The sequence below is a fragment of the Nocardia abscessus NBRC 100374 genome, from assembly GCF_000308455.1.
Classification (GTDB): Bacteria; Actinomycetota; Actinomycetes; order Mycobacteriales; family Mycobacteriaceae; genus Nocardia; species Nocardia abscessus.
The window spans coordinates 1-57,671 of the sequence record NZ_BAFP01000272.1; the positions used below are offsets into that span (position 1 = coordinate 1).

Consider the following 57,671-nt stretch of genomic DNA (forward strand, 5'->3'; position numbering starts at 1 on the left):
GGTCTGGGGCAGCAAATATCCTGCGATCGTGAAGCTCTGGTCGGATGCTTGGTCGGAATTTGTGCCGTTCCTGGCCTTCGACGTCGAGATCCGCAAGGTGATCTGCTCGACGAACGCGATCGAGTCGGTCAACGCCCGCATCCGCAAAGCCGTCCGGGCCCGCGGGCACTTCCCCAACGAGACCGCGGCCCTGAAATGCGTCTACATGGCGTTGATGAGCCTCGACCCCACCGGCAAAGGCCGCAAACGGTGGACCATGCGCTGGAAAGCCCCGCTCAACGCCTTCCAGATCGCCTTCGAAGGCCGATTGATCCCCACCAACCACTGAGAATCACCAACCAAGATCAACCGTTAATTAGACAGTCCCTCATCACCAGTGCCGACCTGCCACTGCGCGGATTCGCCGGACGTTTCAAGCTCTGAACGGCCCCGGGTTCGGTCCGGCGTGGCGGTCACTCTGTCACAAGGGTGTTCAGTTCGTCGGAGAACAGTAGGGCGGGGTCGAACTCCATTCCGGTGAAGTGCCCGGCGAGTTCGAGAGAGAGAACGCCGTGGAGCCGGGTCCAGAAGGACACGGCGCGGTGCAGCGTCGTGGTCGGTGCCGAGGGGTTCTCGGCCCATCGGCGATGGTGGTCGAGGTGGGCGTCGAACGGTGTCGCCGGTGATTGCGACGGCAGCGCGGAGAATGCCTCGATCAGCATCGTCATGATCTCGTTCGAGATCTCGGTGGTGTCATCGGGCGCGTGGTGGCCGGGGACGGGTGTGCCGTAGATGAGGAAGTATCGGTGTGGGTCGGCCAAGGCCCATGTCCGTAGGGCGTCGGCGAGCCCGGTGAGGTCGGCGCCTGAGTCCCGGGCCGCGCGCAGCGTGTCGGCGAGGCTTCGGTAGGCGTCGCGGATGAGCTCGGTGAGCAACTCGTCGCGGCCGGCGAAGTACCGATACAGCGCGGGGCCGCTCGCCAATCAGTGCATCCGCTGGAGCGGGCCGGCGATCGGTGACGGGTTGAGCATCGACGGTCGAATCCATGTCTGGACCTTCACCCCGGTGGACGGCGGCGTCCTGGTGCGCACCGAAGAGAACTGGCGGCGCCCAAGTCGAAGCGGACGTGCCGACCTCCACCCACTTCCTCGGCGCCGGTCTCGAAGCTTGGCTGGCCGACCTGCGGACCGCAGCCGAAGGCTGAGACAACGCCGCGTCCAGCACAGGTGCCCGTGCGTGACATCGCGTGCAAAAACTCGATTTCCTGGCGCTTCGGCTCTCCGTTCGGCGTGTCGCTCGAGGTTTGCTCACGATGTCGGATTTGAATGCAAGCTGGCTGGTCGACGAATGCCGCGAACTACCCGTGGAGGTCAAGGTCGTGATCCGGCAGTTTCTTCTTTCCCGCGGCAGCAGGCGCCGCGGTTCGGGTCGGGCCCGTAGCGCGATCGGCGGTGTGGCACTCGGGCTGCTCCTGGCGACGACGGCAACCGCGGAACCGCTGTATCCGCGGCCTGATCCGGACCAGTTCTATGCCGCCCCGGCGGATCTGGCGGCCCATCAACCGGGGGATGTGCTCGGCGTGCGGGCAATGCCGCCGCTGGCGATCTTTCCCGGCTCCACCGTCACGTTGGTCAAATTCCGGTCTACCAATTCGCGTGGGGCGCCGATCGCGGCGACAACCACGGTTCTCACCCCCTTCGGCCAGCGTCCTGGTGGGCCGCTGCTGTCGTATCAGCACTTCATCAATGCGCTCGGTACCAGCTGCGCGGTATCGCACGAGCTGTACGGCGACGATCTGAATCTGAGGGCGACCACGCCGATCTTGAACGTGGCGCTGACGCAGGGCTGGCAAGTCGCGCTGCCGGATCACCTCGGACCGCAGGTCGCGCTCGGGGCCGCGCGTTTGGGTGGCCAGATCGTATTGGACGGCATCCGGGCGTTGAAACGGCTGCCCGCACTCGCCCTGGAGCACAGCCCAACGGTGATGACCGGGTACTCCGGCGGCGGTCTGGCCACGGCATGGGCTGCCGCGTTGCAGCCGACGTACGCACCGGAGCTGAAGCTGGCGGGCGCGGCCATCGGCGGCGCCCCGATGAACCTGGTGTCGATGGCGGAGGCGCTGGGTCTGGAGCCGCACCCCTCGTTCGGGTTGGCCATGGCGGCGGCGATCGGTCTGGAGCGGGAGTACCCGGACCGGCTGCCGATCAGCTCGTATCTCAACCCGCGCGGCCTCGAGGTCGGTGAGGCCATGGCGAACAGCTGCAGCAACGACATCCTCACCGCGGGTATCGGCGGCAGCGCCGGCGAGTACCTCACCAGCACCTCGATCTTCGACAGCCGCGAAGCCCGATCGGTGGTCGAGGAGAACAGCCTGGAACTCTACGCCGGGGTGCCGGATACACCGATCCTCGAATGGCATTCGCCGGACGATCAGCAGATTCCCGTCGCTGCCATCGAAAACACCGTCCGCCGTTGGTGCGCGGCAGGGGTGCGGGTGCAGACGCTTCGGGTGCCCACGGTTGGACAGGGGCCCGCCATCGAGCATCTGGCCCCGGCCGTCCTGGGCGCACCCGCGGTAATGCAGTGGCTCGACGCCCGGGTTCGCGCGGAGCCCGCCCCCACCAACTGCTGACGAGCGGGCGTTTGCCGACACGCCGTGCCGGGGCGCAGCGTGTGCGGAGAAATAGCTGAACTGGACCGGATGTGGAGGCCGCTGTGCCGAATCAGGACAAGAAGCACGCAGCGCACCGAGCTCTGGTGGACCGCGTCCTGAACGGTAGGGGCACGGCCTCTCGGGACCAGCGCGCCCGCGCCTTCCACAATGCCGATGTTCCCCCGCCCTTGCACGCGCTGATCGACAGGGTCGCCACGAGGCCGGTGCAGGTCACCGACGCGGACTTCGCCGCAGCAAAGGCAGCGGGCTTCAGCGAGGATCAGCTCTTCGAGCTGGTGATATCCGCTGCGGTCGGCCAGTCCACCCGGCTGTACGACGCGGGACTGGCAGCCTTGGCCGAAGCAACCGGCAGTGAGGAGGCCGGATAGTGCGACTCGACATCCTCGATCGCGGTTACGGTACCGGGACCAAGTTGCTGTTCACGCTCATCCGGGTGTTCTCCGGGCAGCCGGTTCCCGACGCCGCCAAGCTGGTCTTCTACCGGCCCGACTTCTACGGCGCCCGGGCGAAGAAGTTCACCCACGAGGCGATGCGGGGACCTTCGACCTGGTCGGTGGCCGACCGCGAGCTGATGGCGGCCTTCGTGTCGAAGGTCAACGGCTGCGCGTTCTGCGTCGATGCACACACCGCGACAGCAGGGCAGGCGTACCAGGATGGTGCGAAGTTTCGGGCGGTGCTGGCCGACGTGGAATCGGCCCCCATCGAGGACGGGTTGCGGGCGACGTTGCGGATGCTCGGCAAGCTGGCCCGGGAAGGGACGGTGGGCGCCGAGGACATGCGGGAAGTGCTGTCCGCAGGTGTCACCCGCCGGCAGGTCGTGGACGCGCTGGCGGTCTGCGCCGCGTTCAACACGACCGACCGGCTCGCCGACGCCTTCGGCTTCGAACTGCTCAGCCCCGGAGGCTTCGAGGCAGGAGCCAAGTACCTGCTCACACGGGGCTACCGATAGGGCTGCGGCGCGACCTCACGCACCCGGTTCCGCCCGCCTCGCGCACGCACCGAGGTGGCCTATCCGACATCCATGTCGTCGCCCCGCCGCGACCGCGCAGTATGCCGCGCTGACCGCCAGTGCGACGCTGGGCACGAGGGTGACCTGTGGGCAGTAGGGCGTGACTTTTTCGCGACCTTTTCGTAATGTATCGGTGACCTATCCTCGACTGCTATCGGTAACCCACATCATGCCTGGTCAACACCGCAAACGGACCGCGGCCCGGAAGTTCACTTCTTTGGCTGCGGGTGTCATCGCGGCGACTGTCGCGGTCGTGCTGTGGGCGGCGATGCGACCGAGCACGGCTACTCAGAATGCCGCGGCGGTCGATTCGCCTCCGTCGTCCGTCGTCGAAACCTTTCCGGCCCCGACTACCGTGCCGCCGACGGCTCAGGCCGCACCGGCGGCCGCCGCCGAACAACCACCACCATCGGCCAAGGAAGCCGTACAGCACCCACCCCCTCCGCCCCCCTCCGTGCCGTGTTCGACTGAACTCGTCGGCACACGGCCGCACGTGGCACAGGTGGGAAACCTGCTCAAGAAGACGTTCGGCGTCACCGACATCGGCGGCGCCATCGGCCGTGCCGACGGCGACCACGGTGCCGGCTTGGCGCTCGATCTCATGACATCCGATTCCGCACGCGGCGACGCGATCGCCGATTTCGTGCTGGCCAATAAGCAGCGCTTCGGTGTGACCTACGTGATCTGGCGGCAGCGGTACAACGACGGCAACGGTTGGTCGTACCTGGAAGACCGCGGAAGCCCGACCGCCAATCATTACGACCACGTACACGTGTCGTTCGAGAAGTCTGCCGTCGTGGACGTCACCTGCTGATCGCGCGCCGCTACCGCGGACTCGGCCGTACTGGTCGGAATCAGATCGGCGCCGGGCGGGCACCGCGGCGCCGTGGGCGCAGCTGGTACAGGCGATACCAGGCCAGCCCGAGGAAGATGGCCCCTAGGCCGGCGACGACGCCCATGTCGATGAGCCACGCGCCGAGGGTGTGTTTCCACAGCGGGTCGGGTCCGCCCTCGTGCGGTGCGAGAGTGTCGAGGTCGAGAGTGGCGGCTCCCGCGCCGAACCCCCAACGGGCCGGTGCTATGTAGGACAGTTGCCCGAGGACAGGTGTGCCAGGGAGCCGCACCATCCCGCCCGTGAGCACCAGTTGCGCCATCGAGAGCACGATCAGCAGCGGCAGTGTCTTCTCCGAGGTGTTCACCGACACCGATACCAGCAGGCCCAGCGCCAGTGATGCGATGCCGAGCAGCGCCATCGACAGCATCAACTCCAGCTCGACCGACATGAATATCCCCTTCGGCGGCATACGCACACCGATGGTGCCGATCAAGACCAGAACCACCGCCTGCAGGGTGGTGATCACGCCCAGGACCAGAAGTTTCGACATCAGATAGACCCCCGCCGAGAGTCCGGCCGCGCGTTCTCTGCGGTAGATCGTCTGCTCCTTGACGATCTCGCGAATCGAGTTGCCGGTACCGACGAAGCATGCGGCGAATGCCAGAACCATGAGCTTGGTCTCGGCATCGACATTGGTTCCCGGCGCCCCGACGAACCCGTCGCCGGACGGCACCAGGGCGATGAGGGCGCCCAGTAGCAGCGGCATCACGCCGAGGAGCGCCAAATAGCTCCGGTCCGATGCGATCACCGCCAGGTATCGCCGGCACAACGTGCTGAGCTGGCTGAACTTCGACTGCGGCGCGGGTGGAGGAGCCGGTGGTCGAACTTTCGCCGGGCCGACATCGTCGGTCAGTCCGACCGCCACGTAGTTCTCGAATCGCGGTGATCCCCGGAACTCGCCGGCCCAGTCGCGATCTGGGTCGCGGTCGAATGCCTGGAACACCTCGGCCCAGCTGCGCTGCCCGAACTGCTGCAACCCCTCTGCCGGGGGCCCGTAGTAGGCCAGCCGACCGCCGGGCACCAGAACCAGCAGGCGGTCGCAGGCATCGAGATTCGCCACGCTGTGGGTGACCACGATGACCGTCCGCCCGTCGTGGGCCAGTTCGGACAGCATTTCCATGACCGTTTTGTCCAGGCCGGGGTCCAGGCCGGAGGTAGGTTCGTCGAGGAACAGCATGGACGGCTTGGTCAGCAGCTCCAGCGCGACGCTCACGCGTTTGCGTTGCCCGCCCGAGAGCTTGTCGATGCGGGTGTCGGCGTGCCGCGTCAAGCCGAGTTCCTCGAGGACCTCATCGACCCGCTGCTCGCGCTCCTCGCTGCGTGTATCACCGGGGAAGCGGAGTTCGGCCGCATAGAGCAAGGCGCGCCGCGTCGGGAGCTGGTTGTGCAGGATGTCCTCCTGCGGTACCAGTCCGATCCGGTGCCTGAGTTCGTCGTACTCGGTGTAGAGGTCGCGTCCGTCGTAGCGGACCGTCCCCTCCGTCGCCGGCTGCAACCCGGTGACCGCGCCGAGCAGCGTCGATTTGCCCGCGCCACTGGGCCCGATGACGCCGACGAGCGAACGTTCCGGGATCGGGAAGCTCATTTCGTCGAGGATCACCTTGCCTTCCGGTGTCCGCACGGTGAGGTTCTGCACCGAGACCGACACGTCGCCGGTGTCGACGGACTCCCGCAGTTCGTCGCCGATCAACCGGAAAGTGGCGTGCCCCATACCGATCAAGTCGGATTCGGCGAGGTCCGCGGTGTCGACCCGGGAGCCGTTGACGTAGGTGCCGTTGTGGCTGTCGAGGTCCACTACGCGATAGATGCCTTCGGCGATCACCTGCACTTCGGCGTGATGGCGGGAGACCATGAGGTCGGGCACCACGATGTCGTTGTCGGCGGCGCGACCGATCCGGAGCTTGGGCGATACGATCCGGACGGCCGCGAGAGGATGGGTCACCGGAGACGACGATCGCGATACTCGCCGGGGCAGACCCGGTTGGAACTTCGTGACCGTTGCTTCATCATCGAGGATGTATCCGGGATCGGGGACAACCATCGTGTCTCCACCGGCATCGGCGACCGCGTCGACATCGGATTCGTGATCTGTCGCTTCCACCGAGCAGGCCAGCTGTTCGCCGTCTACGGCGTGACCGAGCTGGAACGTCTCGTCATGGTCGATCACCATCCGCTCGACGCGGTGACCGTCGAAAAAGGTGCCGTTCAGGCTGCCCGCGTCCTCGATTTCCCAACCGTCCGATCCGCCTTCCAGAACGGCGTGCAGCGAAGATACCCGGGGATCGTTCACAACAATATCGGCTTCCGGATCGCGACCGACATTGTATGCGCCCCCGGCGCGGAGCCGATAGACGCGTTCCCTGGTCTGCACCACAAGAACCGGCGCCTCGGGGAATTCCGTGGAGGACGAATGATCCGCCATACTCGGAGTATACGACCGTGCCGCAGTGTGCCCGCAATAGTCGGTCACCCGTTGTCCCGTCGCGGTGTCCGCTCTACTCCGGTCACACGCTCGCGGCTGCACCCCGGCTGACCAGCATCGATACTCGTATAGAGCGGCAGACAAATCACATCCGGCCGTTCGGAAATCCCGGCCGCTCAGCCGCTGAAGGGCCACCCGACACGCCGGACAAGGAAAATCGCGGTGGAATGGTCATCCGAAGCCCGGTCCCGCAGGACGCAAGATCGAGGCTGAATATTTTCCATTTCGTATCCGTCGCGCGCTGATTTTTGTTACTTCCCGCATCGCGCCGTCAATGTGGACTCCGACCTCGACCGGCTTTTACTTCCCATAACGATGCGGTAGAAATGGCGCGCTCGACGGCAACCCACATACGTTCGTGACCGCTTGCACGCGGACAATTCCGGCATCGAGGCCGACCGAGCGCGCAGCGCCGTCCGGCACGGCCCGTCGACCGCGCCGGAGTAACCTACCGACGTGTCGTCCTCACAGGTCGCCGTCGTTCTCGCCCTCGGCGCGGCTGTGTGTATCGCGCTCGGGGCGGCGATCCGTCAGCGTGCCGCCGCCCGAACGGCCGGCACGCCTGATTCGCTCATGGCTGGTCTTCTCCGTACCCCCGATTGGTGGCTGGGGACGCTCGTCGGCCTCGGTGGATTCGCCTTCCAGGCGGCCGCCTTGGGTAAGGGCGCGCTGATGCTCGTGCAGCCCCTACTGGTGCTGTCGCTGCTGTTCGTGCTGCCGCTGGGCGCGTGGCTCAACGGGCGCTCGGTATCCACCGGCGAATGGGCATGGGCGGTTGCCCTCACCGCCGGGGTCGCGATTCTGGTGATGGTCGGCGACCCCCGGCCCGGCCGGCCACACGCCGAGACGTCGCACTGGGTGATCGCGGGGCTCGTCGCTGTTCCCCTGTTCGCCGCCGCGCTGCTCGGTGCCCGTACCTGGCCGGGGCCGCGGCGCGCGGTACTGCTCGGTCTGTCCTCCGGCGTGCTGTTCGGGCTCGCCGCCGTGCTCCTGAAGGGCGTTGTCGCAACTACCGACCGGGGCTCGAAGGCGGTGCTCGTATCGGCCGAGACGTATGCGCTGATCGTCGTCGGCCTCACCGCCACTGTGGTGCAGCAGTACTCGTATCGGGCCGGAAGCCTGCAGGCATCGTTCCCTGCGGCGACGGTCGTCGAACCGGTGGTGGTCGGGGCCCTCGGATTCCTGGCGCTCGGCGAGTACCTGGATGTGGACGTCGCGCTGGTCGCGCTGCTGGTGGCCGCACTCGCGACGGTGATCGTCGCGACGGTCGCGCTCGCGCGCAGCAAAGGCGCGGCCACCGAGACCGCCTGGACGACGGTGACACGAGCCGACTGATTCGCCGTGCTCGTACCATGCTCGGAGCCTCCGCGCAGGAGGCGGCGGATGAACTCGGCAACGGGTCTCTGGTCACGGCAAAGAAGACGGTGCCGTTCACGATATGGGTAGCGGCGCAGCATCTGGACGACTATCCGGCCGCGATCACCACATGTATTGCGGCAGATGGAGATATCGACACAACGAGCGCCATCGTCGGCGGGATCGTCGCCGCCTACACCGGCGCCGGATTTCGCCCCGGTCCGATTGTCGGAGTGCCGCAGACGTGGCTTGCCGCGCGAGAACCGTTGCCCGGCTGGTTCGAACCGGTCCGTCGAACGCGACAGCGCGAGAATTCTGGACTCGGCCGCGTCCGAAGATGGTTATCCGGCGCGCCTCGAGCTTAACCACCCGGACGATCTCGCTGCTCACCGGCAGTTGCGCAGGTATGCGGGCCATCCGGCCATGCGGGCCGTCCGGCCGGCCGAGAGAACGTTCGCTGCCACAGTATTGGCACGGCGGGTGAGAGTCGGAGGCGTTGTTTGGTGGCCCCTGACCAGGGAAAGCAATGGGGGATAACCCGATCGGATATCCTGAGGCAAGTCAGGGAGGCTACTCATGCCCCTCAAATACCGTCAGCGCAGATCCTTCGGGCCGCTGAAGCTCAATTTCACCCAATCGGGTCTGTCCTCGTGGAGTATCAAAATCGGCCCGTGGTCGTGGAACTCGCGCAGCAAGAAGAACAGTGTCGACCTGCCGGGTCCGCTGAGCTGGCGCCAGCGCTGAGCGCACCGGCGCTTTCGCGAGCACAGCCACGCGAGTTCGCTTGCTGCGGGTGCGACCGGCCTCAGCTGGCTCGCCGGTGACGAATCGACCTGTCCGCCTCGATGTTTCGGACGTGCTACCGCGCCCGAGTAGACGATGCCCCTGCTTCGCCAGGAAGCAGGGGCCGATCGCCGAGCATCTCAGCACCGAGGTCGCCCAGTGTGGGCTCATCCACAATCCAGCGCGCCCACACCGAGCAACCGACCAGGGGAGTGCCGCAAGGCCGTTCCATGGTCGGCCGCATCGTCTGACGTATCGCCTTCCGCGGCACCGACAATCGCCGTGCCCGGCCGACTTTGCCCGAAGGTCGAACGCGCCACCGTCTGACTCACCGGATAGGGCGTCTGACCCTTAGCTGCGAACGCCATGACCGGGCGTTCGCAGCCTTCCTCCACCTTGCTGCCGCCCTCGCCTGTTACAAAAACCGAGGGCGGCCGAATTCGATCACGAAGTCCGGGTGGGTTGGTCGGTCAGGTGTGCTTCGATGGCCTCGATGATGCGGGGGCGGAGTTCGGAAGCGCGAATGATGGCGTCGACCGAACCGACCTCGACAGCGCGCTGAATATTGTGCACGCGGTCGAATTCCGCGGCTACCTCGCCGAGCTTTTCCGTGCGGACCGACGACCGGATCTCGTCGAGTTCCGCGGTCAGGGCCGCGCGGTCGGTGCCGCTCGCGCTTGCGGCGCGTGTCTCCAGTTCCCGCACTCGCGGGTCGACCGCGGTGCGTTTGTTGACCTCGTGGGAGAACACCACCGCAGCGGCTGGGGCGCCGCCGAGTACCGAGGCGAACGAGCCTTCCAACGCGAGCACGGTCATATTCGGGTTCAGCGCCTTCGAGAACACCACGAACGCGCCGCCGTGGTATCGGGAGATGACGCAGAACACGATGGGACCGTCGAAGTTCACGATGGCGCGGCCGATCTCGGCGCCGTACTCCAACTGCAGTTTCCGCATCGACTCCGGCGAACCGTCGAATCCGGACAGGTTCGCCAGCACGACCAGCGGCCGGTTGCCGCTGGCGGCGTTGATCGCCCGTGCGGCCTTCTTGGACGACAGCGGGAACAGCGTGCCCGCGGTGTAGGTGTCGGGGCCGTCGGTGGACGGGAAGCCGCGACGCGGCACACTCCGTGACTCGATGCCGAGCAGGCATACCGGGATACCGCCGAGCCGTGCGTCCTGCACCACGGCGGTATCGGCGTCGGCCATACCCGCCCACCGTTCCAGGACCGGGTGGTCCTGATCGGACACCGCCCGCATCACCGTCCGGATGTCGAAGGGCTTCTTCCGATCCGGGTTGGCGGTGGCGGAGAAGATTTCCCCGACGGTGGTGAAGTCGCTGTCCGCGGAGACATGCGGGAAATCGGAGACGTCGCGATCGACCGGGTCGCTGGTTTGCGACCGCCGCGGTGCCTGCTCCCCGGGAGCGATGTAGGTGTGGTCGTAGTGCGACATCAGCACGTCCCGCGCCGCGGCCAGATTCGGCGCCCAGTACTGTGCCTGCCCGTTCGGGCCCATCACCCGGTCGTAGCCGCCGATGCCGAAGTTGTCCTCGGCCGAGACGCCGCCGGAGAAGTCCAGAGCCTGCTTGCCGGTGAGCACCATCGCCGAGTCCGGGGTCATCACCAGGATGCCCTTGGTGTGCATGAGCATTGTCGCCTCGGCGTTCCAGTACGGCTGCGCGCCGACGTTGATGCCCGCCACGACGATATTGATCTCGCCGCCGTCCTGGGTGAACTCGACGATTCGCTTGAGCGCGGCGGCTACCCAGTCCATGTTCTCGGTGCCCGATTGCATGGAGATCCGAGCACCGGAGGACAGCGCGTACCACTCCAGCGGTACCCGCATCGTTTCGGCCAGGTCCAGGGCGGCGATCACGCGACGGCACTCGGCTTCGGACAGCGCGCCGAGCGATTTGGTCGGATCGCCGAGCAGTACCACCCGGGTGACGCCCTGCGGGTGCTGCTGGGTCGGCGTGGTGACCACACCGGCGACGATCGCCGCTTTGTTGCGTCCCTTGGGCCGGTCGACCGCTACCAGGGCGTGGTCGGCATCCAGATCGTATTCGGTGAACTCGCCCAGCAGACCGGTCAGTTCGTAGGGGTAGACGGTGTTGCGGCTCGCCGCCCCGAGCACTTTCTGCCGGTACTCGTCGAGAGGTTCGACCGGGTTGTCGGTGCGCTCACCGATCGTGACCTGAGTGCCGGTGGCGTCGAAGGAGATACGCACGGCGACCTTGACCAGCTCGCCGGTCTCCGGGGTGCGATGCCGGGCGATGAGCAGGATCTCCTCCAGCCCTGCGCCCAGAGTGGTCGGCTGGATGCGCTCGACGAGGTTGTCCAGCTCCGCGCGGGTGATGTCGAGCGGCGGCCAGATGTACATCACGATGCGGTTGGTGTGGAAACGGGCGGCCGACGACCGCAGCGACCGCGCCCGGCGGATCGAGTCCAGGCACGCGGCGATGGTGTTCTCCGCCGTCGGCAGCGCGAGCAACCGGCCCTCGTGGTCGCGCAGCGCGGCCAGGTCACGTACCTGCGTGAACGCGATGAGGCGCTCGTCGGCGGGGTTCTCCTTCGCCACGCAGCGGAAGAGGTAGACCTCCTCGTCGGAGGACGGCTGGCGGGTGAGGTCGAACTTGTGCAGCCGCGTCATCTGCATCCGCTGCGCGATGTACGGGTGCAGGCCGCGGATCAACCGCTCCTCGGCCATGCCGGTCACCGACGGGCGGAACGTGAAGTGATGGTGCATCACCGCGCCGTTGCTGCCGGCCACGGTGGCGGTGACCCGGTGCACCTGGTTCGGCAGGGGCCGCGCGGCGAGCGCCTCGTGCAGCACAGCGGCCATCGCGTCGAAGCCCTCGGGCTGGTTCTCCCAGCTCAGGTAGATGTCGGCCTCGATGGACGCGGTGCCGCCTGCCAGCTCGGCGAGACCGACCAGCACTGTGTCGAGGGCGTCGAACCGCACCGCGGCCGAAACCAGGCTGGTGCCCTTGCGTTCGGCGATCACGAAGGTGCAGCCGCCCGCCTGCTCGGTACGGACGCTGGTGAGCCCTTTGTTGCCGTAGTAGCGGCGGGTGAGTACCTCCAGCATGACGGTGTTGTCCACGCCGCCGTGTACCAGGCGCTGGCCGAGCAGCCGCACCAGCGGCTCGGTGCTGCGCACCATCTCGGCGATGCGGTCGTCGCGGTCGGGAGTGTCCGGGTGCGCGTCCAGATGACGCAGGTGCTTGCGGACGGTGTTGTACACCTCGGCGCGATTGCGCCGCAGCAGCGGCTGGCCGTACCAGGCGTACACCAGGCCGCGGGCGAGGTCGGCGATCACCGGGAAGCGCACCTGTGTCGCGCCGACCAGCCGCTCCAGCGCCAAACCGACGGGCTCGCCCAACGCCCGCTCCGGCACCGGCTCGCGCAGCCACTCGCGCAGCAGCGTGGTGATGACCTCCACGGTGTCGGACGGCCGTTGCTGGGCGAGGAAGATCCGGAAGACCGCGGCCTCGAGGTCGGGAGTGCGTTCCAGATCGGTGACGCCGTAGTGGCCGAGCGCCTTGGCGAGCTTGGCGCGGTAGGACTCCGGCAGCCCGGCCCGCTCCACGTCGAGACTTCGCATGTAGGTGTGGAAGTACTCGCGGGCGCTGTGCACGTGGCTCTGGCCGCCGCCATCCTCGTCCCACGAGCGGTTGTGGCTCAGTTCGGCGAGGTCGGCGAACACCTGAACGAGTTCGACCTCCTCGGCCAGCGGCCTGCGGTTGTCCGCCACGGCCGCCCGGCGCAGGGTGAGGTAGTCGCCGAGGACGCGGCGATCGTCATGCGGGTCGACATCGAAGCCGAGCAGCAGGCTGCGCAGGTCTTGCAGAGTGCGCGCCACCCGCTCGTGCGGCTGAGCGGGCGCCGGCTCCACCGGCAGATCCAGTTCGACCGCCTCCACGGCCGCGCCTTCGGCCTCCTCGCCGTCCTCGGCGAGGGGCTCCAGCCGCAGCAGCGGCGCGCCCGTCTCCACCTGGCTGCCGACGGAAACCGCGCACTCCTTCAAGCGGGCTCGGAACGGCGCGCGCAGCACCGTCTCCATCTTCATGCTCTCCAGGACCAGCACGGGCGCGCCCGCCTCGACCTCGGCGCCGACTTGGAGCGGAGTGGCGACGACCAGCGCGGGCGCAGGGGAGCGGACGACGCCACCCTCGTCCCGGCTGATCCGGTGCGTCACCCCGTCGACGTCGACGAGGTGGATCGGTCCGTGCGTGCCCGTGGTGAGGCGGTACCGGGTGCCGTTGACCACGATCTGCCCGGTGTGGTGGTCGAAGCGCTCCAGATCAACGTCGGCGATGCGGAGATCCCCGCCCGCCTCCACACCGACCCGGAAGCGATGAGCACCGACGCGCGCGACGCGCACCCGGTAGCCGACACCGCGCAGCTTCAGGTCGTGCGGCCGCCCGCTCTGGTGCTGCACCTGCGGGCGTCCGCCGGCGGCGGTGGACAGCAGCCGGTCCCGCTCGACCCGCTCTTCCTCCTCGTAGGCGTCGATGGCGGCCGCGGCCACCGCGACGGTGGAGTGGCGGTGCGACACGAGACGGCCCTCGCCGCGCACCCGGTCGATCCAGCCGGTGTCGGCGACCGCGTCGATCACCTCGGGCTGAGCGAGCAGGTCGAGTACGAAACTCTTGTTGGTGGCGCCGCCCTCGATGACCACTCGGGTCTGCGAGACCGCCCGGCGCAGCCGGCCCAGCGCCTCGTCGCGGTTGCGGCCGTAAGCGATGATCTTGGCGATCATGGAGTCGAAGTCGGCGGGGATCGTGTCCCCCTCGCTGACGCCGGTGTCCACGCGGATGCCGGGGCCCGCGGGCAGGTCCAGGCGGGCGATACGGCCCGGGGCGGGCGCGAAGTCGCGATCCGGATCCTCGGCGTTGAGCCGCGCTTCGATGGCGTGGCCGCGCTCGGCCGGTGGCTCACCCTCGAGCCTGCCGCCGGAGGCTACGTGCAGCTGCGCCCGGACCAGGTCGAAGCCGGTGGTGGATTCGGTGATCGGGTGTTCGACCTGCAGCCGGGTGTTGACCTCGAGGAAGGCGAACAGCTGGTCACCGGGGTGGTACAGGAACTCGACGGTCGCCGCGCCGCGGTATCCGACCGCGATCGCCAGCCGCTCCGCCGACGCCTTGAGTTCGGCGGTCTGCTCGGGGCTCAGCACCGGCGACGCCGACTCCTCGATGATCTTCTGGTTGCGTCGCTGCACCGAGCAGTCGCGCACGCCGAGGGCCCACGCGGTGCCCTGGCCGTCCGCGATCACCTGCACCTCGACGTGCCGGGCCCCGGTGACCAGCCGCTCCAGGAAGACGACGCCGCTGCCGAAGGCGCGCGCGGCTTCCTGGCGGGTGCGTTCGTAGGCGTCGACGAGTTCGGCTTCGTTGGTGATCACCCGGATACCGCGACCACCGCCACCCGCGGTCGCCTTGAGCATCAGCGGGTAGCCGATCTCGGCCGCGGCGGTCAGGGCGGCCTCCACGGATTCGACCGCGCCCCGGCTCCACGGCGCGACCGGCACCCCGACCTCCTCGGCGATCAGCTTGGCGCCGATCTTGTCGCCGAGCTTGCGCATCGCCTCCGGGGCGGGGCCGATGAAGGTGATCCCGATCTGCTCGCACAACTCCGCGAACGCAGGGTCTTCCGCGACGAAACCCCAGCCGACCCAGGCGGCATCCGATCCGGTCGCCACCAGCGCCCGTTCGAGTGCCTTCAGGTCCAGGTAGGGGCGTGCGGACGCGGGACCGAGATCGTAGGCGATGTCGGCTTCCCGCACGAACGTCGCGGTCCGGTCCACATCGGTGTAGAGAGCGACGGTTTCGATCGGTCGCGCGGTCTCTGCCGCCAGATCCCGGACAGCGTGGATAAGGCGCATTGCCGCCTCTCCCCGGTTCACAATGGCGATCCGATTGAACACTCGCCTGGCTCCTTTCTCTCCGATGCGTGGCCCGGTCGACAGGCTTGCCGATCGCGGCTCTGCGTAGTGTGCACCTCGAGTGTTGATATATACACAGCGTCCGGGTATTACTCGCCCGTATACGTGTATTACTCGCCCGTATATGTGGTCGAGCCGTCCGCTACTTGCAGCCGCGTCCGCCCGGGCTTGCGGTCTGGCGGGCCCGATGTAGCGACTCCCGAGTACGGGCCGGCCCACGAGCGGGACGAACACAAACCACATTAGGCCCGAAGTGCCTGAAGTGGGTGGATCAGGCCAGGCGCGGATCGGGTGTTCGCCGGGAAGGCCGAGCAGCAGCCGCATCCGCGGCAGGTGCCGGCGCGGTTAGCGGGCGAGGCCGGTCATGGTCAGCGTGCCGTTTTACTTCGGCGAACTCGAATGTCCTTGTGGAGCAGGCTGGGAACTTCGATCGACAGTGTTTGTCCAGACCAGTTGATCGGTCGGAAAATGCCGAACGCTCCCTTGTCGGGTGAACGTACCCGTGTCGGGGCTGGTCCTGGCCCCTCGGTGAATGGTCCGCCTGGTCTGGCTACGGGGCCGATGAGCGGTGCGCGCGGTTGTCTCCGCGTCGATGATCGGAGGTAGGTGTCTGTCGCAGCGTTGCGCGGGACACTGGGCCCATGACCACGCCGTTCGAAGATCCCAACGAAATTCCGCTGTTCGTACCGCCCGACGCCGACGATCCGGTCGAAGCTCTCGCCGAAGCCATTGTCCTCGGCGACGAACACTGGATCCGCATGCTCGGTGTCGAGGAGTCGACCGACTGAATGCCCGGCTGCGCTTCGGGCCACGCGCCGGATGGACGGCTGCGTCATCTCGGATCGGCCGGAGCGTGCGAAACTGGCTCCGATGGTGAGCGATTCGAGGTTCCTGCGCGTCGACGGTGATGGTTCGGTCATTATCCGCGCCACCGCGACACTGCTGTGGTGATCATCGACTGGGTGATCGCTTCTTCTGGCGCACCCAACCGCCCCCGCGTGCCGACCACCGCGCACGCCGAGGGACTGCTGCGCCCGTCATGATTTCGAGTCTGGACGCATTCGCCACGGCGCGATCGCGACTGCACCGTGTCCATCCTGACCGACGAACAGAAACATAGGTGACTAGCCAATGCCGAAGATCGTGTTGTTCGGCGCCACCGGGTACACCGGCCGCTTGACCGCCGAGGCCCTGATCGCCCGTGGCGCCGCCCCCGTGCTGGCCGCCCGCAACGCCACCGCGCTCGAGAAGCTGGCCGCCGACCTCGGCGGCGCGCAGACCGCGGTCGCCGACGTGACCGACCCCGGCTCGGTGCGGGCGCTGCTCGGCCGAGGCGACGTGCTGGTGACGACGGTCGGGCCGTTTCTGCGCTACGGCGGACCCGCGCTGGCAGCGGCCCTCGCGGCGGGCGCGCACTACTTCGACTCCACTGGGGAAGGCCCGTTCATCCGCAGCGTGTTCGACCGCGACGACGAGGCGCGCAAGGCAGGCGTGAGCCTGCTGACCGCGTTCGGGTTCGATTACGTGCCCGGCAACCTGGCCGCCGGTCTCGCCTTACGCGAAGCGGCGGACGCGGTCCGCGCGGACGTCGGCTACTTCATCGCCGGCCCCGGCACCAGCGGCGGCACCCGCGCGTCCATGGCCGGGATGCTGTTCGAACGCGGCTTCGCCCTCCGCGGCGGTCGGATCGTGCCCGAGCGGACCGGTTCACGGATCCGCAGCTTCGACGTCGCCGGTCGCCCGCGTACGGGAGTTTCGATCCCCGGTTCGGAACACCTCGCGCTGAGCCGCGCCTACCCGCGACTGCGTGAGGCCGACGTCTTCCTCGGCCTACCGTCGCTAGCCGCTCGTGGCCTGCAGGCCGGCTCATTGCTCGCCGGCGCCGTCGCACGCGTGGAGCCGGTGAAACGGCTGGCCGAGGGTGCGCTGGAACGCGTCGTGCAGGGCTCGACCGGCGGCCCGGGACCGGAAGCGCGGGCTCGCACTCGCTCTTGGGCGGTCGCCGAGACATTCGACGACACCGGCCGCGTCCTGGCGTCGGTGACACTGGCCGGAAGCGACCCCTACGACTTCACCAGCGCGATCCTCGCCTGGGGTGCGCAGACCGCGCTGGACGGCGGTCTGCTCGGTACCGGTGCGCTCGGCCCGGTCGACGCGTTCGGCTTGGACGCGCTCACCGCCGGTGTGGCTGATGCGGGGTTCAGCCGGTAGCGGTTCGCCGCGGCGACCGATCTGCTCGATCATCCGGGCGGGCCCCTGGGCGGGATCAGTTCGGCTCCCGAGGCGAAGGCTGCGCGCAAAGCCTGTTGACCGGATCACCTTCCAGTTGTACGGTGACTGCACTCACAAATTGAAACGTTTCAATGACGAGGCGGAACCCCTGATGCTCGACATGACCCAACGAGTCTGCTTCCTACTGGCCCTGCGTCCGGAGCGGATCGACGACTACCTTGCCGCGCACGCCACCGTGTGGCCGGAGATGCTGGACGCGCTGCGGGTGGCGGGCTGGGCGAATTACTCGCTCTTCCTGCGTCCCGAGGATGGCTTGGTGGTCGGCTACCTGGAGACCCCGGACTTCGCGCGGGCACAGGCGGCAATGGCGGCCACCGAGGTCAACGCGCGCTGGCAGGCGAGCATGGCCCAGTATTTCCAGGCGCCCGCGTTCTCCCGGGTTCAGCCGGGCGCGCGGCCGGACGAGTCCTTGCACCGCCTCACCGAGTACTTCCACCTCGACTGATCCACGGTCCCCGACTCCGCTCCGACACCCCTGCTAGACCCCGAGGAAGACCATGAAGGTAGGCGCACGATCCACCACCGGGTGGAAAGCGACGATCTCCGTCGCGATGTCCAACTACATCGAGGCGGGCTCCATCATCGCCATCGCCACCAGCCTGACCTTTTGGCAGGACGCGTTCGGCATCAGCAACTTCGCCGTCGGCCTGCTGGCCGCGCTGAGCGCCAACGCGTTCGGCGCGGCGATCGGCGCCGGCATCGGCGGCCCGCTGTGCGACCGCTTCGGGCGCAAGGCGATCTACACCTACGACCTGCTGGTGTATATGGCCGGCGTGCTGCTCGCGGCGTTCGCGGTGAACTTCGCGATGCTGCTGGCCGCGTTCGTGATCACCGGCATCGCGGTCGGCGCTGGCGTGCCCGCCTCCTGGACCTACATCGCCGAACAGGCGCCCACCACCGAGCGGGCCCGCCACGTCGGCACCGCGCAGCTGGCCTGGTCGGTCGGCCCGCTGGTCGGTTTCGCGCTGGCGGCGGCGCTGGCGCCGCTGGAACTGCTCGGCTCGCGCCTGATCTTCCTGCACCTGTTCGTGGTGGCGGCCGTCGTCTGGTGGATCCGGCAGGGCCTCACCGAATCGAAGATCTGGCAGGACGAGGCCGAGTCCAGCGCGGGCGCGCCCGTGCGGTCCGCCACCGGGGGCCAGGGACTGGGCGGGCTCTTCTCGCGCCGCATCAACCTCACCGCCCTGCTCGTGCTGATGGGTATCTATGGCTTCTGGAACACCGTCGCAGGCCAAGCGGGCATCTTCATGCCGCGGGTCTACGACAGCGCGGGCGTGCACAGCGCAGTGCAGCAGAACTTGCTGCAGGTGCTGGTGTGGGGCTGCACTGTCGCGGCGACGTACTTCGGTTTCATGGCTTACGCCGACCGGGTCTCGCAGCGGCTGCTCTACGTGATCGGCGCGGCGCTGGGCGTACTGGCCTGGTGCGTGCTGGTGTTCTTCACCGACGCGGGGATGCCGACCCTGCTGATCTTCGCGGTGCTGTGGGGCGTCTCCAGCGGTATCGGCGCGCAGGCCTTCTACAGCCTGTGGACCAGCGAACTCTTCGCCACCCCCTACCGGGCCGGCGCCCAGGGCTTCATGTTCTTCGTGGTGCGCTCGGCGACCGGCCTGCTCAGCTACTTCTTCCCGACCATGCTCGCCGCCACCGGGCTCACCACCGTCGGTCTGCTGCTGATCGGCCTGCTCACCGTCGCGCTGGCGATCGGCGCGGTGTTCGCGCCGCGGACGCAGGGCAAGACCCTGCGCGAGATCGAGATCGAGCGCTACGGCAGCCCGGTCGGCGAGCCCGGCGGGGTCGGGCTGCGCACCGTCATCAGCACCGAGACCGGCCGCGGCGTCGAGGGCACCCCCGTGGGAGGGCACTGACATGGCGAACCCGCATCCGTCGTCCTCCGTGGAGGGAGAGCCGCCCGTGTCCGTCGACGCCGTGCTGCAGTCCCTCGCGATCGAGCTGCCATCCTGGGCGTTCGGCAACTCCGGCACCCGATTCAAGGTGTTCGGCACTCCCGGCACGGCCCGTACCGTCCAGGAGAAGATCGCCGACGCGGCCACCGTGCACCGGCTCACCGGCCTCGCGCCCAGCGTCGCCCTGCACATCCCTTGGGACACGGTCTCGGACTACGGCGAGCTCGCCCGCTACGCGGAGGCTCTGGGGGTCCGGCTCGGCACCGTCAACTCCAACACCTTCCAGGACGACGACTACAAGTTCGGCAGCCTGACCCACACCGACGAACGGATCCGGCAGAAGGCGATCGACCACCACCTCGCCTGCCTGGAGATCATGGAGCAGACCGGCTCGCGGGACCTGAAGATCTGGCTCGCCGACGGCACCAACTACCCGGGCCAAGCGGACATCCGCGGCCGCCAGGACCGGCTGGCCGAATCGCTGGCGACCATCTACCAGCACGTCGGCGCGAACAAGCGGCTGGTGCTGGAGTACAAGTTCTTCGAGCCGGCCATGTACATGACCGACGTGCCGGACTGGGGCACCGCGTACACCCAGGTCAGCGCGCTGGGGGAGCGGGCGGTGGTGTGCCTGGACACCGGCCACCACGCGCCGGGCACCAATATCGAGTTCATCGTGGCGCAGTTGCTGCGGCTGCGGAAGCTCGGTTCGTTCGACTTCAACTCCCGCTTCTACGCCGACGACGATCTGATCGTCGGCGCGGCCGATCCGTTCCAGCTGTTCCGCATCCTGTTCGAGGTGCTGCGCGGCGGCGGCCTCGACCCGGCATCCGGGGTCGCGCTGATGCTCGACCAGTGCCACAACATCGAGGACAAGATCCCCGGCCAGATCCGCTCGGTGCTCAATGTGCAGGAGATGACGGCGCGCGCCGCGCTCGTCGATCTCGACGCGCTCGCCGCCGCCCAGGAGTCCGGTGACGTGCTCACCGCCAACGCCGTGTTCATGGACGCCTTCTACACCGACGTCCGGCCGCGGCTGGCGCGGTGGCGGGCCGAGCGGGGCCTGCCCGAGAACCCGATGGCCGCCTACGCCCGGTCCGGGCAGCAGGAACGGCTCGCCGCCGAACGCGCGAGCGGCGGCGCCGCCTCCTGGGGCGCCTGACCATACCGACCACCCGAAACGAGGAAACACCAGTCATGACGCACCCCACGGTCGCGGAACTCATCGCCCGGTCGAACCGGCTCGGCGCCGACCCGAAGAACACCAACTACGCCGGCGGCAACACCTCCGCCAAGGGCACCGACACCGATCCGGTGACCGGTGAACCCGTCGAGTTGATGTGGGTCAAGGGCTCCGGCGGCGATCTCGGCACGCTCACCGAGCAGGGCTTGGCCGTGTTGCGGCTGGACCGGTTGCGTGCCCTGGTCGGCGTCTACCCCGGGGTGGAGCGCGAGGACGAGATGGTCGCCGCGTTCGACTACACGCTGCACGGCCGCGGCGGCGCCGCCCCCTCCATCGACACCGCCATGCACGGCTTGGTGGAGGCGGCGCACGTCGACCATCTGCACCCGGATTCCGGGATCGCGCTGGCGACCGCCGTCGACGGCCCGGAGCTGACCGAGAAGATTTTCGGCGACCGGGTGGTGTGGGTGCCCTGGCGGCGTCCCGGGTTCCAGCTGGGCCTCGATATCGCCGAGATCCGCGGGAACAATCCGCAGGCCATCGGCACCATCCTCGGCGGGCACGGGATCACCGCGTGGGGCGACACCTCCGACGCGGCCGAGGCGCACTCCCGCGAGATCATCGAGACCATCGAGCGGTTCCTGGAGAGCAACGGCCGCGCCGAGCCGTTCGGGCCCGCGCTGCCCGGCTACGGCGCGCTGCCGCTGGAGCAGCGGCGCGCGAAGGCCGCCGCGCTCGCGCCGTTCCTGCGCGGGCTGGTCTCCACTGACCGGCGGCAGGTGGGGCACTTCACCGACAACCCCGCGGTACTGGAATTCCTCGCCGCCGCCGAGCATCCGCGCCTCGCCGCGCTCGGCACCAGCTGCCCGGACCACTTCCTGCGCACCAAGGTGGCGCCGCTGGTGCTCGACCTGCGCGCCGACGCCTCGCTGGAGCAGTGCCGGACCCGGCTCACCGCACTGCACGAGGCCTATCGGGCGGAGTACCGCGCCTACTACGAGCGTCACGCCACACCAGATTCCCCGGCCATGCGCGGGGCCGACCCGGCCATCGTGCTGATCCCGGGCGTCGGCATGTTCAGCTACGGCGCGGACAAGCAGACCGCGCGGGTGGCAGGGGAGTTCTACCTCAACGCCGTCAACGTGATGCGCGGGGCGGAATCGGTGTCGCGCTACCAGCCGATCGACGAGGCGGAGAAGTTCCGCATCGAGTACTGGGCGCTGGAGGAGGCCAAGCTCGCCCGCCGACCGAAGCCCAAGCCGCTGGCCACCCGCATCGCGCTGGTCACCGGCGCGGCCTCGGGAATCGGCAAGGCCATCGCGCAACGGCTTGCGGCAGAGGGCGCCTGCGTGGTGGTCGCCGACCGGGACGGCGCGAAAGCCGCCGAGGTGGCGGCCGAGATCGGCTCGGCCGACGTGGCCGTCGGCATCACCGCCGACGTCACCGATGAGGGGCAGGTCCAGGCCGCGGTGGACGCGGCGGTGCTCGCGTTCGGCGGCCTGGACCTGGTCGTCAACAATGCGGGGCTCTCGCTGTCCAAGTCGCTGCTGGAGACCACCGAAGCGGACTGGGACCTGCAGCACGACGTCATGGCCAAGGGCTCGTTCCTGGTGTCCAAGGCGGCAGCCCGAGCGCTCATCGACCAGCGCATGGGCGGCGACATCCTCTACATCTCGTCGAAGAACTCGGTCTTCGCCGGGCCGAACAACATCGCCTACTCCGCGGCCAAGGCCGACCAGGCGCACCAGGTGCGGCTGCTGGCCGCCGAACTCGGCGAGCACGGCGTGAAAGTCAACGGCATCAACCCCGACGGAGTGGTGCGCGGCTCCGGCATCTTCGCCGGCGGCTGGGGCGCGCAGCGCGCCGCCGTGTACGGAGTCCAGGAGTCCGAACTGGGCGCGTTCTACGCCCAGCGCACCCTGCTCAAGCGGGAGGTGCTGCCCGAGCACATCGCCAATGCCGCGTTCGCGCTGTGCAGCGCGGACTTCTCGCACACCACCGGACTGCACGTGCCGGTCGACGCCGGGGTCGCCGCGGCGTTCCTGCGATGACCGGCACGGGCGCGGTGGCCGCCGTCGACCTGGGCGCCACCAGCGGACGGGTGATGCTGGCCCGGGTCGGCCCGGGCCGGATCGCCATGCGCCAGGTCGCCCGGTTCGCCAACGATCCGCTGCCGCTGTGGAACGGCGCCCGCGAGGCGCTGCACTGGGATCTGCCCGGGCTGTACCGGCAGGTCGGGCGCGGGCTGGCCGAGGCGGCCCGGCTCGCACCGGACCTGCTCGGCGCCGGAATCGACTCGTGGGCGGTGGATTACGGCCTGCTCCGGGACGGTCGGCTGCTCGGCCTGCCCTACCACTACCGCGACGGCCGCACCGCCGACGGCGTCGCCGCCGTGCACGCCACCGTCGCCCGAGCGGACCTGTACGGCCGCAACGGCCTGCAGTTCCTGCCCTTCACCACCGTGTACCAGCTGGCCGCCGAACGGCTCGCGGGCACATTGGATTTCGCCGACTCCGCCCTGCTCGTTCCGGACTTGCTGGGCTACTGGCTCACCGGCGCCAAGGCCACCGAGCGGACCAACGCCTCCACTACCGGCCTGCTCGGCATCGACGGCGGCTGGGACGAGGACCTGCGGGCCCGGCTCGGGCTCCCGGACCTCTTCCCGGCGTTGGCCGATCCCGGCACCCCGCTGGGGCCGGTGCTGCCCGGCGTCGCGTCCGCGTTCGGGCTGGACCGCAAGCTCACTCTGAGCACCGTCGCCTCGCACGACACCGCGTCCGCGGTCGCCGCGGTGCCGATGGCGCCGGAGTCCGCCGCCTACATCTCCTGCGGCACCTGGGGGTTGGTGGGTGTGGAGTTGCCCGCTCCGCTGGTCGATCCGGCGAGCCGGGCCGCCAACTTCACCAACGAGGCCGGTCTGGACGGGCGCACCCGCTTCCTGCGCAATGTGATGGGGCTGTGGTTGCTCAGCGAATCCGTGCGGCACTGGCAGCGCGAGGGCGCCGCCGCCGACCTTGCCCGGCTGCTCGCCGCGGCCGCCGATTCACCGGCGCCCGCCGCGGTATTCGACGTGGACGATCCGGTGTTCCTCGCGCCCGGCGACATCCCCGGTCGCATCGCGGACTGGTACGCGGCGCGGGACCTGCCGGTGCCGGAGGGGCCGGTGCCGATGGTGCGCGCCATCGTGGAGAGCCTCGCCGCCGCCTTCGCGACAGGTGTGCGCACCGCCGCCGAACTCACCGGCGTACCGGTACGCACCATCCACCTCGTCGGCGGCGGCGCGCGCAACCTGTTGCTGTGCCGGCTGCTTGCCGACCACTCCGGCGTGCCGGTGCTGGCCGGGCCGGTGGAGGCGACCTCGCTCGGCAACATACTGGTGCAGGCCCGCACGCACGGGCTGCTGCACGGCGACGTGGACGCGCTGCGGGCCGAGGTGGCCACTGCGTTCCCGCCGCAGCGGCACGTGCCGGGCACCGAACCCGTCAGGAAGGCAAGCTGATGAAACGACAGGTACCCCGGCCTCGTGATCTCGCGCCGCTGCTGCAGTTCCGCAAACCGCGCCTGAACGCGACCCGACGCCGCCTCGACGCCGCGCTCACCATCGAGGACCTGCGCCGCATCGCCGCCCGACGCACACCGCGGGCGGCCTTCGACTACACCGACGGGGCCGCCGAGGCCGAGATTTCGCTGGACCGTGCGCGGCAGGCGTTCCTGGACATCGAGTTCCACCCGGCGATCCTGCGCGACGTGTCCAAAGTGACCACCGGATGGGAGGTGCTCGGCGGCCCTGTCTCGCTGCCCTTCGGCATCGCACCCACCGGGTTCACCCGGATGATGCAGACCGAAGGCGAGTACGCGGGCGCCCGGGTGGCCGGGCGGGCCGGTATCCCGTTCTCGCTCTCCACCATGGGCACCGCGTCCATCGAGGACGTAGCCGCGGCGAACCCGAACGGCCGCAACTGGTTCCAGCTCTACATGTGGAAGGACCGGGACCGTTCCATGGCCTTGGTGCAGCGGGCCGCCGCGGCGGGATACGACACCCTGCTGGTGACGGTGGACGTGCCGGTGGCGGGCGCCCGGCTGCGCGACACCCGCAACGGCATGTCCATCCCGCCCGCGCTCACCCCGGCCACCGTGCTCGACGCCTTGCCCCGGCCGCGCTGGTGGATCGACTTCCTCACCACCGAACCGCTGGCTTTCGCCTCGCTGGACCGCTGGTCGGGCACCGTCGCCGAACTGCTCGACTCCATGTTCGACCCGACGGTGAACTTCGAGGACCTGGCCTGGATCCGGGACCAGTGGCCGGGCAAGGTGGTCGTCAAGGGCATCCAGACCCTGGCCGACGCCCGCGCCGTGGTGGACGTGGGCGTCGACGGCATCGTGCTGTCCAACCACGGTGGGCGCCAGCTGGACCGCGCCCCGGTGCCGTTCCACCTGCTGCCCGAGGTAGCGGCCGAACTGGGCCGCGACACCGAGATCGTGCTCGATACCGGCATCATGTCCGGCGCCGACATCGTGGCCTCCATCGCGCTCGGTGCGCGCTTCACCCTCGTCGGCCGCGCCTACCTCTACGGACTCATGGCAGGCGGCGAAGCTGGTGTGAGCCGGGCGGTGGAAATCCTCGCCGGGCAGGTGGAGCGCACGATGCGCCTGCTCGGTGTCACCTGCCTGGAGGAGTTGACGCCACGACACGTCACGCAGCTGACCAGACTTGCCCCGCGCCCGGTGCCTGGCCAAGATCGGGGGTGAGCATTACGGGCGGAGTGCCGGCACAGGCACGGAGGAGGTGTGAGCACCGGTGGTGAGCATGCGGGAGGTCGCCGCTGCGGCGTCGGTGTCGGTGGGCACCGTCTCCAATGTGCTCAACACTCCCGACAAGGTCGCCCCTGCCACCGTGCAGCGCGTGCTCGCCGCCATCGACCGCCTCGGCTTCGTCCGTAACGACGCGGCACGCCAGCTCAAGGCAGGCCGCTCCCGGTGCGTCGGCCTGGTGGTGCTCGACATCAGCAACCCGTTCTTCTCCGACGTGGCGCGCGCCGCCCAGCAGCGCGCCGCCGAACACGACCTGGTGGTGCTGCTGGGCTCCAGCGACGACGACCCGCGCCGCGAGCGCCTCTACCTCGAAACCTTCGAAGAGCAGCGTGTTTTCGGGCTCATGATCTCCCCCTCCGGCCAGGGCGAGGATCGGCTCACCGCACTGCGCAACCGCGGCGTGCCGGTGGTGCTGGTCGACCGCGACGGGCACGGCACGCCGTTCTCCTCGGTCGCCGTGGACGACGTCGCCGGCGGCGACCTGGCCGTACGGCATCTGTGCACCACCGGCCGCCGCCGCATCGCCGTCGTCGGCGGCCCCGCGTCACTCTCGCAGGTGGCCGACCGCCGCACCGGCGCAGGCCGCGCCGCCGCCGAGCACCCGGGCGTCACCCTCACCGTCATCGATACGCCCGCCCCTACTGTCCTGGCCGGGCGCGATGCCGGTGAGCACATCGCCGCCCTGCCCGTCGGCGAACGCCCCGACGCCGTGTTCTGCGTCAACGACCTGCTCGCTATCGGCGTCCTCCAGGCCCTCGCGCTGCACGGCGTCGCCGTGCCCACAGACGTGGCGCTGGTCGGTTACGACGACATCGATTTCGCCCAGTCCGCCATCGTCCCGCTCACTTCCATCCGCCAGCCGCGCGCCGAGATCGGCTCCTCCGCCATCGATCTGCTGGTCGCGGCGGCGGACGGCGGGGGAGAGCCGGAACACATCTGCTTCCGTCCGCATCTGGTCGAGCGCGCCTCCACCGTCGGCTGACGCGGGCGTCAGCCGTTCTCGGTGACGGTGGTGTCGGGGTGGCGGCGGCTGGTGTCGGGCTTGACGAAGTGACCGGTGATCGCCGAGCGGTCGCGCCGGTTGTCACCGCCGTGCGGCTCGTCCTCGCCGAGGGTGGTCTTCGGGTTCTCTGCTGCGGTCTGCTCGCTCACATATTCGCCGGTCTCGGCGGAACGATGGCTGTTGTCGGCCACGGGGCCTCCTTCGAACTGTTCGGTCGAAACCCCGATCAGGGCGGGGTGTGTCCAGTCCTTACCGAATAGCACGCACAAGCAGTGAGAAACGTCCGCCGACAAATGATTTCCGTTCCGGGCGTAGGTAGCGTGCGCGCCGGAGGTCGAGGGCCCCGACGTCGTGATGGCGTGCCAGCGCAGCTCCACCGCGGTCTCAATGCGCAATTGCCCGTCATTGTGCTGGCGTTCGCCGGCTGCGCACCGAAGCTGCGGCGTCAACGGCGCTTTGGGCGGTGCGGGATCTCGCGATCTTGTGACGTCTTCGCCCGGGTTCGGGGACAGCCTGCGCCGCATGCTCGACCGCGTGCACCATGGGCGAACCCTGCGTGACGACCTGGACAGTGTCGCCGTCAGCGCAGACCGTTCAGCTTGTCCGGATTGGTGATGGAGTAGATCCCGGAGATGCGATCTCCGTCGGAGGTGAGATCGACGACGACGATCGCGAGCGGTCCGTCGCCGGAGAAGACGAGCGCACACGGGTCGCCCGCGACCCGGCTGTAGCGGATGTCGAGCCCGCCGGGCGGCAGCGTGGCGGCGACGGAGGTGAACAGTGCGGCTACGTCGGCACGGCCGTGGACGGGCTGGAGGCTGGTGGCGGGCCCCTTGCCGCCGCCGTCGGTCCACAGCGTGACATCCGGAGCCAGTACCTCGAGCAGCGCTGGGAGGTCGTCACCGAGCGCCGCCGCGGCGAACCGTTCGGTGACCTGGGCGTGCGTATCCGGATCGATCCGGTGCCGCGGGCGGCGGGCGTGGACGTGCCTGCGGGCGCGAGCGGCGAGCTGGCGCACCGCCGCCGGGGAACGAGTGAGAATCTCGGCGATCTCGGGATGACCGAAGCCGAAGACGTCGTGCAGCACGAATACCGCACGCTCCAACGGTGAGAGCGTCTCCAGCACCACCAGCATCGCCATCGACAGCGATTCCGCGCGTTCGACAGCGCCGGTGACCTCGCCTTCGGCGGTGACCAACGGCTCCGGCAGCCAAGGCCCGATGTAGGACTCCCGGCGTCGGCTCAGGTCGGCGCGACGGGCCAGTGCCTGGTTGGCGGCGATTCGAACGAGATAGGCCCGCGCGTTGTCGACAGGTTCGCAGGCTGGGTCGCGATGCCGGGCGGCCCAGACCAGCCATACCTCCTGCAGCACGTCTTCGGTGTCGGCGACGCTGCCCAGCATGTTGTAGACCACCGCGAACAGCAGTTCGCGATAGCTGAGAAACCGTTCGGTGACGGCGCCGACGGCGTTCTGGGGTGTCGAACTCATTGGTGGACCTCCTCCTGTGTCGGGACCGAAGAGGTTCACCACCTCAGGAGTGTGACATGAACTCCCACGAAGTGATCTATGTCACCGACTCTCTCGCCATGTCACAGTTCGTAGGCCGCCCTCCTCAGTGGTGTGCGTCCGGGCCGGCCCGGAAGTCACGACAGTCGAGGAGATATGGCATGCGTACTTTGATTCACGGCGTCCGAGTTTTCGACGGTGAGCGCACCACTGCGCGGGCCGACGTGGTGATCGAGGACGATCTGATCGTCGCGGTCGGCGGCGGCGACGGCGCGGCGGTCGACGTCGAGATCGACGGCACCGAGCGGACACTGCTTCCCGGTCTGATCGACGCGCACACGCACGTTTTCGACGGCAGTCTCGCGCAGGCGTTGCGGCACGGGGTCACCACCGAACTCGACATGTTCTGCTTGCCGTCGGTGCTCACCGAGCAGCGACGACTGGCGGCCGAGTGCGACGACGTCGCCGACTTCCGCAGCGCGGGAACGCTGGCCACTGCACCCGGCGGCCACCCGACTCAGCTGCTCGGCGCCTTGTCCGACACTGCCCTGGACAGCCTGGACCCGGTCGCGATCGACTTCGTGTCCGATCCGGCACAGGCGTCGGACTTCGTCGCGGGAAGGCTGGCCGAGGGAGCCGACTATCTGAAGATCGTCATCGACGACGGCTCCGTGCACGGCGCACCACTTCCGGTGATGACACCCCAAACCGTAGCCGCTTTGGCCGACGCAGCCCACGAAGCGGGGCTACGGGTCATCGCGCACGCGATCACTGCCGCGGAGGTGCGGATCGCACTCGAAGCCGGTGTCGACGGGCTGGCCCATGTCTGGTCGGACATCGCCCCGGGCGATCCAGCCACCGCGGTATTGGCCGAGCAGGTCCGAAAGCGTGGCGTATTCGTGGTCACCACACTGGCTTACTTCGAGGTGCTCACCGCCCAGCGCACCGGCGGCTGTGCCCGTCCCGGCAGCTCCGCCAACGCCGCCGACGCGGTCCGGGCCATGCACCGCGCGGGCGTGCCGTTGCTGGCCGGCACCGATGCCACGCCGTTCGTGCCCGCGCACGGCACGGGTATGCAGCGCGAGCTGCAACTGCTCACCGAAGCGGGCCTCACCGCCGAGGAAGTGCTCGCCGCTGCGACCAGCGGGCCCGCCCGCCACTTCGCACTCGGCGATCGCGGCCGAATCGCCGCGGGGATGCGCGCCGACCTGCTTTTGGTGAACGGTGATCCGACCCGCGACATCGCCGCCGCCGGCAATATCGCCGAGGTATGGCGACGCGGTGTCAGGCAGGCCGGCCGAGATTCGTAGCGGCAATACGGCCGACCGCCTCTTCGAGCTGCGGTGGCGGACCCTGCCTCGTCCGAGGAGTGTCCGCCACCGCCGGTCATCTTCCGGCTCGTTCAGCGACGTCGGAATCGCGCGGCCGCCGACTCACTGCTGCGGTACATACGCTGACTCAACTCCCACCGGTTGCCGGTCGGTCGGCTGCGCCGGGCCGGCTTCGGAGTACCCCACTGGCGAGGAATTCGGTGCGGTGCCCGTTCCCATCCAGCGGACCGCGATCATCGCCCTTCTGAGCCTGTCGCCAGATCGGGCTGTCGACGAAATGGTTGTCGAATCTCTCCTGGGTATCGAGAATTTCGAGCGGGCTCGCTTCGCCCTTGCGGATGCGGTCGCCCAGCCGGAAGTAGTCGAATCGTTCGATACCGGGGGTGAAGATCACTAGAACGTCCGCGGATGTGGTCGCGGGAGCTGCCCAAGCGTGCGTCATGTTCGGCGGGATCAACAGGAAATCACCCCCGCCGATCACGTGGATTTCATCGCCGGCCAGCACCCGCAACGCACCGCCGAGCATGTAGAACAATTCGGCGGACGTCGAATGATAGTGCGGCGGAGGACCTTCCGCGCCCGCTGGCAGGAAAGCGCGATTCGCGCTCAGCTTTCCGCCGGTCATATCGTGATCGGCATACAGCCGCACCCCCATGGTTTCCAGGGTCTCGGCTTCGTCGTGCCGCACGAGCAAGGCTTTGTCGAGGTTGTTCGAGATGGTCATATTTCTGCTCCTGACACCTGCCCGGATCCACTCCGGGGCAGAGCCATAGAGGTGTTCCGGCCGCACGGTGTGACATCACACGCCCTTCTCACCTATAACCAGAGCATCTGTCGGCGGCGCGCTCAACGATCGCGGCATTCACCGCCGCCACTGGCGGCACCCGCCCCCTCCAGCGGACTGGCCGCGACGAAACGTTGACGTCGCGGCGTCAGTCGGCGCGCTGCTGCACTGGATTGGGCTTGGTGAGCACACCGTCTGATAGCGGGGCGCCTCGGCGTGCAGGATCCGTGACTCAGTGTGGGCGTTTCGAAGCAGAATGGTGGCGTGTCGACAGATTCGTTGCTGGCGAGAGCCCGTCTGCTGTGGGAGGGCTTGGCCGCAGTGCCGGTTTCGTTCCCCCCGTCGAATGGCGTGACCGTGGTGGTCTCGCCATCGGCGCAGATCTGTCCACCGGGATGGGCCGGTGTCGTCGCGTTGGATGGGCAAGCGATCGTGACCGCTCCCAGTCCCGCCGTCGCGGCGACGATCGAATCGGTAGTCGAGAAGCTCTCGGTGGCCGACTTCACCGACCCCGAAGCGCTCGCGGCAGTGCTGCCCGTGGCCGAGATACTCGGTCCCGCCACGTTGGCCTACGTCGACGAAGAAGCATTCCGTCCGGCCGCGGCTTGTTCGCATGAGGTAGAGCGGCTGCCCGCCCAGCATCCCGATCTGCGTCGACTGGGGGTGCTCGCAGGTGATGCCGATAGGGCTGAAAGCGGCTTGGACGAAATCACTTCCGCAGTGTTCGTGATCCGGGAATCCGGTGAAGTCCTCTCCGCGGCCGGCTATCGCTCGTGGCCGCGCCGAGTCGCTCACCTGAGTGTGCTGACCGCACCGGACCGACGCGGTCAGGGGTTGGCCCGGGTAACAGGATCGGCAGCGGTGGAACACGCACTCGAGATCGGATTGCTACCGCAATGGCGGGCTCGGACGAGGGAGTCCAGGCGGGTCGCTGCTTCCCTCGGATTTCGCGAACTGGGTGCCCAGCTCAGCCTCGAGCTGACCTGATCGGTCCTCGACCCCGGGAGCCCGGTCGGCGCGGCGGCCGCGGAACCAGTTGCCTCCGCGTTCTCCTCGATCGAGCGCGACGCGGCCTGATGGTCGAACGGTTCCGGTGATCTCACCTGCCGCAATGCCTGAGAGCGGATGACAGGCGAAGGTTGCTTGCGGGGTCATTCCCGGTGAGGGTTGGGACGCCAGCCGAGTTCGACTGACCGGCTGCAGCTGTCGGGGTCGTCGCCGCAGCTGGTGAACAAGGCGGTGAGCATGGGTGCGCCGTAGTCGAGTGCGTGGCGCGGTAGGGGGCCGGATGCCACGAGGGACACCAGTCCATGGCCAATGGTCCAGCTCTGTGTAGCGAGGACCAGGGGGTCGACATCAGGGCGAAACCGCCCGATGTCTTTCGCCCGTTCGACAGCGCGCACCAGGCAATGCAGGGTTTCGTCCGCGGCCGCCGGGTCTTCCAGTTCGAAGCCGGCGTCGAACATGACCCGGTAGAGGTCGGGGTTGGCCAGGGCGTTGGACAGGTATGCCGCCCCGAGGGCGGCGAGGTCTCGGACCGGGTCCGTGGTCGGCGTGACCGAATTGAGTTCGGCGGCCAAACGGGTGAACCCCTCCTGGCGCATCGCCTGCCACAGACCGTCCATCCCGCCGAAGTAGGTGTAGACGGCCATGGTCGACAGGCCGGTACCCGCGACGACCGAGCGCAGAGTGACCGGCTCCCGAGTGCGCAGCATCTGCGCGGCCCGCTCGATCAGTTGGTTGCGGACCGCGGCGTTTTTCGTCCTCACCATGGCGCCACAATACATAGCATTGCTATGTTCAGATTGTCGATCTTGCGTGAGTAAGGAGTGCTGTATGGCCGTGGAGTTGGTCAACCCGGACGGACTGCCGAAACCCGAGGTGTACCGGCAATTGTCGATCGCCACCGGATCGAGGCTGGTATTCCTGGCCGGGCAGGTGGCCCGCGACGCCGACGGAAACCCGGTCGGTGCAGGGGATCTCGCCGCGCAAGTCGAACAGGCCTACCTCAATATCGGCACGGCCATGGCCGGGATCGGCGGATCATTCGACGACGTGGCGAAACTGACCATCTACGTGGTCGACTGGTCCCCGGACAAGATGCCGTTGCTGGGCGAAGGCGTGGCCAGGGCGGCCGCGAAGCTGGGGGTCGACCCCGTCAAACCGATCACTTTGCTGGGTGTCGCCGCGCTGGGCGAACCCGATCTGCTGGTCGAGGTCGAGGCCACCGCCATCATCGACTGACACCCTGCGCCGCCGAAGGGCGCGCACCGACCACGACGCAGCCAACCGCACCGCATTCCGTGCGTTCGGCCCGGCTGCGGGATTCAGCTGGTTGCCGCCCATTGGTGGGCGCTGCCCTGATGGACGGCGGCGTAGATGCGGTCGCGCAGCTGGTTGGCCTCGTGGTCGGTGAGGGTTCGATCCAGATGGCGCAGGACCACTGCGAGCAGCAAGTTCTCCTGGTCCGAGCGGGCTCCGAGCCGCTGGAGGGCCTGCGGGGGGAGTCGCGAGCACGGTGTCCGGGCGAGGATCTCGACGCTCTCCACACAGTCGGCGGCCGGGCCGAGGGCGTCGCGTACCCGATCGCCGAGATCTTCGGCCTGGTCGTCGTGGTCCACGGCAACGGACAGGTCGCGGCGGATCGCGGGCATGGCCGACACCGGCCGGTAGGGTGCGAGATGGGTCAGCTGAACTACCACGGCAGGATCGGTCGACCGCAGAATGCGGATGTCGTCGATGCCCTTGCGCAGCATGAGCATTCGATCCAGCCCCATGCCGAGGGCGAGTCCGCTGTATGCGCGGTCCATCCCTGCCCGCCGCAGCACGCGGGGATCGGCCAGGCCGCACTCGGCAACCTCGATCCACTCCCCGTCGCGGGCCACGTCCACCTGGCGCCCCAGCACGGTGTAGGAGTGCACGCGGTCCTCGTGACGATGCTGGGCCCCGGGCAGCAGCGCGTCGACGAGGACAGTGATCATTTCGTCGAGGTCGGCGGTGGTCATGGGCGCTGGTCGGCGGGTGACGCGCCACAGGTCGAGCTGGTGGGGTGTCCCGGTGTGCAGCCGATCGATGCTGTCGCGGCGGTAGACGATTCCGGGACAGACCAGCAGCACATCATCGACCGGATCGGTGGCCAGTGCCCGCAGTGCACCGGGAATCAATGCGGTCGAATGGCTACGCAGCATCCGCCGGTCGTCGACATAGCGGGTATAGCGGGCGTCACGGGTGACATCGTCGCCGCGGTAGCCGAGGTTGTCGTAGTTGTCGCCGGCGGTGACGATGCGTTCGCCGCGCCACCAGCGGACCTCGCATCCCCACTGCTGCGCCAACGCGTCGACGGCGCGGTCGAGGACGAGTTGGAGAGCATGCGGACCGGCCGCAGGGTCGGTGAGATCCCGGATGGACAGATCCCGGGCGAGTTGGTCGACGGAAAGATGAACAGGCAAGGCAGGCTCCTAGCCGAGAATCGGGACGGGGTAACGGAAACCCCCGAGCCCCGAGCGCTGTCCAGGAGCAGTCGGCTCAGCTCAGCGAACGTGGCGAATCCGGCCCCGGCAGCACCCTTCAAGGGCTCGGGGGCCGATAAATCGGTGCGCAAGCACTACGACGGCCACACCACGGACGATAGCAGGCGCCCAAAGCGTTTTTCCTTCAGCAGTAACGCCCCGGCGGTTCAGCGCTCGCCCGTCATCCACACTCGACCGTGCGATACCTCTCGACCTGTGCACCGTGGATCCCGACACGAAACCCGCCACAACCGTTACGGTAGCTGCTAATTTGCGACGTCACCGGACCGCTGCGGCGGGCAGACTGCGCGCCCGCGCCGAGGCCGAGTGTGGTCCGCGACTGGGTGAGGCTCAGACGAGTCGGTCGAGGATGGCTGCCAGTTCGCGAGCTTGAAGTATGACACCTGCGTGGCCGGCGGGCAGACTGTGGACGTCGAAGGGGTTGGCCGGTGTCAGGCGGTCGGCGTCGTCGATCATCTTCGTGGTGAGGGCCGCGGAGATGACGTGGTCTCGGGTGAGGCGGATGTAGCTGCGGGGTATCCGTCCCCATGTGTCGGCCTCGACCCGGGCGTCGGCGAAGCTGGTGTGCGCGCCGTCCTCGGGTTGAAGGACGAAGTTGGCCACGGTGAGCGTCTGTTCCAGGGTGGCCTCGGGCATATTCGTTATCCGGAAATCTTCGAGGGCTTCGATATCGGCCGAACGTAGGTTGAAACGGATGATGCCGGGAGGCACCGCCTCCATTCCCAGGAACAGTGAGTGGTCCGGGTTCGGGGCCGGGACGTCCTGGGTGGCTTCGGGGGTCTGGCTCAGAGCTATGGCGCTGGGGGCGTCCGGGGTGGAGGGGCAGAACGCGGAGAGGTAGACGATCCGGTGGATGGCCTCGGGGATGGCGTTGCCGACGAGGCCTATCGTGATGCCGCCGAGGCTGTGGCCGACCAGGACGACCGGGCCGTGCCGGCGCACCCTCTGCACCACGTCGATGACATGGGCCACGTTGTCCTCCACCGTGATCTCGGCAATCGGCGACGGACCGGCGGTGAACGCGGCGAGGTCCTGAGGCGCCTGGTAGGACAGTGGAATCCGGGCGTCGAGGCCGTGCCCGGGCAGGTCCACCGGCAAGCTGCGGTGTCCGAGCAAGGCCAATTCACGGACCACGGGTGTCCAGAAGAAGCTGTTGCTGACCAGGCCGTGCACGAACACGAATGTCGGTGCGGCGGTGGCGGTTTCCGGAAACAGGCGAGCAGGTTCGGGCACGAATCCCCCCCCAGAGCGAATCATCGACAGACGACTGGTTCATTACCCACGTCGAGCTGCCTCCAACCACTTCGGTTGGAGCGATGTGCGGAGGGACCCTAGCGCAGCCCGCGAGCGATCGGCACGTCCTCCGGCAGTATCCGCCGTAATGTAAAGGCCCGCACCGATGGCCGGGCACCAGTAGTCCGAGCCATCGGCTGTTCCCGTCGCGACGTCGTGGAGCGTGGGCGTTCAACTAAGGGCGGCCTGCATGGCGACCCCGTCGACATAAGAGTGCTTCTCCTTGACCGCGCCGCCCTCGACCAGGACATAGTCCGCGAGGTCGACGCACACGCGGTTTCCGGTTGCCGACGTCCCCGTCAGCTGCCACTGCACGACCCAGAAGTCCTCGCCGGCGCGTAGCGAGACCAGGTGAAACGTCAGGTCCGGAACCAGGGCGAACGTGCCCGCCGCGGCTTCACGGATGGCGTCTCGACCTCGCGCGGGCTCCTGGCCCGAATGCAAGTGGAAGACCGAGTCGACGGTGTGGAGCGCGGCGATCCGGTCTGGGTCGCGGTCTACCCAGCAGGCGTGGTAGCGCTCGAACAATTCGCGAGTGGCAGTGGTCATGATGGCGGATTCCGATCGTGAGATCACGCTGAAGGCGTGTGGCGAAGACCAACGATTTGCAGTGTCGCCGAGGGCCGCCCGTGGTGGCCACGGGCGTATGCCTCCACTTCGGAGACCTCCGTTGTGCGCACGCACAATCGGCGCTAGGTTGACGGCGGTGACCCAGGACGCGCATATCGAGCGCCCGCGCCTCCTTCGCGAGCTGTGGGCCGATTTGCCTGCGATCTCCGAGATGGTCACCGCGAGAATCGAACAGGATGAGCAGGACTACGACGATGCCGCGCTCGGTCACCATGAATTGACCACTCTCGTAGCCGACAGCCTCGCGGCATTGCTCGATGCCATCGCCGACGCCCCCTACTCGCTCGAGCCTGCTCGCCGAGCCGGACGCCTGAAAGCCGAGCGAGGGATTCCGCTGGACAGTCTGCTGCACGCCTTCCGCGTCGCGGGCATGGCGTTCTGGGAGATCATCGTCGAACGCGCTGACCAGCACGACCGTCCTGCGCTGCCCCGAATGTCAACGCTGGTGTGGGCCACTGTGGACGAGTACTCGGTCGCGGCGGCCGACGCATACCGGAACGTAGTTGTCACCGGGGACGAACAACCCGATCAACGGTGGTTGCGGGCGCTGCTCGATCCCGACTTTCCATCGACGCAGCGCGACGACTTGGCCAGAAGGATGCGCCTGCCGGCCCGGGCCACGTTCGTAGTCCTGGTCGGCGATATTCGCCTCGCCGCGACCGGGGTGACCACCGTCCGCACCCGTATCGCCGATGACCGGGTAGCCCTCGCCGCCGCGCACTCACCGGTCACGCTCGACCACGCGCTGCACGGCTCGACAACGCGAGCCGGCGCCAGCAAACCGTTCACCGACCTCGCATCCGCGCCTGCCGCGCTCGGCCAGGCGCGCCTCGCGTTCCGGTGTCTGAGCACGGCGGACACCGGCATCCACAGGTATGCCTCGTCACCGGCGCGCGCTTTGATCGCGGCCCATCCAGAACTCGCCGCCGACGTCCTCTCGGACGTGCTCGCCGCATTCGACCGACTCCACCCCGACGACGCCGACGCTCTCGTGCAGACCGCCCTGGCCTGGTACGAGCTCGGCGGCTCGACGTCGGCGGTAGGGGAGCGCCTGCACCTGCACCGCAACACCGTCTTGCATCGCCTCAAGCGGATCGAGCAGCTCACCGGTTCAGCATTCGCAATACCGGCAGACGCCGCGCTGCTGTATCTGGCGCTGCAAGCACGGCTGCTCCGGACACCCGTCGACCGGTCATGAGCCCAGGACGCGGTCAGGTCAGATGCCAGGCGCGACGCGGTGCTCATCGGAGTTGGTCCTCGCGTAATCGTCGGCGGGACCGAGTGCGGCGTTGCCGCGGCGACGGGCAGTAGCGGGCTGTGGGTTCGGCCGAGCCACGCAAGGCTCGGCCGAACTGGGCCGCGACGGTGTCGGCCGCCGGTGCATGTCAGGGGACGGTAACCGTCACCAGCTCGCTGAACGGCATCCCGCCGGTAGCGGTGTCATCGAAACAGCCGCCCCGGGCGCTGATGGTCGTGCCCGGTTCGAGCCCTTCCAGCGTTGTGGTCACGGTCTGACCGGGGCCGGCCATCGACTCCGGGGTGCCGTTGCCGAAGAAACGGTGGTTGTTCTCGGGGCCGACACCGGCTTCGGCCCAGCACCGGCCGGTGCCGTTGGGGTTGTGCACGGTCGCGGTCACCGTCCCCGGAGCGGTGCCCGCAAAGGTGACCTGGGGAGCCTGCAGCGGTGTTTGCGCGCTCGCCGGGGCGGTGACCGGGCTGAACGCCACAAGCGCGGCGGACGCGGCCAGCAGGATGGGTCCATTGATTCGCTTATTCGTCACGAGACGGACCCTATCGGAAGCAAGCGAACCCAATGCTCGCTTCCGCCAACGGATTGCGAGCACAACCGACCAGGCGGATTACCGGCCGAGGAGGTCTCGAACCGCGCGGCTGTCCTCGGTCACGCGTGTCTTGGGGCTCGAGTCAGCTCGTCGCGGCACCGCATGGTGGCCGAAGGTGCTCGATCGGCGTCACCACCTGGCGACCTCACCAGTGGGTATCCGGCCTCGGTGATATCGCGGCCCTCATTAGCATCGATACGGCGAATAAATCGAGGAAATCCGAGGATCTGCGTTGACTACCGAACAACTTGACCGCTGGAACGCCCAGGAAGCCGCCGCTGAGGCGATGATTCCCATCATCGGCACGTTGTATCGGGGGAAGGGTGTGACGATCCTGCTGCACAGCCGGTCGCTGGTCAACAAGTCGGTGATCAGCATCCTGCGGACGCACCGCTTCGCGAGGCAGATCGAGGGCGAAGAGTTGTCGGTGGACGAGACCCTTCCCTTCTTGCAAGTGCTCAGTGAGCTGGATCTGGGGCCTTGCAAGATCGATATCGGCCAGTTGGTCATGGCCTATCGCGCCGACGATCGAGGCCTGTCGATCCGCGAGTTCACCGCAGCGGTGCTGGCCGAGGTGACCAACGGCAACAAGGCTCAGTCACCGGGCCCCAGGGATGTCGTCCTCTACGGCTTCGGCCGCATCGGTCGTCTGGTCACCCGCCTGCTCATCGAGAAGGCCGGATCCGGCAACGGCCTGAGCCTGCGTGCCGTAGTGGTGCGTAAAGGCGGCGACGACGATCTGGCCAAGCGGGCGTCGTTGCTTCGCAGGGATTCGGTGCACGGCGCCTTCAACGGCACGATCAAGGTCGATACCGGCAATGACACGATCACCGCGAATGGGAACGTGATCAAGTTCATCTACAGCGATGATCCGACGACGATCGATTACACCGCGTATGGGATCAAGGACGCGATCCTGATCGATAACACCGGTAGGTGGCGTGATCGTGACGGGCTGTCGCAGCATCTGCGCCCCGGCATCGCGAAGGTCGTCCTCACCGCGCCCGGCAAGGGCGACGTTCCGAATATCGTGCACGGCGTCAACCACCGCAGCCTGGACCTCTCGCAGCAGATCTTCTCGTGCGCCTCCTGTACGACCAACGCCATCGTTCCGCCGCTCAAGGCCATGGACGACGAGTACGGCATCATCCGCGGGCACGTGGAGACGGTTCACTCGTTCACCAACGACCAGAACCTGCTCGACAACTATCACAAGGCGGACCGTCGCGGCCGGTCCGCGCCGTTCAATCTCGTGCTCACCGAAACGGGTGCCGCGTCCGCGGTCGCGAAGGCGATGCCGGACTTCAAGGCCAAGATCACCGGCAACTCGATTCGCGTACCCACCCCCGACGTCTCGGTCGCGATTCTGAACCTGCAGCTCGAGCGGGAGACGACGAAGAGCGATGTGCTCGCGTACCTGCGTCAGGTCTCGCTTGCCGGGCCGCTGAGCCGAAACCTCGATTACACCGCCGCCACGGACGTGGTCTCCAGCGATTTCATCGGATCGCGCGCGGCGTCGATCATCGATGCCAACGCCACGATCGTCGAGGGTGACACCGCGATTCTGTATGTCTGGTACGACAACGAATTCGGCTACTCGTGCCAGGTGGTGCGCACGGTGCAGTACATCTCGGGCATCGAGTATCCGACCTACCCGCAGGTCGGCGCGCCGCTGGACCGCACCGCCGACGCGCGCGTGCTGACGGCGACCGACGCGCGGTAACCTGCGCGGCCACAAGCAGCTACCTGGTCCCCGAGTTGTCGTAGCAGAGACATGCTGCCTCAGCAGTGGGGATCGTGTTGGATAGGCGTCGTGGATACCGTGGACTTCGCGCGCGTCGTGGCGGAATTCGGTCGCAGTTCCGCGCTGCTTGTCGAACCGGGCTCGTCGGCCGCAGCCCATGTGCCCCCGCGGTGGGCCGGGATCGCCGGCGGCGGCGATCCCCGTGCCCGGCGCGCCGCCGCAGTGGCCTTGTGGAACCTCGACATATTCGTCGACCTGTTGCCGCGATTCGGGGCTGTGCTGGAGGAATGCCTCGACGATGTGCGGGTCTGCCTGCTGCGTGGCGACTGGGTGCTGCTGTATGCGCTGCGAAAGCCGTTTCAGCCGCACGAGTTCCGTATCGGATGGGACGCCGAGACCTTCGGCGCCGACCCGCCGCCGTATTGGGATGCCCTGCCCGAGCCGCTGCGGGTGTTCCTCGGCACGGTGCACGCGGGGTTCACCGATCTGGATGGCATCTCCTTCGGCCCAACCCGGCCGCGGGACATGCAGACATATCGCGCGCTGAACTTGGACGAGCCCGTGCGCAATTGGGAAGCGGCCGAGGACATCCCGGGGGACCGGGCGATGCTCATCGCCAAGGGCTTGGGCGATACACGCTACTTCGTCTCGCCTGATCTGCCCCGCGGCACCATCGGCTGGGAGGCAGACGGCCATCTGGATCGGCCCCTGGACTTCGCCCAGACCTTCGACGAACTGATGAGCTATGGCTTCCAGCTCGAGCGCGATCACCAGCCCGAGGCCGCCGTACCCGTGAAATCGCCGACACCGCAAGAACTCCGGCAGCCGAGCACGTCCGTGCTGCGGGCAGCACGGGCGGTCGCATGGAACCGTGAACTCACCGAAGACATCGCGCGCGACCGTATCCGCGACCTCGTCGCCGATCTGCTCGACGCACTGGACGGTCAGATGCGCATCCACCCGCACGACGGTCCGGACGGCGAGACCATACTTCCGTTCGACGACGACGCGGGCAACATCTACCAGGTCGACCGGCTGGAGACCCGCTACTTCCTCGACCCACCGGCCCCGGACCGCGCAGACATCTATCCGCCCGTGATCGTCCGGATCTGGGAGCAGCACGGCTGGACAGTGACGCTCTCCACCGACGCCGAGGGCATCCTCGCGCACGCTCGTACCTCCGACTGGTACGAACTCACGCTGACCCACCGCGACGACACGTTGCACCTCTCTGTCGCATCACCCGGTTTCCACCGGCCGCACTGATCATCGCGGGGGTCGCGGGACGAGAGGCCGCCGCACGATGCCCGCGAATCGTGACCGTCACCGCCACGGCTGTCGCGGTGACGAGCGCGACCGCCGCGCCGGGTCGACCGGCTCGCGGAGCCCAGCCGGACACAATGCGCGAAAGTTGATCGGACGTGCGCGTACCGTTCGGTATGTGGCAACGGGGCCGGTCGTGTCGCGCGCCTGATCTCACTGCATCTTCGGTTCGACATCGGAGCGGCTCATGGTGACATTGGATCGATTGGCCAACGTACTGAGTGGCTATGGGATCCGCTTGCGATTGGGTTCGGTTCCCCGGTCGGCGCGATTGCGCAGCGTGGTGATCCACGGAGCTGCGCAGGACCCCACGGAAGTGGGCGATGTGCTGCTGGGGATCGGGGCCCGCTCGGTATCGGAGGCGGTGGACTGGGCGGTGTCGTCGCGGGCTGTCGTCGCGCTCATCCGTGGGGGCGAGAAGGCCGCGGACGAGCCGGAGACCGAGGGTGTGGCGGTGATGGTGATCGACCCTGCGATGGCCTGGAGCGAGGTGGCCGCGGTGGTCTACGGATTGGTGCTGGAAGGACGCGAGACCGAGGCCGGTCGCGGCCCGACCGATTTGTTCGCCCTGGCCGACAGTCTGGCCGACGCGGTCGAGGGTGCGGTGACGATCGAGGACCGCCGGTCTCGGGTGCTGGCGTATTCCAGGCCCCAGCAGCACCTCGACCCCGCACGCGTCGAGACGATACTGGGCCGGCAGACGCCGCCATGGTTGCGCGCGGTGTTCGATGCACGCGGTGTCTTCGCGCATTTGGCGGCATCGGAAGAGCCGTTGTTCGTTCCCGCGCAGGCAGAGCACGGTATGACGGGACGGATGGTCGTGGCCGTACGCGTAGGGCGGCACTTGCTGGGCTCGGTATGGGTGTCGTGCCCGGCACCGTTAGAGGGGGCTCGACGCATGGCCTTGGCCGACGGCGCGCGCACGGTGGCCCTGCATCTATTGCGGTCGCGGGCAAGCGCGGACCTGGAACGTCAGGTGGAATCCGACCTGGTGATCCGTTTGCTGGAGGGCGCTGCGGACGCGGCGACGGTGGCCAGCAGGTTGGGGTTGGCGCCGGAGAGCTTGCGGGTGATCGCGCTGCGGGCCCGGATCGCGGACGAGCGGCACGCGGCGCTGCTGTTGGTCTTCGAGCGAGCGACAACCGGATTCGGCTGGTCCCGTTCGAGCCGCAGCGCGTTGGTCGGTGACAGCATCTACACCGTGCTGCCCGCTGATCATGCGGCGACGGCACGTCGCTGGATAGACGAACTCCAAGCGGCACTGCCTGCGCATATGACGGTTTCGGCCGGTATCAGCGGTGTTGCCCGGGCCATCGAATTGGCATCGGCGCGCCAAGAGGCCGACGAATGCCTGGCGCTGCACGAGGCCCGCTCAGCCGGCGCTGCGCCCCCCGCGTATGACGAGTCGTGGGACGAAATCCTGCTACAACGGTTGCGCACCGCAGGACTTTCTGGACGCACCCCTGCCCGGGGGCCGGTGTCGGAGTTGCGACACCACGACCGCACGAACTCCACCCAGTATGCGGCGACGCTGCGGGCCTGGTTGCAGGAGCAAGGCGACCCTGTCCGGGCGGGTGCGCAGCTCGGCGTGCACGAGAACACCGTGCGTAACCGACTGCGCAAGATGGCAGAGGTGACCGATCTCGACTTGGATGACCCCCGCAAAAGGCTCGCCATGATGATCGAACTCGCCGTCACCGACAGCGCCTGACGCACCTGCGCTGTGCCATCGCCACTGGTCGGCATGTTCAGCCGCGGCGCCGTGTTGTGAATCATGCTCGCGCCCGACGATGCGCTCGCGCGCACGATCGTCTGGATCAGGCAGCTGAGCGCGGTGTGTGGGTGCTGTCGAACGGCCCCAGGTGTGGAGAAATCGGACAAGTGGCGCACCCGCGATTGTCGCGGTCGGACAAGCGCAGCCGTCCCGTGTAAACGATCCTGGCCTTGTCAGCGAATATCCGGATGGCGTGGAGGTGGTCGTACAAGGGGCCGCTGGCAGGGCGGCCCGTCCCTCCTCACTCGACCGCATCTCGAACCGCATTCGAACCACCAGCCCTGGAGAACAGGATGACCCACGCACACCCCGTCTCACGCGCACGCCTCACCGACCACCTACCCGCACTGCGAGCCGTACTGAACCAGCAACGCCGCTTCCGCCTGCAACAGCTGGCCGAACTCGAAGCCGAAATCGACGGCGCTGCCGCACCCATCGACCCGGCCGACACGGCCAGGCACGAGGTCACCATCACATTGGTCTCGGCCGCACGACAGGCGCTGGCCGACATCGATGAAACCCTCACGCTCATCACCACGGGCCGCTACGGCCGCTGCCGCGGCTGTCACACCGAGATCCCGATCCACTTACTGCAGACCATTCCCACTTCACAGTGGTGCCTGGATTGCCGACAGCATCTCCCTTCCCCCGGCGAATCCAGCCCGACGCGCGAACAGCTGCCTCGCGCAGCCTCCCGAACAGCCGCACGTGACCTGTCGGCGGAACCGGAATCCCTCGCATGCCGTTGATACGGCTGCCGGGCCATTGGGTCGAACCGCCGTACGGGCTACCTCAGCTGCCGCTCGCGGCACACCGGACCAGAACTTCCGCTGGTCCCGACGGGGGCGCTTGACGACGCCAGATGGCGCGAAAGTTTCGTGTGAGAACGACGGAGTCGGCCGTTCTCACTTCCGTGATGGTTCCGCTGTCCAGGTGGGGCGCCGCGATCAACCGGCTCAGCACCGCGGGTGCGACCCCTGCTCGGGCCGACGCGACGATGGCCGTCGCCGAGCCCAGTTCGGCGGCCGGGCGGGCGGGCTGACATTCCGCACCCAGGATCTCCCAGACCGCGTCGCGAGTCCCGGAACCCGGCTCGCGCCACAGCAGGGGAGTGGTGGCGAGTTCACGCAACGTCACCGGACGGCGGCGCCTGGCCCACGGATGGCCGGGCGCGACGACGACGACCAGTTCGTCCGCACCGAGCACCCGACTGCCCAGGCCGGGCGGCGGGTGCGGTCCCTCGACGAAACCGACGTCCGCTCGACCGTTACGGACCATTTCCTCGACATGCCTGGTGTTGTCCACCTCGAGGGACACGGCCACCTCCGGATACGATTCGCGGAGGACCTCGAGCCACTGCGGGATCCGATGATCAGCAAGGGTTTTCGACGCCGCGATGCGCAAGTGCGGAACCTGAGCGGCGTGCAGGGCGGCCACGCCCGCACCGAAGGCCCGCGCTGCGTCGAGCACGGCTTGCGCATACTCCACCACCGAGCGCCCCGCGTCGGTGAGCGCCGACCCGGTAGGGCCACGATCCAGCAGGCGCAGGCGCAGCCGCCGTTCCAGGGCGCTGATCCGCATGCTCGCCGCAGGCTGGCTGATGCCGTGCCTGCGTGCGGCCGCGCCGAGGCTGCCCAGCTCCGCCACGGAGACGAGCAGGTCGAGCACCGCCAGATCAGGTGTCCCAGGCGGCAACGTCATGGGCAGATTATGAACGGTGAACAGCCGCGGGCATCCCGCACCCATCACCGTGGCTTATGAGGTGCTGTCATCGCGACGGCTACCCAGCCCGCGTGCCGGTTGTAATCGTGTGGAGGTGACATTTCTTCGCAGGCACGGTCCCGGCCTCTCGGCAGCGGCCGTTCTCGCCACCGCCGCGACATTCGCGGGCACGGTGTGGCCCGTACTCGGCGTACCCGTGCTCGCGCTGGCCGGTGGTGCGATATTCGGCGTGTTCGCGCGCCGGGCCCGGGACGAACGGTTCGCTCCCGGCCTGGCCTCGGCTCAGCAGCGATTGCTGGGTGCCGCCATCGTCCTGCTCGGTCTCGGCCTGCCGGTCGGCGCGGTGGTCAGCGTGGGCCGGAGCACGATGATCGTGGTGGTCGGCACGCTGATCATCGGAGCAGTGGCCGCGCTCCTCGCCGGCAGGCTGCTGGCTCTGGACCGGGAGTCGGCCATCCTGGTAGCGGTGGGCACCACCATCTGCGGGGCCTCCGCGATCGCCGCCGCCACCGCCGTCATCAAGCCCGACCGCGAGCGTGTCGCCTACGCGCTCGGCACCATCTTCGTCTTCAATGTCGTTGCGGTGCTGGTCTATCCGCCGCTCGGCCACCTGCTCGGCATGTCCCAGGAGGCGTTCGGCCTGTGGGCGGGCACCGCCATCAACGACACGTCCTCGGTGCTCGCCGCCGGGGTGGCCTTCGGTTCCGGCGCGGCGCAATTCGCCGTCGTCGTCAAGCTGGTACGCAGCCTGGCGATCATCCCGATGTGCGTCGGGCTGCATCTGGGAGCGCGCCACAACGCGGGCGCCGCCGCGCCCCTGTGGCGCAGCATCCCACTTTTCGTCGTGCTGTTCCTCGCCGCGTCGGCCCTCGCCGCCACCGGCGTCGTCCCACCGTCATGGTCGCCACCCCTGAGTCATCTCAGTGCCTGGCTCATCGCCGCAGTCCTGGCCGCTATCGGAACCACCCTCACGTCGCAGCGTCTACGCACGGCGGGGTACCGCCCCCTGCTCTTCGGCGGCATTCTCGCGTTCGCCCTCGGAGCGTCCAGCCTGGCGTTGCAATTCGCCACCGGCTGGCGATAGCGGTGCGCCGATTGCCCGCAGAGTGGCGATGCGCCGGGGTTGGCGAAGCCGCCCGGCTCTTCGCTGGAGTACCGAAGTTCTGGAGCCTGTCGGCAGGCTCTGTGAATCCTCCCGACCAACGCCGGTGCCAACTGTGGCCAGTCACAGCATTTCCGCATACTACCGACAGGTAATGAGAGGCGTCACACGCTTCCGCGGGTCCAGGAGTTAGCTGGTCTCCAGATGGGCGAAACGTCCCGGCGTGCACGGCACAAACCGCGTTACGTGACTTCATATTCTTGCCGCGATACGGTAGGGGTGATCCAAGCTATAAATACCGATGGGTTGGTATTTATTTTAGCCTGTCCGCCGACTGAACGCCGCGTGAACAGCGGAGTTTCCGAAAATGGGCAAATTATTGTGTCGCGCGGTGACAGTTGATGCGATTACCTACGGAAAGCCTGCTGTCAAATCGTCTGGGACAGCGCGTTTCCTGTCGCGGTTCTCGTGGTGTTCGGCTTTGTTTCCGGAAACATAGTCGAGAAAATTAGCCGAAGAATTGCCTTCCCATGAAACATGCTGTTGTGCAGAGCGTTTCGGATTGCAGCTCACATAGTGCGGGTGTACAGATGTGGGAACGCGTGGCGGTGTCGCAGTATCCGGCACGTGGAAGGCGGGACAGCGAGATTCGGCTGCCCCGTTCGCGGATATCGGAGGGTAAGTGATCGCGGACTCGGCAGGCCGAGAAACCTGCACTGAACTGTGTAGATCCGGTTCGAAACGGTGGTATGAACCTCGATCGGCACATATGTCCCGTGCGTGCAGAAATGGTCGCCGCGCGGTTGAGGAGGCGCTGAATGAATGAATCCGATGCTGTGATACAACGGGTGCACGCGATATTCTCGCGTGGTCTGCGCACGGTCGAAATAGATCCCGATACACCCTTGCTCGATTATGGCTTGGACTCGGTGCGGTCGGTGGAGTTGGTGGTCGAGCTCGAGCGGGAGTTCGAAATCGCGATCTCCGACGAGGAGGCGGCGGCGCTGCACACCGCGCGCGAAGTGATCGCGTGTGTGACAGCGAAGACGGCCCGCGGCGCGCGGGCCGGGGCGCGAGCGTGACCGCGCGTACCGGGCGGCAGGAACAGATGCCGCCCACCGAATCGGACGCCTTCGGCGATTTCGCCGAGTACAACCGGCCTGGCCTGGCGCGATTGCTACGGGCCTGCCACCTGGACGTGGTCTATACCGCCGCGGAGGGTGACTATCTCGTCCGCGCGGACGGCACCCGGGTTCTGGATCTGGTCGGCGGCTTCGGCGCCGCACTGTTCGGGCACAACCATCCGGCGCTGGTGCGGGCTGCGACGGCGACGCTGAACCAGCAGGTGCCATTCGTGGCGCAGGGCAGTGTCCGGCCCGGTGTCGCGCGGTTGGCGCGGCGGCTGTCCGAGTCGGTCGGCGTGGGCACCGGCCGAGAGTATGTGGTGACCTTCGGCTCCACCGGGGCCGACGCGGTCGAGGCGGCGATACGGCACGCCGCGGTCGCGCACGCACGCGCCCTTTCCGAGTTGGACGCCGAGATGCGGCGGACGCTGCGTCGGCTCCGGCGCGACCGCCTGCACGACGTGCGCCCGACCGCGCCCACCGGAGACCCGGAGATGCGGACCGCCGCGGCGGTGCTCACCGAGTCGCTGGACCGAATAGCGCGGCTCCGCGAGCGCGGGCCGGTATTCGTCTCTCTCGCGGGCGCGTTCCACGGAAAGAGCGTTGGCGCCTTCGCGCTCACCGAACACGCCGATACACCGACCGACTTCGTTGTACCGGGCCCGGAGCGGCGCCGGCTCGCTACTTGGGCGCCGGACGAGGTGGCCGGCGCGTTCGCGGACGAGCTGTGCACGGTGGGCGTCATCGGCTTCGGTGCCGACGGTGCGCCCGTACGCACCTGGCGGCGTCTGTCGCCCGTCGCGGCGGTGTTCGCCGAGCCCGTACAGGGTGAAGGTGGCGTGCGTGAAGTTCCCGCCGAAACCCTGCTGGCCCTGCGCGAACTCGCGGATCGGCACACGGCGGCGCTGGTCTTCGACGAGATCCAATGCGGCATGGGCCGAACCGGCACGTTCCTGGCGTCGGCGCCGTCCGGTGTGCGCGCGGACTACTACCTGATGTCGAAATCGCTCGGCGGCGGGCTGGTCAAGATCGCCGCGCTGCTGGTGGACCGCACGCACGCCGTCGCCGACTTCGGTCGCTACCACACCTCCACCTTCGCCGACGACGAATTGTCGGCCACGGTCGCGGATGCCACGCTGAACTTGTTGCGCGACAACCAGATCCGGATAAGCGATGCGGGAGCCCGGCTACGGTCGCAGCTGGACGAGGTGGCCCGCCGCTGGCCGCGAGAGATCGTCGCGGTGCGTGGGCGCGGGCTTCTCCAGGGCGTGCAGCTGCGGGCGCCGGAGCCGGAATCAGCGCTGCTGCGCGAGATCTGCGCGCCCGACATGTTCGGCTACGTGGTAGCCGGATACCTGCTGCACCGGCACGCGATCCGCATGTTGCCCACCCTCTCCGCGCCTACGACGCTGCGGGTCCAGCCCTCGGCCTTTGTCACCGAAGCCGCCATCGGGCGGCTGACGGAAGCGTTGGACGACGTCGCCGCACTGTTGCACCGCGGCCGCTACGACCGGCTACTGGCACACCTGGCAGCCCCGGTCACCACGAAGACCACTGCGCCGGACCGCGCTCCGCTGCCGCGGCGGGCCGACACCCCACCGGCGCGGGACCCACGCGCGCCGCTGCGGGTGGCGTTCCTGGCGAACCTGCCCGAGACCGCGGATCTACGCCGGTTGGCCCCCGCACTGGAGAGCTGGACCGACTCGGAATTCGCCGCTCTGTTCGAACGTCTGCGCGCCGTGGCCGACCCGTTCGAGCTGACCAGGCAGACGGTCTGCTCACCGACCGGCGCCGAAGTCGAGATGCTGTTGCTCGCACTGCCGCTGACGGCCGAGCAGATCGTGGCGCACCAGCGTGCCGGCGAGCGGACCTATCTGCGCGAACTGGTGTGGCACGCGGTGGAACAGGCGGTCGCGGCCGGCGCCACGGTGATCGGTCTGGGCGGTTACACGTCGATCGTCACCGATGCCGCTCGCGAGGTGGCCGAAGACACCGTCACGGTCACTTCCGGCAATTCGCTCACCGCGGCCTGCGCCTACGAGCTGCTCAGCGCCGAACTGACCGCACTCCCGCCGGGACAGCGGCGGGTCGGCGTCCTCGGCGCACTCGGCAATATCGGCGCGGTCATGGCCGAACTGCTCGCCCCGCTCGCCGACTCGCTGGTCCTGGTGGGCAGGTCCGGTGCCGGGGCGCGCCTGCGCCGAGTGGCCGCCGGACTGCCCGGCGAGGTCGTCGTGAGCGAGGATCTGGCCGACCTGCGGGACTGCCGGGTCGTGGTGGCCGCCACCAACTCGGCGGAGCCGCTGATCACCGCACGGCATCTCGCCGCCGATCACCCGGTGCTGATCTGCGATCTGGCCGTACCGGGGGACGTGGATCCGGCGGTCGCCGAGCATCCGCACCTCACCCTGCTCGACGGCGGCCGCATGGCGCTGCCGCTGGGCCAGACCCCTCCCTTCCCCGAAACCGGGTTGCCCGCGGGAATCGTGTACGCGTGCATGGCCGAGACGCTGTTGCTCGGCTTCGAGCCGCGCACCGCGAGCCCGTCCTACGGAGCGCTCACCGTGGCCGGCGTCCGCTCGGCGCGGAGTCTGGCCGCTCGCCACGACGTACGCCCGGTTCTGCTTCCGACAGGAGCCACCACCGTGATCACTCCCGCCACCGCGTCCGCCTCGATGTTCCTGGGCGCGGCCGACTTCTCCCCGGCGCGGGCGGGCGGCAAAGCCGCCACCCTGCACGAACTACTGGCCGACGGCTTCGCGGTCCCACCCGGATTCGTCGTGCCCGCCGACCTGGACTTGGACGGCGTCTCCGACGACGAGCTGTCCGGCTGGGTGCGGGCCATCGGCGGGTTCCCGGTAGCCGTACGCTCCAGCGGAGTCCTCGAGGATCTCGACGACGCCAGTTTCGCGGGCCAGTACGAGTCCTATCTGGACATCGCCGACCCGGTCGCACTGCGGACGCACATCGAGCGATGCCGCGCGTCGGTTCGGAACGAGCGCGTACGGGCGTATCTGTCCCGGCGTGGAATGGCCGACGCGGATGCGACGGTGGCCGTCCTGGTGCAGCGCATGGTCGAGGCGCGCTGCGCCGGTGTCGGTTTCAGCATCGATGTGCTCACCGGCGTCGAGGAGCACGCCGTGCTGGAGACCTGCCACGGCGTGGGGGAGCGCCTGGTCTCCGGGCAGGTCACACCGACTCGCTACACACTGCGTCTGTCCGACGGCGGCGTGGTGACGCGCGAGGCGGGCGACGAGGACGTCCAGCTCACGGCCGCCGACACCACAGCGCTGGCGGCGCTGCTGCTCGCGGTGCAGGCCCGCCGGCATCGGCCGCAGGACATCGAATGGGCGATCGACGGCGACGGCGCGTTGTGGTTGCTGCAGTCCCGTGCGGTGACCGCGATCAGCTGGCGTACCGACATCGACCAGTTCTCCGACGCGGACCTGCGGGACGGCGGCGTCTCGGCCCGGGTGTGCACGCCGATGATGTTCTCGCTGTACGACAACGCCTTCCAGTACTCGATGCAGCGTTTCTTCGAAGGGCTCGGCCTGGCCGGGCCGGGCGAGGAGCCGGACTGGATGGCCATGTACTACGGCCGGGCCTACTGGAACGTGAGCGCGGTGAAGAAATGCTTCCAGCGCATCCCGGGTTTCGACGAGCAGCACTTCGACGACGACCTCGGCGTCCTCAACGAATACGGCCCCGACGGGCCGATCCGCACGCCGAACACGCCGTTGACCATCGCCCGCGCGCTGCCCGTCGCGCTGGCGGTGCAGCGCAGCTATCGCGAACAGCTCGCCGCCGTCGACAGTTTCGCCGCGAGCTGGCCCGCCAAGTACGAGGCATGGCAGGAGCGGGTGCGCGCGCTACCGCATACCGACGAGGCGACCTTCGCCGCCGACCTCGCCGACTGCCTGCTCACGCTGCACGCCGCCACCGAGCGCACCTACTTCACGACGATCTATCACAACTCCAGCGTGCAGACCGATTTCAAACAGCTGCTGGACAAGGTCGACGCAGCCACCGGCGCGACCAGCTCCGCCATCGACCTGATGGGTGGTCTCGCCGAGATCAGCCACATGGCGCTGCAACGCGGCATCGTCGAATTGCACCGGGTAGCAAAGGAATCCGGGCTGGACGGTCCGGCGTGGAACGACGCGCTCGCGGCTTTCCTCGCCGAGCAAGGTTTCCACGCCGACGCCGAACTCGACCTCACCTGCCCACGCTGGTCGGAGGACCCGCAGCGGGTGCGATCGATGATCGCGGTGATGGTCGAGCACGGCACCGCGCCTGCCGACCCCGCGGCCACGCTGGTGGAGCAGCGCAAACGCTACGAGTCCGAACTGGCCGCGGTCCGCGCCCGGGTCCGTGCCCGGCCGACCACCCGGGTGCGGTACGCCAAGGCGCTGGACAAGCAGATCGAGCGGATGCGACGGTATCTCGTCGCCCGCGAGCGGATGCGCGAGTTCTCCTCGCAGTGCTACGCCGTCGTGCGCGCCTACGTGGTGGAAGCGGGCACCCGTTTGGCCGCCGCGGGTGCGCTGGAACGTGCCGACGACGCGTTCCAGCTGACCATCCACGAGCTGACCGATGTGGTCGCGGGCCGGGTTGACGCCGCTGACCTCGCCTCCGTGCTCGCCTATCGCCGGGCCATGTACGCCGGATACCGCGATCTGACGCCACCGCACGAACTCGGTGGCGGCGTGACCGTCGCGGCGGTGCGCGCCGTCGCCGACGGTGACCTGACCGGCCTCGGGTGCAGTCCCGGCGTTGCCGAGGGAACGGCCCGGGTGATCACCGCGCTTTCCGACATCGACCAATTGCGCGAGGGTGACATCCTCGTCACGCGCTTCACCGACCCGGGTTGGACTCCCGCGTTGGGTTTGGTTGCCGGTGTGGTCACCGAGGTGGGTGGCATGCTGTCGCACGCCGCCGTGATCGGGCGCGAGTACGGCATCCCCGCCGTGCTGAATGTGGCGGGTGCGACGACCGCCGTGAAATCGGGTCAGCGCATCCGGATCGACGGCAGCGCGGGAGTGGTGCGGATCCTGGACGCCGGCCTCGTCGCGGGTCCCGCGACGGACCACCCCGCCCCGGCCGAGTCGGTCGCCGACCAGCCGCGTCCGGACATCGCCGCGCGCGCCGAGCCGGAAGCGGCCTCGCCGCCGGTTCGCGTGATCCGGGAAACCGTCACGACCTCATCAGATCTTGCCGCAGCACCCCGCGTCCCGCGCGGTACGGGAAAGGACACGACACTGACCGCACGTAAACGTCTCATCTGCCTCGCGGGTGGTGACGGCTCAGGCAAAACCACCCAGGTGGCCAGGATCGCCGCCGAATTCGAGGCGCAGGGACACAGCGTCGCCGCGGTGACGATCTGGGACGCGTTCCTCGACCCGAAGATCTCCTCGAAACTGCCCTGGCGCAATCCCGCCGAGATCTACGGCTACCTCCAGCTGCTGACCCCGCTCAGCCGCGCGCACTTCCTGTTCCACGCCATGCAGCTGTCACTGGATCTGGCCGCCGAACGCGGCGCGGACATCTTGCTCGCCAACGCGTACTGGTACAAGTACTACGCCACCGAAGTCGCCCACGGCGGCGATCCGGTCGTACTGCGCAGCTTGGCGGCGGGATTCCCGGAACCCGACCGCACTTTCTACCTCGCCGTGCGGCCGCAGGACGCGCTGGGCCGCAAACGGTTGCGCAGCGACTACGAGAGCGGCTACGGCGACGAGGAGTCGTTCCTGGCCTTCCAGCAGCGCAGCCACGAGGCGCTCGACGCGTTGTCGGACGAGTTCGGATGGATCCGGCTCGACGGCACCGCGGCGCAGGCCGAGATCACCGCGGCCGTGCTCACCCAGCTGCGCGAGGACGACCGATGAGCGGGCACACCCGCCGGGTGGCGCTGGTCGGCATCGACGGGGCGGGCAAGTCCTCGGTGCTGGCCGCGCTCCGCGCGCTGGCGGAGGAATCCGAGGGCGGCGGGTTCGCCTCGATGACCTGTCCCGACTTCCACGACACCGGCAACGTTCCGCTCACCGATCTGTCCCGGCAGCTCAGGGCATTCAGCGTCGGCTGTGACGAGATCGGCGACGTGGCGATGAAGGCCACCGCGATGTACCTGCAGATGACCCTGTTCGGGCCGGTGGAACAGCACTTTCTGCGCACCTGGTCACCGGATGTGCTGGTGTGCGAACGGCATCCGCTGATCGAACTGCTCGTCTACGGTCCGCTGTACGTGGCGCTGGCGGGCACCGACGGGCGCTGCCGCGAGCGGCAGGACGAGATCGCCGCGGTACTGGAGCGCCACCGGCCCGGCACTTTCGCCGACATCCTGGCGTGGCAGCACGCCCAGGCCGCACGGCTGGGCAGCTCGCCGGACCCGTGGCTGCTGCTGTCGGAGATCGCGGAGCTGGTGAGTCGCGACATCGCGGGCGCGGTGTCCGGGTTCGCCGAACGGTTCCGCACCACGCTGCCGGATGCCGTGCTGTGGCTGGACGCCCCGCCCGAGCAGGCCGCGGCGCGCTGTGTGCAGCGGTCGGGCCACGGACCCGTCGAGGCCCATGAGACCGCCGAGCGGCTGACCGCCCTGCGCGCAGGCTACGAACAGGTGCGCGAGACCCTCGCGAGCGCGTTTCCGCAGGTGGGATTCCACCGCATCGACACTGGCGACGACGTCGACCTCGAGGAATCGGTGCGCGCCTGCGTGACGGAAGGGAAGTTGCTCGGATGAGCACACGTGACGACATCGGCTCGGCCGATCTGGAGGCGCGGGTCCGCGCGATCGTCGGGGAGGTGCTGTGGGTGCCTGCGGCCGACCTGGACCCGGTGGTGCCGCTGATCGACTACGGACTCGACTCGCCGACCGCCATCGAACTCACCATTCAGCTGGAACAAGCCTTCTCCGTGAGCATCCCGGAGGACGTCGCCGTCCGGCTGACCACGGTCGCCACGATCGTGCGCTACGTGAAGGACCGGACATGACCACACCATCCGGGGAACTGCGCCCCGAACACCCGAGCATCGTGCACGCGCTGCTCTCGGCCGCCGAGCGAGGTACGGCGGCGGCATCGACGATCATCCTCGCCGAGCGTGCCACGGCGCACCACGACGACGAGATTCATTGGCGGCACGATGATCTCTTGACCGTCGCGAGCCGCGCGGCGGCGGGTCTGGCCGCCGGCGGCGTACGCCGGGGCGACCGGGTACTGCTGTGCCTGCCCACCTCGGCGGAGTTCGTCACGGCATTCTTCGGCGCACTGCTGCTCGGTGCGGTGCCCACCGCGATCGCCACCCCGGGTGGCTTCGGGGCCGCGGAGATCTTCCTGGACCGATTCGAGCGGCTGCTGGCCTATCTGGAGCCGACGGCCGTGGTGAGTACCTCAGCGGTGGCCACCACGCTGCCGCTGCCCGCGTCGGTAGCGGCGATCGACGCCTCGTCGTTGCACGCGCTGGCTCGCACACCGGACGCGCCCGCGCTCGCGCCCCACCTGCCCGCACCGGACGACCTCGCGTTCATCCAAGCCACCTCCGGCTCGACCGGTACGCCGAAGGGGGTTCAGATCACCCACGCGAATCTGGCCGCCAATTGCGAACAGATCGCCCGCGCCGCCGCGATCGGCCCCGGCGACACCTGGGTCGGCTGGCTGCCGCTGCACCACGACATGGGCCTGATCGGCGGATTCCTCACACCGCTGTTCCGCGGCATCGACGCGGTACTGATCCCGCCGAACCGATTCCTGCGCCACCCGGCGGACTGGCTGCGCGCGGTCACCCGGCATCGCGGAACCCTCACAGCCGCACCGAACTTCGCCTACGGCTACGCCGCCGCGCGGATCGCCGACAGCGAACTCGACGGAGTGGATCTGTCCGCATGGCGCTTCCTGTTCTGCGGCGCCGAACCGATCCACCCGCCCACCGTGCGGCGGTTCGTCGACCGGTTCGGCGCTTGGGGACTTCCCACAGACGCGCTCGTGCCGTGCTACGGGCTGGCCGAGGCGTCGCTCGCGGTGACCGTGTCCGATCCCCGCGCGCCGATCGCGTTCGACTCGGTCTCCCGTCGCGGACTCGCCGAAGACGGTGTAGCAGTGGACGTTCCGGCCGGTGACCGCGATGCGCTCGACATCGTCGACTGTGGTGCGCCCGTGGTGGGCACCGAGGTCCGCGTGGTGGACGAGCACGGTTCACCGCGCGGCGCGGATCTGATCGGCCACGTGCAATTCCGTGGACCGTCCACCACACCGGGCTACTTCCGGCTGCCCGAAGCCACGGCCGCCACCCGCGTGGACGGCTGGTGGGACACCGGCGACATCGGCTACCTGCGGGATGGACGATTGCGGATCACCGGGCGACGCAAGGACCTGATCATCATCCGCGGCGCGAACTACCTGCCCACCGACTTCGAGATAGCCGCCGAGCAGGTGCCGGGCGTGCGACCGGGTGGCGTGGTCGCGGTGGGGCGAACCGATGCCGGGAGCGGATCGGAAGAGCTGCACCTGATCGTCGAATCCGCCGAGGCGCCGGCCGGGCACGGCGCGCTGGCCCGCGCGGTGCGCGCCGCGGTGAGCAAACGCACCGGAGTGCTGGCCGCGGGTGTGCGGATCGTCGCGCCACGCAGCATTCCCAAAACCACCAGTGGCAAGGTCCAGCGCGCCGCGGCGCGGACCCTGCTGAACGACGATGCGGACGAGTTGGTCGGCGCCGTGCGCGGGGGAGGCGGGGCGCGATGACAACGCCGCCGAGAACCGGTGATCGCCGCCTCGACGGGCCGGCCCTCCGACACCCACTGGGCGCCTACGCCCGCTATCGGGCCGACCCGCTCAGCCTGTTCTACGAGTCCGCGCTCGGCTACGGCAGCGTCCGGCTGCGGCTGGCGCACCAGCACGTACACCTGCTGGTCGAGCCCGAGCACATCGAACAGGTGCTGGTCACCCACGCGGCGCGCTACGAGAAAGGAATCAGCTACCGAAGCCTGAACCATTTGCTCGGCCCCGGCCTGCTGACCAGCGGCGGCGAGCTGTGGAAACGGCAGCGCGCCCTGATCAAGCCGGTCTTCGCGCGCCGTCACGTGGAGACCGAGATCCCGCTCATGGTCGAATGCGGGCAACGGTTGCGGACCCGCCTGGACGCGCGGGCCGACGACGGCGCGGTCTTCGACCTGGTGCCCGAGTTGATGGGGTTCGCCGCCGACGTCGTGTGCCGCGCGGTACTCGGAGCAGACCTCGACGGTGTGCTCCCGCAGATCGAAGACGATGTGCGTCAGGGTGTTTCGTGGGTCATGCGGCATATGGCCGCTCCGGTCCAGCTGCCGCCTCGGCTCCCGACGCCGGGTAACCGGCGCCTGCGGGCGGTGCGGCAACGGTTGCACCGAGTGGTGGACGAGGTGATCGGGCGGCACCGGCAGACCGACGACGCCCACTCCCTGCTCGCCCGGTTGCTCGCCGCCCGCGACGACGCCGGGCACGCGATGGACGACGAGCAACTGCGGCACGAGGTGCTGACCTTCCTGCTCGCCGGTCACGAGACCACCGGAGGGGCACTGGCCTGGACGATCTACGAACTGGGCCGCAACCCGGCGGTGCTCGAGCGGGTCCGCGCGGAGATCGACGCGCTGCCGCACGCGCCGGACGATCCGGACGCCGTGCGGGCCGCGCTGCCCCGATTGGAGTACACCGGCCGCGCGATCGATGAGGCGATGCGCCTGCATCCTCCGGCGTGGGCGTTCAGTCGCACCGCACTCGAGCCGGACCGATTCGACCGGTTCGACCTGCGGCCCGGCGCGATCGTGGTGATCAGCCCGTTCGTCAACCATCGGCTGCCGCGGTTCTGGGATTCGCCGTTGACCTTCGATCCCGACCGGTTCACGAAAGAGCGGAACCGGGCACGCCCGCCGTTCCGGTATTTCCCCTTCGGCTGGGGCGCGCATCTGTGCGTCGGCCAGCAGATGGCGCTCATCGAGATCCGGGTAGGTCTCGCGATGCTGCTGTCGCGCTACGACATCGAACTGGTGAACGGGATGCGGGTGCGTGAGCGCCCCGAGATCTCCAGCACCCCCGACCCGGTGCTGATCCGGTTGACCCGGCGCGAGCGCGCCGTCCCGGCGACCCGGGCCAGACAGGAGGCAGCACGATGACCAGTACCACCTCCGGCGCGATACAGCGCGCCGAAGCCCTCGCGGCGGACCCGGCGGCCGCCGCGTATGCGGGCGCCAAGGCCGCCAACCTCGCCAGGCTGCGGGCTGCCGGGCACCATGTGCCGCCGTTCGTCGTGCTGGGCACCGACACCTGCGCACGGCTACTGGCCCCGTCCGCCGCTGCCGTCGCCGACTTGCTGGCTGGGCTCGACCCCCACGATCCGGCCGCACTGCGGTCCGTCTCGACCCGGATTCGTGCCCTCGTCGAAGGACAACCGTTGCCCGGGGACATCGCGGCCCAACTCGACACCGCGGTCGCCGAACTGTCCAGCGCCGGACCAGCCGCCGCGGCCGACGTGCGATTCGCCGTGCGCTCGTCGGTGCGCGGCGAGGACTCGGCCACCGACTCCTTCGCCGGACAGCTCGACACCGTGCTCAACGTCCCGGCGGCCGGTCTGCCCGCCGCGATCGGAACGGTGCTCGCCTCCGCATGGTCGGAACGGGCCCTGTTCTACCGAGCGCGCCGCGGTCTCGACGACACGCCGGTCGCCTGCGCCGTCGTGGTGCAGGTACTGCTCGACAGCGCCGTCTCCGGGGTGGTGTTCAGCTGCAATCCGCAGACCGGAGACCCGTCCGAAGCGGTCGTAGCGGCCGCGCTCGGACTGGGCGAGGGCGTGGTGGCGGGCACGGTGGACTGCGACACCTACTTCGTCGATCGTGCCACCGGCGCCATCACCTCTCGGATCGTCGCCGAGAAGCGCAGCCGCGTGGTGCCCTCGCGTACCGGTCCGAGGACCACCGTCGAAGAACTCGCCGTCCCGGTGACCGACGCGGCACTCTCCGACCCGAGAATTCGCGAGTTGGCGCAGGTAGCAGGGGAACTCGCCGACCACTTCGGCGCGCCGCAGGACATCGAGTTCGCCTACACGGCCGACGGGCGGTTGCACCTGTTGCAGGCCAGACCGGTCACGGCGACCGGTGCGCGCGAAACCGTCTTCGACAATGTCAATGTCGCCGAATCGTATCCGGGACTGTCGAGTCCGCTGACCTTCTCCGTGCTACGGGCCGCCTACGAGCGGGTCTTCCGCGCCTGTCATCGGGATTTCGGAGCCACCGCGCGGATCGTGGACCGCAACGCCGCCGATCTGTATCCGTATCTGGTCGCCACCGCACGCGGCCGCATCTACTACAACATCAGCAACTGGTACCGGCTGTTTCTCGAGATACCCGGCATGGACTTCGCCATCGAAGGGTGGGAGGCGGCGCTCAATATCGAGAACCGATACCAGCGGCCGCCCCCACCGGCCCGTGGCATCGCCCGGCTACGCGCGACCGCACGTCGGTTGCGGGTGTTCGCGATCATTCTGCTCGGCTGGCTGCGTCTGCCCCGGCGGTTGCGCGCGTTCTTCACCGCGCTGGCGGCGGCGACCGCCGACCTCGAGCGCAGACTGGACAAGGACACACCGGAGCGCGAGCGCGACGCACACGCATTGCTGGCCTGGACGGAACGCTT

The 57,671-nt window shown here is 68.5% G+C and carries 46 protein-coding genes (1 of these 46 running past the window's edge); 34 read left to right on the forward strand and 12 right to left on the reverse strand.

The features are described from left to right. Positions 1 to 328: IS256 family transposase (locus ON19_RS35575; protein WP_043703252.1), on the forward strand; the 328-nt coding region annotated here is incomplete at its 5' end. A gap of 124 nt (positions 329 to 452) precedes the next feature. Here the strand turns inward: ON19_RS35575 and ON19_RS35580 are convergent. Next, positions 453 to 962: a TetR-like C-terminal domain-containing protein gene (locus ON19_RS35580; RefSeq protein ID WP_169334252.1), complete on the reverse strand. Its 510-nt coding sequence runs from the start codon at positions 960 to 962 to the stop codon at positions 453 to 455. A gap of 62 nt (positions 963 to 1,024) precedes the next feature. Here ON19_RS35580 and ON19_RS41150 point away from each other — a divergent pair, with 62 nt between their 5' ends. The 5 genes from ON19_RS41150 to ON19_RS44605 all read left to right on the forward strand — a co-directional run bounded on the left by ON19_RS41150 (position 1,025) and on the right by ON19_RS44605 (position 4,476). Further along, positions 1,025 to 1,183 carry a hypothetical protein gene (locus ON19_RS41150; RefSeq protein ID WP_218006535.1) on the forward strand — a complete coding sequence of 53 codons (159 nt, stop codon included), beginning with the start codon at positions 1,025 to 1,027 and terminating at the stop codon, positions 1,181 to 1,183. A gap of 108 nt (positions 1,184 to 1,291) precedes the next feature. After that, positions 1,292 to 2,611, forward strand: a complete 1,320-nt coding sequence (locus ON19_RS35585) for a lipase family protein (protein ID WP_083899866.1) — start codon at positions 1,292 to 1,294, stop codon at positions 2,609 to 2,611. An 83-nt stretch (positions 2,612 to 2,694) separates the two neighbouring features. Next, positions 2,695 to 3,021, forward strand: coding sequence for a hypothetical protein (locus ON19_RS35590; protein WP_051169676.1), 327 nt, complete (start codon positions 2,695 to 2,697; stop codon positions 3,019 to 3,021). Then, the gene (locus ON19_RS35595; protein ID WP_043703255.1) at positions 3,021 to 3,602 is read left to right on the forward strand and encodes a carboxymuconolactone decarboxylase family protein; all 582 of its coding nucleotides are present in this window, start codon (positions 3,021 to 3,023) and stop codon (positions 3,600 to 3,602) included. Before ON19_RS35590 ends, ON19_RS35595 begins: the two co-directional genes overlap by 1 nt. 229 nt (positions 3,603 to 3,831) lie before the next feature. Next, a complete protein-coding gene (locus ON19_RS44605; protein WP_043703259.1) occupies positions 3,832 to 4,476 on the forward strand; it encodes a VldE C-terminal domain-containing protein in 645 nt (214 codons plus the stop codon). 40 nt (positions 4,477 to 4,516) lie between these two features. On the opposite strand, the gene ON19_RS35605 is transcribed toward ON19_RS44605, so the two are convergent. Then, a complete protein-coding gene (locus ON19_RS35605) occupies positions 4,517 to 6,979 on the reverse strand; it encodes an FHA domain-containing protein (RefSeq protein WP_063709537.1) in 2,463 nt (820 codons plus the stop codon). A gap of 516 nt (positions 6,980 to 7,495) precedes the next feature. Here ON19_RS35605 and ON19_RS41530 point away from each other — a divergent pair. The 3 genes from ON19_RS41530 (at position 7,496) to ON19_RS41160 (ending at position 9,139) form a co-directional block, all read left to right on the forward strand. Beyond that, complete coding sequence (locus tag ON19_RS41530) at positions 7,496 to 8,374, forward strand: DMT family transporter (RefSeq protein ID WP_043703261.1); 879 nt, start codon at positions 7,496 to 7,498, stop codon at positions 8,372 to 8,374. Between the two features lie 17 nt (positions 8,375 to 8,391). Continuing rightward, positions 8,392 to 8,760, forward strand: coding sequence for an ADP-ribosylglycohydrolase family protein (locus ON19_RS44310; RefSeq protein WP_051169652.1), 369 nt, complete (start codon positions 8,392 to 8,394; stop codon positions 8,758 to 8,760). A 211-nt stretch (positions 8,761 to 8,971) separates the two neighbouring features. Next, on the forward strand, positions 8,972 to 9,139 hold the full coding sequence (locus ON19_RS41160) for a DUF4236 domain-containing protein (RefSeq protein WP_083899867.1): 168 nt from the start codon (positions 8,972 to 8,974) through the stop codon (positions 9,137 to 9,139). Between the two features lie 483 nt (positions 9,140 to 9,622). On the opposite strand, the gene ON19_RS35620 is transcribed toward ON19_RS41160, so the two are convergent. Next, positions 9,623 to 15,103, reverse strand: coding sequence for an ATP-binding protein (locus tag ON19_RS35620; protein WP_043703264.1), 5,481 nt, complete (start codon positions 15,101 to 15,103; stop codon positions 9,623 to 9,625). Positions 15,104 to 15,762: 659 nt separating this feature from the next. On the opposite strand from ON19_RS35620, the gene ON19_RS42615 reads away from it, so the two are divergent. The 9 genes from ON19_RS42615 to ON19_RS35660 all read left to right on the forward strand — a co-directional run bounded on the left by ON19_RS42615 (position 15,763) and on the right by ON19_RS35660 (position 26,297). After that, the gene (locus tag ON19_RS42615; protein WP_157230022.1) at positions 15,763 to 15,909 is read left to right on the forward strand and encodes a hypothetical protein; all 147 of its coding nucleotides are present in this window, start codon (positions 15,763 to 15,765) and stop codon (positions 15,907 to 15,909) included. A 343-nt stretch (positions 15,910 to 16,252) separates the two neighbouring features. Beyond that, positions 16,253 to 17,332, forward strand: coding sequence for a saccharopine dehydrogenase family protein (locus tag ON19_RS35625; RefSeq protein ID WP_043703267.1), 1,080 nt, complete (start codon positions 16,253 to 16,255; stop codon positions 17,330 to 17,332). Between the two features lie 172 nt (positions 17,333 to 17,504). Continuing rightward, on the forward strand, positions 17,505 to 17,858 hold the full coding sequence (locus tag ON19_RS35630) for an L-rhamnose mutarotase (protein ID WP_043703449.1): 354 nt from the start codon (positions 17,505 to 17,507) through the stop codon (positions 17,856 to 17,858). A 52-nt stretch (positions 17,859 to 17,910) separates the two neighbouring features. After that, the gene (locus tag ON19_RS35635; protein ID WP_227954763.1) at positions 17,911 to 19,281 is read left to right on the forward strand and encodes an MFS transporter; all 1,371 of its coding nucleotides are present in this window, start codon (positions 17,911 to 17,913) and stop codon (positions 19,279 to 19,281) included. Between the two features lies 1 nt (position 19,282). Continuing rightward, positions 19,283 to 20,482 carry an L-rhamnose isomerase gene (gene rhaI, locus ON19_RS35640; RefSeq protein WP_051169653.1) on the forward strand — a complete coding sequence of 400 codons (1,200 nt, stop codon included), beginning with the start codon at positions 19,283 to 19,285 and terminating at the stop codon, positions 20,480 to 20,482. 35 nt (positions 20,483 to 20,517) lie between these two features. Then, positions 20,518 to 22,554: a bifunctional rhamnulose-1-phosphate aldolase/short-chain dehydrogenase gene (locus ON19_RS35645; RefSeq protein ID WP_043703270.1), complete on the forward strand. Its 2,037-nt coding sequence runs from the start codon at positions 20,518 to 20,520 to the stop codon at positions 22,552 to 22,554. Further along, positions 22,551 to 24,002 (forward strand): rhamnulokinase, encoded by a 1,452-nt coding sequence (locus tag ON19_RS35650; RefSeq protein ID WP_043703273.1) that lies wholly within the window; start codon positions 22,551 to 22,553, stop codon positions 24,000 to 24,002. The genes ON19_RS35645 and ON19_RS35650 overlap by 4 nt, the downstream gene beginning before the upstream one ends. Beyond that, positions 24,002 to 25,252 (forward strand): alpha-hydroxy acid oxidase, encoded by a 1,251-nt coding sequence (locus ON19_RS35655; protein WP_174377766.1) that lies wholly within the window; start codon positions 24,002 to 24,004, stop codon positions 25,250 to 25,252. Before ON19_RS35650 ends, ON19_RS35655 begins: the two co-directional genes overlap by 1 nt. A 58-nt stretch (positions 25,253 to 25,310) precedes the next feature. Beyond that, positions 25,311 to 26,297, forward strand: coding sequence for a LacI family DNA-binding transcriptional regulator (locus tag ON19_RS35660; RefSeq protein ID WP_043703458.1), 987 nt, complete (start codon positions 25,311 to 25,313; stop codon positions 26,295 to 26,297). Positions 26,298 to 26,305: 8 nt separating this feature from the next. Here the strand turns inward: ON19_RS35660 and ON19_RS44315 are convergent, their stop codons facing one another. Both ON19_RS44315 and sigJ read right to left on the reverse strand, forming a co-directional pair. After that, the gene (locus tag ON19_RS44315) at positions 26,306 to 26,767 is read right to left on the reverse strand and encodes a hypothetical protein (RefSeq protein ID WP_227954764.1); all 462 of its coding nucleotides are present in this window, start codon (positions 26,765 to 26,767) and stop codon (positions 26,306 to 26,308) included. Positions 26,768 to 26,898: 131 nt separating this feature from the next. Continuing rightward, positions 26,899 to 27,807, reverse strand: a complete 909-nt coding sequence (gene sigJ, locus ON19_RS35670; RefSeq protein WP_043703275.1) for an RNA polymerase sigma factor SigJ — start codon at positions 27,805 to 27,807, stop codon at positions 26,899 to 26,901. 179 nt (positions 27,808 to 27,986) lie between these two features. Here sigJ and ON19_RS35675 point away from each other — a divergent pair, with 179 nt between their 5' ends. Continuing rightward, positions 27,987 to 29,135: an amidohydrolase family protein gene (locus ON19_RS35675; protein ID WP_043703277.1), complete on the forward strand. Its 1,149-nt coding sequence runs from the start codon at positions 27,987 to 27,989 to the stop codon at positions 29,133 to 29,135. Positions 29,136 to 29,283: 148 nt separating this feature from the next. Here the strand turns inward: ON19_RS35675 and ON19_RS35680 are convergent, their stop codons facing one another. Beyond that, a complete protein-coding gene (locus ON19_RS35680; RefSeq protein WP_218006536.1) occupies positions 29,284 to 29,946 on the reverse strand; it encodes a cupin domain-containing protein in 663 nt (220 codons plus the stop codon). Positions 29,947 to 30,204: 258 nt separating this feature from the next. Between ON19_RS35680 and ON19_RS35685 the strand changes: the two genes are divergently transcribed. Next, positions 30,205 to 30,927 carry a GNAT family N-acetyltransferase gene (locus tag ON19_RS35685; protein ID WP_043703279.1) on the forward strand — a complete coding sequence of 241 codons (723 nt, stop codon included), beginning with the start codon at positions 30,205 to 30,207 and terminating at the stop codon, positions 30,925 to 30,927. A gap of 164 nt (positions 30,928 to 31,091) precedes the next feature. On the opposite strand, the gene ON19_RS35690 is transcribed toward ON19_RS35685, so the two are convergent. Continuing rightward, a complete protein-coding gene (locus tag ON19_RS35690; RefSeq protein WP_043703465.1) occupies positions 31,092 to 31,712 on the reverse strand; it encodes a TetR/AcrR family transcriptional regulator in 621 nt (206 codons plus the stop codon). A gap of 64 nt (positions 31,713 to 31,776) precedes the next feature. Here ON19_RS35690 and ON19_RS35695 point away from each other — a divergent pair, with 64 nt between their 5' ends. Then, positions 31,777 to 32,184, forward strand: a complete 408-nt coding sequence (locus ON19_RS35695) for a RidA family protein (protein ID WP_043703282.1) — start codon at positions 31,777 to 31,779, stop codon at positions 32,182 to 32,184. Positions 32,185 to 32,267: 83 nt separating this feature from the next. Here ON19_RS35695 and srmL read toward each other — a convergent pair whose 3' ends face one another. From srmL to ON19_RS35710, 3 genes are all read right to left on the reverse strand, one after another. Then, positions 32,268 to 33,389 carry a PheS-related mystery ligase SrmL gene (srmL, locus tag ON19_RS35700; protein WP_043703284.1) on the reverse strand — a complete coding sequence of 374 codons (1,122 nt, stop codon included), beginning with the start codon at positions 33,387 to 33,389 and terminating at the stop codon, positions 32,268 to 32,270. Between the two features lie 411 nt (positions 33,390 to 33,800). Continuing rightward, a complete protein-coding gene (locus ON19_RS35705) occupies positions 33,801 to 34,703 on the reverse strand; it encodes an alpha/beta hydrolase (protein ID WP_218006537.1) in 903 nt (300 codons plus the stop codon). Between the two features lie 231 nt (positions 34,704 to 34,934). Then, positions 34,935 to 35,312 carry a nuclear transport factor 2 family protein gene (locus ON19_RS35710; RefSeq protein WP_043703287.1) on the reverse strand — a complete coding sequence of 126 codons (378 nt, stop codon included), beginning with the start codon at positions 35,310 to 35,312 and terminating at the stop codon, positions 34,935 to 34,937. A 157-nt stretch (positions 35,313 to 35,469) separates the two neighbouring features. On the opposite strand from ON19_RS35710, the gene ON19_RS35715 reads away from it, so the two are divergent. Continuing rightward, positions 35,470 to 36,591, forward strand: a complete 1,122-nt coding sequence (locus ON19_RS35715) for a PucR family transcriptional regulator (protein WP_043703291.1) — start codon at positions 35,470 to 35,472, stop codon at positions 36,589 to 36,591. Between the two features lie 187 nt (positions 36,592 to 36,778). Here ON19_RS35715 and ON19_RS35720 read toward each other — a convergent pair whose 3' ends face one another. Further along, complete coding sequence (locus ON19_RS35720) at positions 36,779 to 37,174, reverse strand: hypothetical protein (RefSeq protein WP_043703294.1); 396 nt, start codon at positions 37,172 to 37,174, stop codon at positions 36,779 to 36,781. Between the two features lie 292 nt (positions 37,175 to 37,466). On the opposite strand from ON19_RS35720, the gene ON19_RS35725 reads away from it, so the two are divergent. From ON19_RS35725 to ON19_RS39540, 4 genes are all read left to right on the forward strand, one after another. Then, positions 37,467 to 38,957, forward strand: a complete 1,491-nt coding sequence (locus ON19_RS35725; RefSeq protein WP_051169654.1) for a glyceraldehyde-3-phosphate dehydrogenase — start codon at positions 37,467 to 37,469, stop codon at positions 38,955 to 38,957. Between the two features lie 90 nt (positions 38,958 to 39,047). Beyond that, the gene (locus tag ON19_RS35730) at positions 39,048 to 40,244 is read left to right on the forward strand and encodes a hypothetical protein (protein ID WP_043703297.1); all 1,197 of its coding nucleotides are present in this window, start codon (positions 39,048 to 39,050) and stop codon (positions 40,242 to 40,244) included. Positions 40,245 to 40,488: 244 nt separating this feature from the next. Then, positions 40,489 to 42,012: a PucR family transcriptional regulator gene (locus ON19_RS35735; RefSeq protein ID WP_043703299.1), complete on the forward strand. Its 1,524-nt coding sequence runs from the start codon at positions 40,489 to 40,491 to the stop codon at positions 42,010 to 42,012. A 356-nt stretch (positions 42,013 to 42,368) separates the two neighbouring features. Further along, positions 42,369 to 42,824, forward strand: a complete 456-nt coding sequence (locus tag ON19_RS39540) for a TraR/DksA family transcriptional regulator (RefSeq protein ID WP_051169655.1) — start codon at positions 42,369 to 42,371, stop codon at positions 42,822 to 42,824. Positions 42,825 to 42,867: 43 nt separating this feature from the next. Here the strand turns inward: ON19_RS39540 and ON19_RS35745 are convergent, their stop codons facing one another. After that, the gene (locus ON19_RS35745) at positions 42,868 to 43,776 is read right to left on the reverse strand and encodes a LysR family transcriptional regulator (RefSeq protein ID WP_043703473.1); all 909 of its coding nucleotides are present in this window, start codon (positions 43,774 to 43,776) and stop codon (positions 42,868 to 42,870) included. Between the two features lie 115 nt (positions 43,777 to 43,891). Between ON19_RS35745 and ON19_RS35750 the strand changes: the two genes are divergently transcribed. From ON19_RS35750 to ON19_RS35785, 8 genes are all read left to right on the forward strand, one after another. Further along, the gene (locus ON19_RS35750; RefSeq protein ID WP_043703476.1) at positions 43,892 to 44,881 is read left to right on the forward strand and encodes a YeiH family protein; all 990 of its coding nucleotides are present in this window, start codon (positions 43,892 to 43,894) and stop codon (positions 44,879 to 44,881) included. 836 nt (positions 44,882 to 45,717) lie between these two features. Then, positions 45,718 to 45,981, forward strand: a complete 264-nt coding sequence (locus tag ON19_RS35755; protein WP_083899870.1) for an acyl carrier protein — start codon at positions 45,718 to 45,720, stop codon at positions 45,979 to 45,981. Continuing rightward, positions 45,978 to 51,908 carry an aminotransferase class III-fold pyridoxal phosphate-dependent enzyme gene (locus ON19_RS35760; protein ID WP_157230023.1) on the forward strand — a complete coding sequence of 1,977 codons (5,931 nt, stop codon included), beginning with the start codon at positions 45,978 to 45,980 and terminating at the stop codon, positions 51,906 to 51,908. Before ON19_RS35755 ends, ON19_RS35760 begins: the two co-directional genes overlap by 4 nt. Then, positions 51,905 to 52,759: a nucleoside/nucleotide kinase family protein gene (locus ON19_RS35765; protein WP_157230024.1), complete on the forward strand. Its 855-nt coding sequence runs from the start codon at positions 51,905 to 51,907 to the stop codon at positions 52,757 to 52,759. Before ON19_RS35760 ends, ON19_RS35765 begins: the two co-directional genes overlap by 4 nt. Continuing rightward, positions 52,756 to 53,010, forward strand: coding sequence for an acyl carrier protein (locus tag ON19_RS35770; protein WP_051169656.1), 255 nt, complete (start codon positions 52,756 to 52,758; stop codon positions 53,008 to 53,010). The genes ON19_RS35765 and ON19_RS35770 overlap by 4 nt, the downstream gene beginning before the upstream one ends. Then, a complete protein-coding gene (locus ON19_RS35775) occupies positions 53,007 to 54,755 on the forward strand; it encodes an AMP-binding protein (protein ID WP_051169657.1) in 1,749 nt (582 codons plus the stop codon). The genes ON19_RS35770 and ON19_RS35775 overlap by 4 nt, the downstream gene beginning before the upstream one ends. Beyond that, entirely contained in the window at positions 54,752 to 56,158 is a 1,407-nt protein-coding gene (locus tag ON19_RS35780) for a cytochrome P450 (protein ID WP_051169658.1), read from the forward strand. Before ON19_RS35775 ends, ON19_RS35780 begins: the two co-directional genes overlap by 4 nt. Then, positions 56,155 to 57,671, forward strand: partial view of a PEP/pyruvate-binding domain-containing protein gene (locus ON19_RS35785; protein ID WP_043703314.1) — the 5' portion only. It continues 1,231 nt past the right edge of the window; 1,517 of the gene's 2,748 nt are visible here — the first part of the coding sequence; its start codon is at positions 56,155 to 56,157; the stop codon falls past the right edge of the window. The genes ON19_RS35780 and ON19_RS35785 overlap by 4 nt, the downstream gene beginning before the upstream one ends.

Bases quoted from the DNA above. Each gene is read 5' to 3' on its own strand.
- ON19_RS35735 (WP_043703299.1), top strand. From the start codon at position 40,489: ATGGTGACATTGGATCGATTGGCCAACGTACTGAGTGGCTATGGGATC.
- ON19_RS35660 (WP_043703458.1), top strand. From the start codon at position 25,311: ATGCGGGAGGTCGCCGCTGCGGCGTCGGTGTCGGTGGGCACCGTCTCC.
- ON19_RS35755 (WP_083899870.1), top strand. From the start codon at position 45,718: ATGAATGAATCCGATGCTGTGATACAACGGGTGCACGCGATATTCTCG.
- ON19_RS35635 (WP_227954763.1), top strand. From the start codon at position 17,911: ATGAAGGTAGGCGCACGATCCACCACCGGGTGGAAAGCGACGATCTCC.
- ON19_RS35655 (WP_174377766.1), top strand. From the start codon at position 24,002: ATGAAACGACAGGTACCCCGGCCTCGTGATCTCGCGCCGCTGCTGCAG.
- ON19_RS35780 (WP_051169658.1), top strand. From the start codon at position 54,752: ATGACAACGCCGCCGAGAACCGGTGATCGCCGCCTCGACGGGCCGGCC.
- ON19_RS35695 (WP_043703282.1), top strand. From the start codon at position 31,777: ATGGCCGTGGAGTTGGTCAACCCGGACGGACTGCCGAAACCCGAGGTG.
- ON19_RS35775 (WP_051169657.1), top strand. From the start codon at position 53,007: ATGACCACACCATCCGGGGAACTGCGCCCCGAACACCCGAGCATCGTG.
- ON19_RS35585 (WP_083899866.1), top strand. From the start codon at position 1,292: ATGTCGGATTTGAATGCAAGCTGGCTGGTCGACGAATGCCGCGAACTA.
- ON19_RS35675 (WP_043703277.1), top strand. From the start codon at position 27,987: ATGCGTACTTTGATTCACGGCGTCCGAGTTTTCGACGGTGAGCGCACC.
- ON19_RS35605 (WP_063709537.1), bottom strand. From the start codon at position 6,979: ATGGCGGATCATTCGTCCTCCACGGAATTCCCCGAGGCGCCGGTTCTT.
- ON19_RS42615 (WP_157230022.1), top strand. From the start codon at position 15,763: ATGACCACGCCGTTCGAAGATCCCAACGAAATTCCGCTGTTCGTACCG.
- ON19_RS44605 (WP_043703259.1), top strand. From the start codon at position 3,832: ATGCCTGGTCAACACCGCAAACGGACCGCGGCCCGGAAGTTCACTTCT.
- ON19_RS35625 (WP_043703267.1), top strand. From the start codon at position 16,253: ATGCCGAAGATCGTGTTGTTCGGCGCCACCGGGTACACCGGCCGCTTG.
- rhaI (WP_051169653.1), top strand. From the start codon at position 19,283: ATGGCGAACCCGCATCCGTCGTCCTCCGTGGAGGGAGAGCCGCCCGTG.
- ON19_RS35710 (WP_043703287.1), bottom strand. From the start codon at position 35,312: ATGACCACTGCCACTCGCGAATTGTTCGAGCGCTACCACGCCTGCTGG.
- ON19_RS39540 (WP_051169655.1), top strand. From the start codon at position 42,369: ATGACCCACGCACACCCCGTCTCACGCGCACGCCTCACCGACCACCTA.
- ON19_RS35745 (WP_043703473.1), bottom strand. From the start codon at position 43,776: ATGACGTTGCCGCCTGGGACACCTGATCTGGCGGTGCTCGACCTGCTC.
- ON19_RS35765 (WP_157230024.1), top strand. From the start codon at position 51,905: ATGAGCGGGCACACCCGCCGGGTGGCGCTGGTCGGCATCGACGGGGCG.
- sigJ (WP_043703275.1), bottom strand. From the start codon at position 27,807: ATGAGTTCGACACCCCAGAACGCCGTCGGCGCCGTCACCGAACGGTTT.
- ON19_RS35690 (WP_043703465.1), bottom strand. From the start codon at position 31,712: ATGGTGAGGACGAAAAACGCCGCGGTCCGCAACCAACTGATCGAGCGG.
- ON19_RS35645 (WP_043703270.1), top strand. From the start codon at position 20,518: ATGACGCACCCCACGGTCGCGGAACTCATCGCCCGGTCGAACCGGCTC.
- ON19_RS35630 (WP_043703449.1), top strand. From the start codon at position 17,505: ATGCTCGACATGACCCAACGAGTCTGCTTCCTACTGGCCCTGCGTCCG.
- ON19_RS44310 (WP_051169652.1), top strand. From the start codon at position 8,392: ATGCTCGGAGCCTCCGCGCAGGAGGCGGCGGATGAACTCGGCAACGGG.
- ON19_RS41150 (WP_218006535.1), top strand. From the start codon at position 1,025: ATGTCTGGACCTTCACCCCGGTGGACGGCGGCGTCCTGGTGCGCACCG.
- ON19_RS35650 (WP_043703273.1), top strand. From the start codon at position 22,551: ATGACCGGCACGGGCGCGGTGGCCGCCGTCGACCTGGGCGCCACCAGC.
- ON19_RS35770 (WP_051169656.1), top strand. From the start codon at position 52,756: ATGAGCACACGTGACGACATCGGCTCGGCCGATCTGGAGGCGCGGGTC.
- ON19_RS41160 (WP_083899867.1), top strand. From the start codon at position 8,972: ATGCCCCTCAAATACCGTCAGCGCAGATCCTTCGGGCCGCTGAAGCTC.